At 39.4% G+C, this 52,767-nt stretch carries 49 protein-coding genes (1 of these 49 cut by a window edge); 14 read left to right on the top strand and 35 right to left on the bottom strand.

The window, feature by feature from the left end; all coding sequences use genetic code 11:
* Positions 1–418 carry the 5' portion of a hypothetical protein gene (locus P2W72_RS14590; protein ID WP_276364023.1) on the bottom strand. 95 nt of this gene lie to the left of the window's left edge, so only the first 418 of its 513 coding nucleotides appear in the window; the start codon lies at positions 416–418; its stop codon lies beyond the left edge, outside the window.
* Positions 419–479: 61 nt separating this feature from the next.
* Complete coding sequence (gene lon, locus P2W72_RS14595; RefSeq protein ID WP_276364026.1) at positions 480–2,954, bottom strand: endopeptidase La; 2,475 nt, start codon at positions 2,952–2,954, stop codon at positions 480–482.
* A gap of 306 nt (positions 2,955–3,260) precedes the next feature.
* Between lon and P2W72_RS14600 the strand changes: the two genes are divergently transcribed.
* Positions 3,261–3,875, top strand: a complete 615-nt coding sequence (locus P2W72_RS14600; protein ID WP_276364029.1) for a tetratricopeptide repeat protein — start codon at positions 3,261–3,263, stop codon at positions 3,873–3,875.
* 65 nt (positions 3,876–3,940) lie between these two features.
* A complete protein-coding gene (locus tag P2W72_RS14605) occupies positions 3,941–4,288 on the top strand; it encodes a hypothetical protein (RefSeq protein ID WP_276364031.1) in 348 nt (115 codons plus the stop codon).
* Positions 4,289–4,313: 25 nt separating this feature from the next.
* Here P2W72_RS14605 and P2W72_RS14610 read toward each other — a convergent pair whose 3' ends face one another.
* Entirely contained in the window at positions 4,314–4,841 is a 528-nt protein-coding gene (locus tag P2W72_RS14610; RefSeq protein ID WP_276364033.1) for a hypothetical protein, read from the bottom strand.
* Positions 4,841–6,364 (bottom strand): 2,3-bisphosphoglycerate-independent phosphoglycerate mutase, encoded by a 1,524-nt coding sequence (gpmI, locus tag P2W72_RS14615; RefSeq protein WP_276364036.1) that lies wholly within the window; start codon positions 6,362–6,364, stop codon positions 4,841–4,843. The genes P2W72_RS14610 and gpmI overlap by 1 nt, the downstream gene beginning before the upstream one ends.
* A gap of 80 nt (positions 6,365–6,444) precedes the next feature.
* On the opposite strand from gpmI, the gene P2W72_RS14620 reads away from it, so the two are divergent.
* The 4 genes from P2W72_RS14620 to P2W72_RS14635 are packed head-to-tail and all read left to right on the top strand — an operon-like array spanning position 6,445 to position 9,270.
* Positions 6,445–6,846, top strand: coding sequence for a DUF4783 domain-containing protein (locus tag P2W72_RS14620; RefSeq protein WP_276364038.1), 402 nt, complete (start codon positions 6,445–6,447; stop codon positions 6,844–6,846).
* 44 nt (positions 6,847–6,890) lie between these two features.
* Entirely contained in the window at positions 6,891–7,745 is an 855-nt protein-coding gene (nadC, locus tag P2W72_RS14625) for a carboxylating nicotinate-nucleotide diphosphorylase (RefSeq protein WP_276364041.1), read from the top strand.
* A gap of 45 nt (positions 7,746–7,790) precedes the next feature.
* Positions 7,791–8,444: a glycerol-3-phosphate 1-O-acyltransferase PlsY gene (gene plsY, locus P2W72_RS14630; protein ID WP_276364043.1), complete on the top strand. Its 654-nt coding sequence runs from the start codon at positions 7,791–7,793 to the stop codon at positions 8,442–8,444.
* A 10-nt stretch (positions 8,445–8,454) separates the two neighbouring features.
* Positions 8,455–9,270 (top strand): M48 family metallopeptidase, encoded by an 816-nt coding sequence (locus P2W72_RS14635; RefSeq protein WP_276364046.1) that lies wholly within the window; start codon positions 8,455–8,457, stop codon positions 9,268–9,270.
* A gap of 1 nt (position 9,271) precedes the next feature.
* On the opposite strand, the gene P2W72_RS14640 is transcribed toward P2W72_RS14635, so the two are convergent.
* Genes P2W72_RS14640 through P2W72_RS14655 form a run of 4 tightly spaced genes read right to left on the bottom strand, consistent with a single transcriptional unit; the run spans position 9,272 to position 14,661 of the window.
* A complete protein-coding gene (locus tag P2W72_RS14640; protein ID WP_276364047.1) occupies positions 9,272–10,546 on the bottom strand; it encodes an anthranilate synthase component I family protein in 1,275 nt (424 codons plus the stop codon).
* A gap of 46 nt (positions 10,547–10,592) precedes the next feature.
* The gene (locus P2W72_RS14645) at positions 10,593–11,867 is read right to left on the bottom strand and encodes an adenylosuccinate synthase (RefSeq protein WP_276364048.1); all 1,275 of its coding nucleotides are present in this window, start codon (positions 11,865–11,867) and stop codon (positions 10,593–10,595) included.
* Positions 11,868–11,895: 28 nt separating this feature from the next.
* On the bottom strand, positions 11,896–12,372 hold the full coding sequence (locus P2W72_RS14650) for a transcriptional repressor (RefSeq protein ID WP_276364049.1): 477 nt from the start codon (positions 12,370–12,372) through the stop codon (positions 11,896–11,898).
* 57 nt (positions 12,373–12,429) lie between these two features.
* Positions 12,430–14,661, bottom strand: coding sequence for a bifunctional (p)ppGpp synthetase/guanosine-3',5'-bis(diphosphate) 3'-pyrophosphohydrolase (locus P2W72_RS14655; protein WP_276364148.1), 2,232 nt, complete (start codon positions 14,659–14,661; stop codon positions 12,430–12,432).
* 115 nt (positions 14,662–14,776) lie between these two features.
* Between P2W72_RS14655 and P2W72_RS14660 the strand changes: the two genes are divergently transcribed.
* Genes P2W72_RS14660 through bshB1 form a run of 3 tightly spaced genes read left to right on the top strand, consistent with a single transcriptional unit; the run spans position 14,777 to position 16,613 of the window.
* Positions 14,777–15,397, top strand: coding sequence for a DUF4294 domain-containing protein (locus P2W72_RS14660; RefSeq protein WP_276364052.1), 621 nt, complete (start codon positions 14,777–14,779; stop codon positions 15,395–15,397).
* Positions 15,394–15,900 carry a glutathione peroxidase gene (locus tag P2W72_RS14665; RefSeq protein WP_276364054.1) on the top strand — a complete coding sequence of 169 codons (507 nt, stop codon included), beginning with the start codon at positions 15,394–15,396 and terminating at the stop codon, positions 15,898–15,900. The genes P2W72_RS14660 and P2W72_RS14665 overlap by 4 nt, the downstream gene beginning before the upstream one ends.
* Positions 15,897–16,613 (top strand): bacillithiol biosynthesis deacetylase BshB1, encoded by a 717-nt coding sequence (bshB1, locus tag P2W72_RS14670; RefSeq protein ID WP_276364057.1) that lies wholly within the window; start codon positions 15,897–15,899, stop codon positions 16,611–16,613. The genes P2W72_RS14665 and bshB1 overlap by 4 nt, the downstream gene beginning before the upstream one ends.
* Before the next feature lie 52 nt (positions 16,614–16,665).
* Here bshB1 and lat read toward each other — a convergent pair whose 3' ends face one another.
* The 3 genes from lat to P2W72_RS14685 all read right to left on the bottom strand — a co-directional run bounded on the left by lat (position 16,666) and on the right by P2W72_RS14685 (position 20,158).
* Positions 16,666–17,997 (bottom strand): L-lysine 6-transaminase, encoded by a 1,332-nt coding sequence (gene lat, locus P2W72_RS14675; protein WP_276364060.1) that lies wholly within the window; start codon positions 17,995–17,997, stop codon positions 16,666–16,668.
* A gap of 170 nt (positions 17,998–18,167) precedes the next feature.
* Complete coding sequence (locus P2W72_RS14680) at positions 18,168–19,052, bottom strand: pyridoxal-phosphate dependent enzyme (RefSeq protein ID WP_276364063.1); 885 nt, start codon at positions 19,050–19,052, stop codon at positions 18,168–18,170.
* A 26-nt stretch (positions 19,053–19,078) separates the two neighbouring features.
* Positions 19,079–20,158: a DUF6588 family protein gene (locus P2W72_RS14685; protein WP_276364065.1), complete on the bottom strand. Its 1,080-nt coding sequence runs from the start codon at positions 20,156–20,158 to the stop codon at positions 19,079–19,081.
* 198 nt (positions 20,159–20,356) lie between these two features.
* Between P2W72_RS14685 and P2W72_RS14690 the strand changes: the two genes are divergently transcribed.
* Together P2W72_RS14690 and P2W72_RS14695 are read left to right on the top strand one after the other, a co-directional pair.
* A complete protein-coding gene (locus tag P2W72_RS14690) occupies positions 20,357–21,382 on the top strand; it encodes an RluA family pseudouridine synthase (RefSeq protein ID WP_276364068.1) in 1,026 nt (341 codons plus the stop codon).
* Positions 21,379–22,218 carry an aminotransferase class IV gene (locus tag P2W72_RS14695; protein WP_276364071.1) on the top strand — a complete coding sequence of 280 codons (840 nt, stop codon included), beginning with the start codon at positions 21,379–21,381 and terminating at the stop codon, positions 22,216–22,218. The genes P2W72_RS14690 and P2W72_RS14695 overlap by 4 nt, the downstream gene beginning before the upstream one ends.
* Here P2W72_RS14695 and fmt read toward each other — a convergent pair.
* Positions 22,213–23,127: a methionyl-tRNA formyltransferase gene (gene fmt / locus P2W72_RS14700; protein WP_276364074.1), complete on the bottom strand. Its 915-nt coding sequence runs from the start codon at positions 23,125–23,127 to the stop codon at positions 22,213–22,215. The two genes, P2W72_RS14695 and fmt, sit on opposite strands and share 6 nt — an antisense overlap.
* 80 nt (positions 23,128–23,207) lie before the next feature.
* On the bottom strand, positions 23,208–24,473 hold the full coding sequence (locus P2W72_RS14705) for a DUF1343 domain-containing protein (protein ID WP_276364077.1): 1,266 nt from the start codon (positions 24,471–24,473) through the stop codon (positions 23,208–23,210).
* A gap of 177 nt (positions 24,474–24,650) precedes the next feature.
* Here P2W72_RS14705 and P2W72_RS14710 point away from each other — a divergent pair, with 177 nt between their 5' ends.
* Positions 24,651–25,802, top strand: coding sequence for an FtsX-like permease family protein (locus tag P2W72_RS14710; protein WP_346429778.1), 1,152 nt, complete (start codon positions 24,651–24,653; stop codon positions 25,800–25,802).
* A gap of 2 nt (positions 25,803–25,804) precedes the next feature.
* Here the strand turns inward: P2W72_RS14710 and P2W72_RS14715 are convergent, their stop codons facing one another.
* The 10 genes from P2W72_RS14715 to P2W72_RS14760 all read right to left on the bottom strand — a co-directional run bounded on the left by P2W72_RS14715 (position 25,805) and on the right by P2W72_RS14760 (position 34,380).
* Positions 25,805–26,224 carry a hypothetical protein gene (locus P2W72_RS14715; RefSeq protein ID WP_276364083.1) on the bottom strand — a complete coding sequence of 140 codons (420 nt, stop codon included), beginning with the start codon at positions 26,222–26,224 and terminating at the stop codon, positions 25,805–25,807.
* Positions 26,225–26,292: 68 nt separating this feature from the next.
* Positions 26,293–26,637, bottom strand: coding sequence for a hypothetical protein (locus P2W72_RS14720; RefSeq protein WP_276364086.1), 345 nt, complete (start codon positions 26,635–26,637; stop codon positions 26,293–26,295).
* The gene (locus P2W72_RS14725; protein WP_276364089.1) at positions 26,637–27,893 is read right to left on the bottom strand and encodes an outer membrane beta-barrel protein; all 1,257 of its coding nucleotides are present in this window, start codon (positions 27,891–27,893) and stop codon (positions 26,637–26,639) included. Before P2W72_RS14725 ends, P2W72_RS14720 begins: the two co-directional genes overlap by 1 nt.
* On the bottom strand, positions 27,890–28,438 hold the full coding sequence (locus P2W72_RS14730; RefSeq protein ID WP_276364091.1) for an RNA polymerase sigma factor: 549 nt from the start codon (positions 28,436–28,438) through the stop codon (positions 27,890–27,892). The genes P2W72_RS14725 and P2W72_RS14730 overlap by 4 nt, the downstream gene beginning before the upstream one ends.
* 3 nt (positions 28,439–28,441) lie before the next feature.
* Positions 28,442–28,990 carry a hypothetical protein gene (locus tag P2W72_RS14735; RefSeq protein ID WP_276364094.1) on the bottom strand — a complete coding sequence of 183 codons (549 nt, stop codon included), beginning with the start codon at positions 28,988–28,990 and terminating at the stop codon, positions 28,442–28,444.
* A 104-nt stretch (positions 28,991–29,094) separates the two neighbouring features.
* Positions 29,095–29,901, bottom strand: a complete 807-nt coding sequence (gene mazG, locus P2W72_RS14740) for a nucleoside triphosphate pyrophosphohydrolase (RefSeq protein ID WP_276364097.1) — start codon at positions 29,899–29,901, stop codon at positions 29,095–29,097.
* A 39-nt stretch (positions 29,902–29,940) separates the two neighbouring features.
* Positions 29,941–30,615 (bottom strand): tRNA (5-methylaminomethyl-2-thiouridine)(34)-methyltransferase MnmD, encoded by a 675-nt coding sequence (mnmD, locus tag P2W72_RS14745; RefSeq protein WP_276364100.1) that lies wholly within the window; start codon positions 30,613–30,615, stop codon positions 29,941–29,943.
* A gap of 7 nt (positions 30,616–30,622) precedes the next feature.
* A complete protein-coding gene (locus tag P2W72_RS14750; protein ID WP_346429779.1) occupies positions 30,623–31,123 on the bottom strand; it encodes a rhodanese-like domain-containing protein in 501 nt (166 codons plus the stop codon).
* A 188-nt stretch (positions 31,124–31,311) separates the two neighbouring features.
* On the bottom strand, positions 31,312–32,265 hold the full coding sequence (locus tag P2W72_RS14755) for a CvpA family protein (protein WP_276364106.1): 954 nt from the start codon (positions 32,263–32,265) through the stop codon (positions 31,312–31,314).
* Between the two features lie 69 nt (positions 32,266–32,334).
* Positions 32,335–34,380 carry a M13 family metallopeptidase gene (locus tag P2W72_RS14760; protein ID WP_276364149.1) on the bottom strand — a complete coding sequence of 682 codons (2,046 nt, stop codon included), beginning with the start codon at positions 34,378–34,380 and terminating at the stop codon, positions 32,335–32,337.
* A 331-nt stretch (positions 34,381–34,711) separates the two neighbouring features.
* On the opposite strand from P2W72_RS14760, the gene P2W72_RS14765 reads away from it, so the two are divergent.
* The gene (locus P2W72_RS14765) at positions 34,712–37,339 is read left to right on the top strand and encodes a valine--tRNA ligase (protein ID WP_276364108.1); all 2,628 of its coding nucleotides are present in this window, start codon (positions 34,712–34,714) and stop codon (positions 37,337–37,339) included.
* A 44-nt stretch (positions 37,340–37,383) separates the two neighbouring features.
* Here P2W72_RS14765 and P2W72_RS14770 read toward each other — a convergent pair whose 3' ends face one another.
* The 7 genes from P2W72_RS14770 to P2W72_RS14800 form a co-directional block, all read right to left on the bottom strand.
* Positions 37,384–37,809 carry a hypothetical protein gene (locus P2W72_RS14770; RefSeq protein WP_276364111.1) on the bottom strand — a complete coding sequence of 142 codons (426 nt, stop codon included), beginning with the start codon at positions 37,807–37,809 and terminating at the stop codon, positions 37,384–37,386.
* Positions 37,810–37,929: 120 nt separating this feature from the next.
* Positions 37,930–38,775, bottom strand: a complete 846-nt coding sequence (locus P2W72_RS14775; protein WP_276364114.1) for an arsenite methyltransferase — start codon at positions 38,773–38,775, stop codon at positions 37,930–37,932.
* Positions 38,776–38,837: 62 nt separating this feature from the next.
* Positions 38,838–39,167 carry a metalloregulator ArsR/SmtB family transcription factor gene (locus P2W72_RS14780; RefSeq protein WP_276364117.1) on the bottom strand — a complete coding sequence of 110 codons (330 nt, stop codon included), beginning with the start codon at positions 39,165–39,167 and terminating at the stop codon, positions 38,838–38,840.
* A gap of 400 nt (positions 39,168–39,567) precedes the next feature.
* Positions 39,568–40,305, bottom strand: a complete 738-nt coding sequence (locus tag P2W72_RS14785) for an acyl-CoA desaturase (protein ID WP_276364120.1) — start codon at positions 40,303–40,305, stop codon at positions 39,568–39,570.
* Between the two features lie 463 nt (positions 40,306–40,768).
* Entirely contained in the window at positions 40,769–42,514 is a 1,746-nt protein-coding gene (locus tag P2W72_RS14790) for a RagB/SusD family nutrient uptake outer membrane protein (RefSeq protein WP_276364122.1), read from the bottom strand.
* A gap of 33 nt (positions 42,515–42,547) precedes the next feature.
* Complete coding sequence (locus P2W72_RS14795) at positions 42,548–45,712, bottom strand: TonB-dependent receptor (protein WP_276364125.1); 3,165 nt, start codon at positions 45,710–45,712, stop codon at positions 42,548–42,550.
* 372 nt (positions 45,713–46,084) lie between these two features.
* Positions 46,085–46,558 (bottom strand): type I restriction enzyme HsdR N-terminal domain-containing protein, encoded by a 474-nt coding sequence (locus P2W72_RS14800; protein ID WP_276364150.1) that lies wholly within the window; start codon positions 46,556–46,558, stop codon positions 46,085–46,087.
* A 109-nt stretch (positions 46,559–46,667) separates the two neighbouring features.
* On the opposite strand from P2W72_RS14800, the gene holA reads away from it, so the two are divergent.
* Positions 46,668–47,699, top strand: a complete 1,032-nt coding sequence (gene holA / locus P2W72_RS14805) for a DNA polymerase III subunit delta (RefSeq protein WP_276364128.1) — start codon at positions 46,668–46,670, stop codon at positions 47,697–47,699.
* On the opposite strand, the gene P2W72_RS14810 is transcribed toward holA, so the two are convergent.
* The 5 genes from P2W72_RS14810 to P2W72_RS14830 form a co-directional block, all read right to left on the bottom strand.
* On the bottom strand, positions 47,689–48,615 hold the full coding sequence (locus P2W72_RS14810) for a hypothetical protein (protein WP_276364131.1): 927 nt from the start codon (positions 48,613–48,615) through the stop codon (positions 47,689–47,691). The genes holA and P2W72_RS14810 overlap by 11 nt on opposite strands.
* A 45-nt stretch (positions 48,616–48,660) precedes the next feature.
* A complete protein-coding gene (locus P2W72_RS14815; protein WP_276364134.1) occupies positions 48,661–49,581 on the bottom strand; it encodes an alpha/beta hydrolase in 921 nt (306 codons plus the stop codon).
* Positions 49,582–49,587: 6 nt separating this feature from the next.
* Positions 49,588–51,777, bottom strand: a complete 2,190-nt coding sequence (locus tag P2W72_RS14820) for an acylase (protein WP_276364137.1) — start codon at positions 51,775–51,777, stop codon at positions 49,588–49,590.
* A 132-nt stretch (positions 51,778–51,909) separates the two neighbouring features.
* Positions 51,910–52,167, bottom strand: coding sequence for a Txe/YoeB family addiction module toxin (locus P2W72_RS14825; RefSeq protein ID WP_276364140.1), 258 nt, complete (start codon positions 52,165–52,167; stop codon positions 51,910–51,912).
* Positions 52,164–52,418 (bottom strand): type II toxin-antitoxin system prevent-host-death family antitoxin, encoded by a 255-nt coding sequence (locus P2W72_RS14830; RefSeq protein ID WP_276364143.1) that lies wholly within the window; start codon positions 52,416–52,418, stop codon positions 52,164–52,166. Before P2W72_RS14830 ends, P2W72_RS14825 begins: the two co-directional genes overlap by 4 nt.
* Positions 52,419–52,767 lie beyond the last annotated feature (349 nt).

The following is a 52,767-nucleotide window of genomic DNA, read 5'->3' on the forward strand; positions in this document are numbered from 1 at the left end:
CATCTGAGGGCTGCAATCTGTATGAAAAGCTCATTGTGCCAATGATATTACTTTGATTATCATTGAACACAATAGAATTTTCATTCCCCCCGGTGGCTATAAGTGTGGCTCCAAGACCCATTTCAAAAAAATGCTTCCCTTTACCTAAAAGATAATTCAGTGACAGGGGTACAGTAGTAGCGTTATCGCCGTCTATAGCAACATAGCCTATTCCGGCTCTGCCACCGAGCCCATCCCGTCGATTGGAAAAACGCGTATCGTAATTGGCGGTAAACAATAATCCCTGGCCACCCAGCTCAACAAATATATTTTGAGCCCGCTTTTCAGGTCCCGAAGATTCCGATCTGCTTTCCTGTCCTTTTGCGCTATTTATGAGTAAAGAGCAAAGGACTAATAATGATGTAATTCTGGGTTTCATATTCTGAGTTTTAGATAGGTGTGTATTTAAAATTAAGAATATTTCAGGAGTTTAAATCAAATTAATGAATCTCAGCAGATGTACTTTTTACAGAAACATCTATTGCGTCTTTAACTTTGTCTTTACTCAATGCGAGCTCAATTACTTCCTTCATTTCAGTTACGTAATAGAAATTAAGGTCTTTTATATAATCTTCCTTGATCTCCATTATATCTTTTCTGTTTGATTTTGAAAGAATAATCTCTTTGATATTGGCTCGCTTAGCCGCCAGAATTTTTTCTTTTATTCCTCCAACAGGCAATACTTTACCACGAAGTGTAATTTCTCCTGTCATTGCCAGATGAGGTTTCACTTTCCGCTGAGTAAATGCAGATGTCAGGGCGGTTAACATGGTTATACCTGCAGACGGACCATCTTTCGGGGTTGCTCCGGCAGGAACATGCACATGTACGTCCCACTGATCAAATAATCTGTAGTCAATATTAAATTTGGATGCATTGGCACGCAGGTAAGCCATGGCTATGGTGGCAGATTCTTTCATTACATCACCCAGATTACCGGTAAGAGATAATTTACCTTTTCCCGGACTCAAACTTGCTTCAATAAAGAGTATATCTCCTCCAACCTGGGTCCATGCCAGACCGGTAACTACTCCGGCAACTTCATTACCCTCATACAAATCCTTATCAAAAATCGGCGGACCCAGAATAGTTTCCACATCATCCTTGCTCAGGGAAGGATTGTATTCTTTATCCATGGCGATTTTTGTTGCTACTCCGCGTACCAGAGATCCTATCTTTTTTTCAAGTCCCCTGACACCGGATTCACGGGTATAGTCCTCGATTACTTTTTCAATAACATTTGCTTTAAGAGAAATATCTTTAGTCTTTATACCGTGTTGTTCCCTTTGTTTAGGAAGCAGATGCTGTTTTGCGATTTCTACTTTTTCTTCAATAGTATAGCCATTCACCTCGATAATTTCCATTCTGTCGAGTAGGGCAGGCTGAATAGTGCTCAGTGAATTTGCTGTTGCAATAAACATCACTCCGGAAAGGTCATAGTCAACTTCTACATAATGATCATAGAATGCATTATTTTGTTCCGGATCAAGTACCTCAAGCAGGGCTGAGGATGGATCGCCTCTGAAATCATTACCTACTTTATCTATTTCATCCAGTACAAAAACAGGATTTGATGTTCCAGCCTTTTTGATCGACTGGATGATTCTTCCAGGCATTGCACCAATGTATGTTTTGCGGTGTCCTCTGATTTCTGCTTCATCACGGATGCCCCCCAGTGCCATACGTACATATTTTCTTCCAAGAGCTTTGGCAATTGATTTACCCAAAGATGTTTTACCAACTCCCGGAGGGCCCACCAGACACAGGATAGGAGCCTTCATGTTATGCTTTAGCTTAAGTACAGCAAGGTATTCAATGATACGCTGCTTGACTTTCTCCAGTCCGTAATGATCTTTTGCCAGAATTTTTTCTGCCCGTTTCAGGTCAAAATTATCTTTTGTGAATTCATTCCATGGAAGATCAAGAAGTAACTCAAGGTAATTGATTTGAATTGAATAGTCGGCAGCTGCCGGGTTCATTCTCGATAATTTTTCGATTTCTTTATTGAAATGGTCTGCAACATCTTTGCTCCATTTTTTTTCTGAGGCTCTGAACCTCAGGTTTTCAATTTCAAGGTCAGGAGAGTTGCCGCCAAGCTCTTCCTGAATAGTTTTCAATTGCTGGTTAAGGAAATAGTCTCTTTGCTGCTTATCAAGGTCGACCCTGACTTTGGACTGAATCTGGTTTTTCAGCTCCTGCATCTGCAGCTCTTGTGTCAGGTGCTCCAGTACCATTTTAGCACGTTCCGGAAGATTGGCAACTTCAAGCATTTGCTGTTTGGCTGCCACATCAGCATTCATATTTGATGAAATGAAATTGATCAGGAATGATGCGCTTTCAATATTTTTAATAGCTATTCCAGCCTCACTTGGTATATTCGGAGAGAGTTGAATAATCTGCATGGCCATTTCCTTAATAGATGCCATGAGTGCTTTGAACTCCTTGTCAGGCTTTGGGCGTACCTCTTCAAATTTTTGTATCGATGCCTTAATATAAGGATCGTTCTGTATTTCTTCCTGCAGTCTGAACCTTTGTTTACCCTGGATAATTACAGTGGTATTGCCGTCAGGCATCTGCAGCATTTTGATAATCAGCGCTACCGTTCCTACCTGGTTAAGTTGCTCAAATGTTGGGTCTTCAATACCTACATCGCGCTGAGAAACCACTCCGATGATTCTGTCACCACGGTATGCATCTTTAATCAGCTTTATGCTTTTATCTCTGCCTACCGTAATAGGAATAACCACTCCCGGAAATAATACAGTGTTTCGTAATGGAAGAATCGACAAAATGTCGGGTGTTTCCTCATTGTTCATTTCCTCTTCATCTTCTTGCGACATCAGTGGAAAGAACTCAGAATCTTCATTAATTAGGGGTATTGCGCGATTAAAATCAAAGTTATCGTAGTTATTCATCTATATCTCTTATAACGTCATTATGACAGTTGAATTTATTCAAGGCAGCTAAAAATAGCTTCAGCAATAGATTGCAAGCCATGTGCCAATTCAAATTCTACTTTAATTTAGGCAGATAATAATTAAAATACCGACAATTCTGCTGACACAAGAATTGATCAGGGCTTCAATGGTAAGATTAGCTCTGATTATTAAACTTCGCAAAATCGGGTTTTGATTTTCATTCTTTTCTTTATTTTGTACATTTAAAATAATTATGGTCTGAGTACCGTTCTTATATCGATATTAATTTGTTACAAATTTCAAATGAGATCAATTTCAGGTTTTTTAGTTATCCTTTGTGCTGCGAATATAGCTTTCGCACAGACGTCTTATCATAAAATGGGCCAGAAGGCCCTGATTGACGGTAATTTTAAATTAGCTGTTACTAATCTTGAAAAAGCTATGGCTGTTGATACGAGCGATGTAAATACCCTTTACATGCTTGGTTATTCTTATTATCATTCATCTGCGTACAAAGAGGCTGTAACTACTTTTAACAGAGTAATTAACTTAAAGCCAAATGATAATAGTGCCTATTATTACAGAGGTAAGGCCAGAAATATTATGGCAAATGAAACTAAAGGGATAACTTATGCTGATCGTGAAAAGTTGCTTTTATTTGCTATAAAGGATTTTTCAAAAGCCATTGAACTGAATCAGGATGATGTTAAATTGTATCAGAACCGGGCTGTAGCATACAGAGATTATGGGGTACTTAAAGGACAGAAAATTCCAAATTTTTATGACAAAGGAAAAGCTACCAGCTCCTTCAGGTCATGTATTGCTGATTTTGAAAAGGTTCTTTCATTTACACCTGACAGAAGAGATGTCATTACCCAGTTGGCTGATGCTAAAGTATATCTCCAGAATCTTAAATAAAATTTCAGGACCCGGGTTTAACCGGGTTTTTTTATAATATTGCCGCAACAGTACTTCCTATCTCAATGCTCAAATCCATTCGAAAATTTGAAAACCTTCATATTGCATGCTGGCTGATTAAGGATACATTCTGGGTGATGGATCTTCAGATTCCAGGAATCATCATGATATTTCCGACACTCTTTCTTGCTTTTTTTATCACCTTCAGGTTCAGGAAGGTGATTTCAGAGCTCTTTCATAATCTGGCCGTTTGTTTCTGGATCATGGCCAATGCGATATGGATGATTGGTGAGTTCTTTTTTAATGATACTCTGCGTCCGTACTCAATTGTGTTTTTTGTATCCGGACTGGCTGTATTGGCCTGGTATTATCTGTTTCAGAGCAGAAAAGTTGAAGCCGACTCGGGTGAGTAAGAGATAGAAGGATTTGGCAGGCAGATCAGCGAATTAAACTCCCCCTGATTTCAAACCTGTTTTTGCCGAGAAAAATTACCTTTTGATCTTTGATAATGGAGTAAACCGAATCCGGGATATAGGTCAAAACTTCATCGGTTTTATAAAGGTTGTTTTTTGTCCGGTTTCTTATCTGAAGATAGACTATTTCTTTGTTTTTGTTTTGTCTGGTAATAATGAGTCTTGTTCTGAGAGTTGAATCAAGTGCAAGAAATTCAGTGTTTTCCGCTTTTTTTATCACGCTATAACTATCCTGCCAGGCAGTTTTGTTGATATCAGATTCGCTGAACAGAGCCAGTTCATCTTCCCAGTTCACTTCGAGGTTTGTCAATGATTCGGAAATGCCGTTCTGCATTACTGTTTTATTGACACGGGTATTGGATTTGCTGAGCCTGCTCACTTCAGATTCAACAAATCCTTTAATATCTGCATAATGTTTTTGGGATGATTTTACTTCAGGTTCGGAACAGGAGTATATCCAAAAAGAAAGTAAAAATAAGACACCGATTCTCATCAGGATACCAGTATTTCTCCGTTCATTATCTCAGGGACTTCAATATTCATGATTTTCAGAATAGTAGGGGCTACGTCTCCCAGTTTACCATCCCGAATATGCTTGAAATCTTTATCGATCAAAATACAAGGCACCAGATTAGTGGTATGTGCGGTATTTGGAGACCCGTCGGGATTGATCATATAATCTGCATTGCCATGATCTGCAAGAATAATAAAGGAGTAGCCATTCTTAAGACCACACTCTACCACTTTTTGAAGACATTTGTCGACAGTTTCAACGGCTTTAACTACAGCACTGAAAACGCCCGTATGACCAACCATGTCAGGATTGGCAAAATTAAGGCATACAAAATCAGGCCATCCTTTTTCCAGTTCAGGACAAATGGCATCGGCAATTTCTACAGCGCTCATTTCAGGTTGCAGGTCGTAGGTAGCAACTTTGGGTGAAGGGATCAGAATTCTTTTCTCATTTTCAAATTCTTTTTCTCTTCCACCTGAAAAGAAAAAGGTTACATGCGGATATTTTTCTGTTTCAGCAATCCTGATCTGTTTTTTATTATTCTGCTCAAGCACTGCACCTAAGGTATCATTCAGGTCATCTTTAGTAAATACAACATGTACCTTTTTGAAGGTTTCGTCATAGGTGGTCATGGTTACATAGTACAGATCCAGTGGTTTCATCTGATACTCTGGGAATGCCTGCTGAGTAAGTACGGCAGTAATTTCACGACCACGGTCTGTTCTGAAATTAAAACAGATTACTACATCACCTTCCTCAATTTTCCCAACAGGGATTCCGTCATTGTCAATCCTGACAATCGGTTCTATAAACTCATCGCTTACACCGGCATCGTACGAATTTTGAATGCTCTCAGAGATGTCGTTACTCGGTTTTCCGGTACCATTTACCATAAGGTCATAAGCCAGCTTAACACGCTCCCAGCGGTTATCTCTGTCCATGGCATAATAACGACCGATAGCGGAGGCAATTATACCCGTCGAATGCTGCAAATGATCCTCTAACTCAAGCACGAACTGGAGTCCCGAATTTGGATCGGTATCGCGTCCATCCATAAAAGCATGAATAAATACATTCTTTACCTGATTGGCTTTGGCAGCATCACAGAGACCTTTAAGATGATCAATATGAGAATGCACCCCGCCATTGGATAAGAGTCCGATAAAATGGACATTTTTGTTCGAACTCAGTGCATGTTGGAATGCTGCTTTTAGTACAGGGTGGTTTTCCAGCTCATTTTCTCTGACAGCTTTATTTATCCTTCCCAGTTCCTGGTAAATTACCCTGCCGGCGCCAAGATTCATATGTCCAACTTCAGAATTACCCATCTGACCTGCCGGTAAACCAACAGCTTCGCCTGAAGCCTCAAGCTTTGAATTAGGGTATTTTTGAATCAGCTGATCAAAAAAAGGAGTGTCAGCTACACTAACTGCATCAGATTTGTCATGTTTCCCGTAGCCCCAGCCATCGAGAATAAGAAGAATTGCTTTTTTATTTTCCACAACACAAATATACGAGGCTGTTTAAAATTATAGGCATTTTTTGTATTATGGCATAATATTAGCTTTGTGTGATACTGTATATGGGAACAAAAATCTTTCTTACTATAATTACGGGTCTGAATTTATTATTTTATTCAGAATTCCAGCAAAAGGATGCTTTTGATACCTTGTCAGCGCATTTTAAAAGTTCAGGAAGCAAAGAGATTGCTGCCTATTTCTCACCTCTGATTGAGATGAATATCCTTTCAGATGAAAATGAGTATTCAAAAGCACAGGCTGAATTGATTCTTCGCGATTTTTTTCTCAGAAATAAACCGGTATCAGTCAAAATAATACACAGGCTGAGTTCTAACCCAAATTTCAGATTTGCTGTGCTGTCCTATCAAACAGACAAAGACAGGTTCAGGGTGTCTGTTTCAATGTCCAGAGAAGGGGAAAGGTTCCTCATCAAGGTGATCAGAATAGAATACGATAAAGAGTAATTTTTATTGAGAAGTATTTCTATTTTTGGGCACAGCCAATTTAGATGAATTTAGACAGATCAAAACTGGAGCCTTTTATCAGGCTAGCTCTTGCTGAGGATGTTGGTGACGGAGATCATACTTCATTATCTACTATACCCGAAGGTACTGAAGGAAAGGCCAGATTACTGGTTAAGGATTTTGGGGTAATTGCCGGAATTGAGGTAGCAAAGGAGATATTCAGGATAGTTGATCCTCAGCTGAAAACAGAAATTCTGATCCATGACGGGGAAGCCGTGAAGACAGGAGATATCGCATTTTATGTAGAGGGCAGTGTGCATTCTATACTTATTGCAGAGCGTCTTGTTTTAAACATTATGCAAAGAATGAGTGGTATTGCCAGTACCACAAACAGAATTGTAAAGCTCCTTGAAGGAACAGGAACCAAAGTTCTTGATACCCGGAAAACTACTCCCGGATTACGTTATCTCGAAAAATTAGCAGTCAGGATCGGAGGAGGGGTTAATCACCGAATCGGTTTATATGATATGATCCTGATTAAGGATAATCATGTAGATTATGCCGGAGGTATATCAAATGCAATCCGCTCAGCAAAAAAATATTTGAAAGAAAAGCAGATTGACATTCAGATTGAGATAGAGGTCAGAAACCTCAACGAGTTAAAAGAAGTTATTGAAAATGGAGGGGTGGATAGGATCTTACTTGACAATTTCAGTTTTGCTGCCCTTAAGGAGGCCGTTGCATTGGTGAATGGAGCTTTTGTTACAGAAGCTTCGGGGGGGATTACAGAGGAAAATGTACTGGAATATGCTAAGTGTGGTGTTGATTATGTATCTATGGGTGCGCTCACTCACTCTGTTAAGAGTCTAGATATGAGCTTAAAGGCTATTAAATCCTGATTTAATTAAGATTTTGGCGTTTGGAATTAGTATAATTGCATCTGCATGATTTCAGTCTATTCACTTTCTGCCTTGATTCTTGCTTATCTGTTTGGTTCTGTCCCAACTGCGGTTTGGATTGGCCAGGCCTTTTATGGCATAGATGTGCGTGAATATGGAAGCGGTAATGCCGGGGCCACCAATACCTTCAGAGTACTTGGTAAAAAGGCAGGGATAGCAGTAATGGTTCTGGATATTCTGAAGGGCTATACTGCTACCAATCTTGCTTATCTGATTGGTCTGTCAGTCACAGGTCCGCAGAATTCTGTACAGTTTGTAAACTATCAGCTTGCTCTTGGAATTACTGCTGTAATGGGGCATCTTTTTCCTGTTTTTGCCGGATTCAGAGGGGGTAAGGGCATAGCAACTTTGTTCGGAATGATTCTGGCTGTACATCCTCCTGCTGCACTTCTTTGTGTTGCCGCATTTGTGCTGGTTCTGCTCATTACAAAATATGTTTCGCTAAGCTCAATTATTGCCGGATTTACTTTCCCGCTTAGTATTATATTTATTTTTCATTCATCTATTCGTTCTGTTGTACTTTATGGGATGTGTATTTGCATATTGATTCTGGTTACTCACCAAAAAAATATAGAGCGTCTGATAAAGGGCAAAGAATCCAAAGCGAATCTTTTTAAAAGAAAAAATCTCCAAAATTAGTTTCAGTTATATGAAAAATCTGGTCATTTACGGTGCATTAATTGTGAATGTGCTGATGTCTTCCTGTTCTCAGGTGCCTTTAACTGGCCGAAGTCAGTTAAGTCTTGTAGATGATTCTGCTTTACAGGCAGAATCAGTGAAGGCATACAATAGTTTTTTATCTGATCCTTCCACAAAAGCTATTACTGCAGGTAAGGATGCTCAAAGTGTTCAAGCTGTCGGGAATAAGCTTGCTGCAGCTATAAATCGTTACCTGAAGGCCAATGGTTATGGTAATAAATATGATTATGATTACAGGTTTACCCTTGTAAAGAGTGATGAGATTAACGCCTGGTGTATGCCCGGAGGAAAAGTGGCTGTATACTCCGGGATATTGAATGTTACTAATGGGGATGCCGGACTTGCAACTGTAATGGGGCATGAAATTGCACATGCCATAGCACAGCATGCAGCAGAGAGGTATTCCCAAATGACTATTGCCCAGACAGGAGGGAGTTTGGTGGGTGCTGCAGTAGGAAACAAGTCGCAGGCCACTCAGCAGATGGTATCTAAATTATACGGTATAGGCGGGCAATTGGCTATTTTGAAATATTCCCGGAATCAGGAAAGTGAAGCAGACCGTTTGGGACTGATTTTTATGGCAATGGCAGGGTATAATCCGGATAGTGCAGTTGCATTCTGGGAACGTATGGCTGCAGCAAAGCAGGGTAACGGAGCAAGTCCTGAATTTTTAAGTTCTCACCCGAGTGATGCTACAAGAATCGCTTCAATTAAAAAGTTATTACCTGAAGCCCGTCAGTTTTATACCGGGGCCAGAGTTAAGTAATTCAGCTTTGGCTGAGCACTTTGGTTATTGCCTTTCCTTTAAGAACACATTCTTCGTATTCCTTTACGGGATCAGAATCCAGAGTTATTGCACTGCCGGTATGGAAAGACAGGTAGTTTAATGATGAGTTATAGAGGATCGTTCTGATCACTACATTGAAATCGAAATCTCCATCAGGAGAGAAGTAGCCCACGGCTCCCGAATATATCCCCCGTTTACTCCGTTCATATTGATCAGCCAGTTGCATGGCTCTGATCTTAGGAGCTCCGGTCATTGACCCCATTGGAAATGTATTTGCGATGATGTCTGCATTGGAAAGGTCTTCCCGTGCTTCACATACTATTGTTGATATCAGCTGATGAACTTGCTTGAAACTGTATATACCGAATAATTCCTCAACTCTGACACTTCCCTGTTTTGCACTTTTTGTCAGGTCATTTCTCACAAGGTCAACAATCATCACATTTTCAGCGCGTTCTTTTTCATCATTCAGCAACTGTTCTTTCTGGATTTCATCTATTTTCCTGTTAGCATTTCTGGATGTGGTACCCTTTATTGGCTGGCTGATGAGTTTATTCTTTTTGCGGCTTAGAAAGCGTTCGGGAGTGGCAGAAATAATATAAAGGTCATTAAGTCTGAAAAAATTGGCAAATGGGGTGGGAGAAAGGTTGTTTAGCCTGATAAATAATTCCAGAGGGTCAATCTGTACATTTTCTGCATAAAACTCCTGACAGAAGTTGATTTCATAGATATCGCCCCTTTGAATATGCTTTTGGATCTCTTCAACTGTATGAATATACTCTTCCCGGGTAAATCTGCTTTTAATTACCGGTTTTAAATGCGTGGAGCCGGAGTTATGAATGTTAAAATTGTTAACAGACTGCCAGACCGAATCAGGATTGTCGCTGTAAATTTTAATGATATTCCCGCTTATGATCAGCAAATGCTCGGGAAGGAAGAAATGTATATCCGGAAATTTTAAGTGGTCGGGGTTTTTAGAGCGGAGGTTCTCAATTTCATTTTTCAGATCGTAAGAGAAGAAGCCGGGAATATACCCGGCTTCCGATTTTAAAAATTCTTTCAGTTTACTGAAAGAATCCTGACCGTAATTGCTAATCTCCTTTTTTGCTCCCGCACCTATCAAAACATCGAATGCAGAATAAGGATCAGAATAATGATTTGAGTCAAAATAGCAGGCACTGGTAAAAGTATTTGCCCAATGCAAAGCTTTTAGTTTGAATGTATCCTGATTATCAGTATTAAAAACTTTTAACATAGATACAATAAATCAAAACCAGGCTAAAATCTAAGTTCTTCCTGTTTTAGCAGAGGGTTAAAGTTTGTACGCGGTCAGGACCAACAGAAAGATATTTGATTGGCACTCCCAGGTGTTTTTCCAGATAAGTGATATAGTTCTTTAATTTCTCAGGGATCTGATTAATCTCACGAATACCGGTCAGATCTTCATTCCAACCCGGAATAGGCTCAAATACCGGTTCTGCTTTGATTGCATTAATGTCATAAGGCATATAATCAATCACTTCGCCATCATATTTGTAATGAGTACATGCATAGATTGTTTCAAAGCCACTTAATACGTCAGCTTTGGTCATTACCATCTCTGTAACACCATTCAGCATAATTGCATATTTCAATGCCGGAAGATCTATCCATCCACAGCGACGCGGGCGACCGGTTGTGGCACCAAATTCGTGACCGATTTTTCTTAGTTCTTCACCGGTTTCATCTTCAAGTTCGGTAGGGAAAGGCCCGCTTCCAACACGTGTACAATAGGCTTTAAAAATGCCTATAACACTTCCAATACTTCTTGGGGCAACTCCTAAACCGGTACAAGCTCCTGCTGTGGTGGTGTTTGAAGAAGTAACAAATGGATATGAACCAAAATCAACATCCAGCATAGTTCCCTGAGCACCTTCTGCCAGAACTTTCTTTCCTTCTCTAAGGTATTGATTAACAAAATGTTCGCTATCTACCTGAGGGATGGTTTTAAGAAGTTCAACGGCTTCAAAAAATGCAGCTTCTTTTTCTGAATAATCAGGAATTTCACCGTAGTGAGAAAGAATTGAGCGATGCTTGTTTACCAATCGGTTATAACGCTCGCGGAAGTCGCTAAGCATGGTATCGCCAACTCTTAAGCCATTTCTTCCGGTCTTATCCATGTATGTTGGACCAATACCTTTCAAAGTTGAACCGATCTTAGAGGCGCCCATATTACTTTCAGATGCAGCATCCAGTAGCTGATGCGTAGGCAGAATAAGGTGAGCCTTACGTGCAATCACCATTTTTTTACGTGCAACAGGATCAAATCCGTTTTTCCTCAGGTTATCAAGCTCTCTTTTCAGAATGATAGGGTCAATCACTACACCATTCCCGATCAGGTTCATGGCTTTATCGTTGAAAATTCCTGAGGGAATAGTATTCAATACATATTTTTGATTGTCAAATTCAAGTGTATGACCTGCGTTTGGCCCACCCTGAAAACGGGCGATCAAGTCATATTCCGGACTTAATACATCAACAATTTTTCCTTTTCCTTCGTCGCCCCACTGGAGGCCTAACAATACGTCAACAGTCATGATTTAATACAGGGTAAGTATATTGATTTTAATTTTTATTAACATAAGAATCGCAGGCTCCGTCTTTCAGGCGGGTGCAATTGCCATATAAATTCAGGGAATGATGTTTGATGTCGAATTTTAAAATATCGCCCATCATACTTTGTATTTGTTGTATGCGGGGATCGCAGAACTCCACAACTTTGCCGCAATCGATGCAAATAATATGATCATGCTGTTTATAACCATAGGATTTTTCAAATTGCGCCATGTTTTTGCCAAACTGGTGTTTGGTAACTAAGTCGCAGGAAACCAATAGTTCAAGAGTATTATAAACAGTGGCACGGCTTACCCTGTATTTCTTGTTTTTCATGTGAATATAAAGTGATTCCACATCAAAATGGTCATTACGGGAATAAATTTCTTCCAGAATTGCATAACGCTCCGGGGTTTTACGGAGGTTTTTATTCTCAAGATAAGCCTCAAAAATTTTTATTACCAGTGCAATAGTGTCTGTTCCGGACATAGTGTTTTAAAATAACGCCCAAATTTATCCAAAAAATAAGAATATTCAGTATTTAATTCAGGAAGCCTTAACTATATCGTCATTATTTGAGTCAAAACGGGTTACAGAGCTTACCCCGGCAACGTCTTTTAGCTTACTGATCAGGTTGTCAAGGTGTTTTGTATTATTTACATATACCATAATTGAGCCCTCAAAAATGCCATCATTAGTGTCAACAGTTATAGATCTCATATTTACTTTAAAGTCATTTGAAATTACCGTGGTAATTTTATTGATGAGTCCTACTTCATCAATGCCTGTAATGTGTAATCCTGTTAGAAAGGCCAGCTCTTTTTGAGAATTCCACCGGGCTTTTACAATTCTGTACCCATAGTTTGCCATGAGTTTAGCCGCATTCGGACAGTTGGTGCGGTGAATTTTTATGCCGTCTCCAACTGTTACAAATCCGAAAACATCATCTCCCGGAATCGGATTACAACAGCTTGAAAGCTTATAGTCCAATTTTTGCAGATCTTCACCGATTAATAATGTATCACTGTCTGAACTCTTAACTTTTTTGATCAGCAGATCATTATAAGCCGGTTCAATTTTTTCAGGTTTGTTTTCAACAACTTTTTCAGATGCAACGAATTCTTTAAGTTGTTTAATATCAATTTTCCCCTGTGCAACATTAAAGAAAAGATCAAGAGTGGTTGGCAGTTTAAAATAGTAACTGAGTTTATACAGATTATCTGTATTGTAGGTAATTTTTAATGATTTAAGTTTTCTTTCAAGAATTTCTTTGCCTTGCTCTGCAATCTTTCTTTTCTCTTCTTTCAGCGAGGATTTAATCTTTGATTTTGCTTTGGCGGTAACTACAAAACTCAGCCAGTCTTCTTTTGGCGATTGTTTGCTTGAAGTGATGATCTCAACCTGATCACCGTTCTGTAATTTATGGGAAAGGGGTACCAGTTTGTGATTAACCTTTGCCCCAATACAGCTTGCCCCAATATCCGTATGTATTTCAAAGGCAAAGTCGAGAGCTGTCGCATTTACAGGGAGCTGAATCAATGCTCCTTTGGGAGTAAAAATGAAAATCTCATCAGAGAAAAGATTCATTTTGAAATCATCCAGAAAGTCGAGCGCATTGGCTTCCGGATTGCTGAGTAATTCGCGAACTTTATGTATCCATTGATCCAGTCCGCTATCGGTATTCGGTTCTTCTTTATATTTCCAGTGTGCTGCGAACCCTTTTTCAGCAATTTCATTCATCCGGTTTGTGCGAATCTGTACTTCAACCCATTGACCTCTCGGACCCATTACTGTGGTATGCAATGATTCGTAACCATTGGCACGCGGGGAAGATATCCAGTCGCGTAAACGATCAGGGTTCGGGTGATATAGATCGGTAACAATGGAATATGCTTTCCAGCAGTCGGCTTTTTCGTTTTCCGGTTTACTGTTCAGGATAATCCGAATGGCAAAGAGATCATACACCTCATCGAATGGGATGTTTTTCTTGCGCATTTTAGACCATATCGAATGAATGGATTTGGGTCTTCCGTAAACGTCCGCTTCCAGTCCCTGTTCATTGAGAATTTCCTTAATCGGAGCAATGAAGCCTTTGATGAAATTTTCTCTTTCTGCTTTTTTCTCATTCAGCTGTTGAGCGATAAATTTATAGGTTACCGGTTCCATGTATTTCATGGAAAGATCTTCGAGCTCTGACTTAATCATGTAGAGTCCGAGTCTGTGAGCCAGAGGGGCATATAAATAAACAGTTTCGGAAGATATTTTCAGCTGCTTGTCTCTTGGCATGAAATCCATGGTTCGCATATTATGCAAACGGTCGGCAAGTTTTATGAGAATTACCCTGACATCATCTGCCAGGGTAAGCAGCATTTTTCTGAAATTTTCTGCCTGCAGAGAGCTGTTATAATCGAAAACTCCCGCAATTTTAGTCAGACCGTCAATGATCTTTGCCACTTTCTTCCCGAATTCGCGTTCAATATCTTCAAGAGTGATATCAGTATCTTCCACAACATCATGCAGGAGGGCGCAAACTATAGAAGTTGTTCCCAGACCTATTTCTTCAGCGGCAATCTGAGCAACAGCAATCGGATGATATATATAGGGTTCGCCGGATTTACGCCGCATATTCTGGTGACTCTCCAATGCCATGTCGAAGGCAAGGCGTATCATACGCTTATCACCTTTTTGCATGGTAGACTTACATGCCCTCAGTAATGCACGATACCTCTTGAGTATTTCTTTTTTCTCTGCTTCAAGATCGATCACTATTTCTTTCATCATTTAATGCAATAGCTGAAACCAAATAACGTTTGAATGTTAAAAGGGTTACATTCTGTAACTTTGAGTATTAATATATAGATTTTTTAGCTGTAAATTTGCAGATCATAAAATTATGAAATTTTTAAGGCTATCGGTAATTCTTTTATTGGCTTTGATGTCTGACATGGCATTAGCCCAGTTTAAGAACGACCCGACGGTAAAGGGGGTGAATGATACCATACGGGTTTCAATTACCAATGTGGATAATGAACTGATTCCCTGGGTTATTATCCCTGAAATTTCAATTATTGATACCCGGCTGTTCAGATCAGCCGAAGAAAAAGCCAAATTTAATCGTCTGAGATATAATGTGCTGAAGGTTCTGCCCTATGCTATGTATGCCCGAAGGAAGTATGAAGAGCTGCAGATGAATCTGGCTAATGTGAAAAGCAGGAAAGAGAAAAGGCTTATGATCAAGGCTTTTGAAGGTGAAATCAAGGATATGTTTAACAGGGAGATTAAGAATCTTACAATCACTCAGGGTGGGATTCTGATTAAACTTATTGATAGGGAAACCGGAAACAGCAGTTATGACCTTTTAAAAGACATGAAGGGAGGAATAACTGCATTTTTCTATCAGTCTATTGCCCGGATATTTGGGAATAACTTAAAAAACACCTACGATCCGCAGGAAGATCGTGATATTGAATCCATTATACAATCTTCTGGATATTACTCCTACAGCTATTTATGAATGAAAAAACAGTTTATCAGTTTTCCGTTCAGAATCTGAATGGAAGGGAAGTGGATTTGCTCGACTATAAGGGTAAGGTATTGCTTATTGTTAATATTGCATCTGAATGTGGATTTACTCCTCAACTGAAAGAGCTTGAAAATCTTTATCAGGAATTTCAGGGGCAGGACTTTGAAATTCTGGGCTTTCCATCCAATGATTTTGGAGGTCAGGAACCGCTTGAAGGCGAGGCTATCAGAGAATTCTGTAAAATGAATTTTGAGATAAGTTTTCCGATTTTTGATAAGATTCGGGTTCGCGGAACTTATGCACATCCTCTTTTTAAGTTTCTGTCAGATAAAAAACTGATCGGAAATATAGCATCCACACCAAGATGGAATTTCCATAAATACCTGATTAACAAGCACGGTGAACCTGCCGATTATTTTTATCCCTTTACAAAACCAAATTCTTCAAGAATCAGGAAGAGAATTAATAAATTGCTGAATATTATAGACGTATGAAACTAGATATACTGGTATTTGCTGTGCATCCTGATGATGCAGAACTTGGTTGTTCAGGAACAATTTTAAAGCATATTGCAGCTGGTAAAAAAGTGGGTATTGTTGATTTTACCAGGGGAGAATTAGGCACCCGCGGGACAGCGGAGACCAGAGATCAGGAATCTGTTGATTCTACCAGGATTCTGGGACTTCATGCCCGTGAAAACCTGGGAATGCGTGACGGGTTTTTCAGGAATGATGAAGAACATCAGATAAAGGTTATTCAGATGATCAGGAAATATACTCCTGAAATTGTTTTATGCAATGCTGTTCACGACCGTCACCCTGACCATGGACGGGCATCAGAGCTGGTGTATGATGCGTTTTTTCTTTCAGGCTTGCCAAAGATCAAAACCGAGCTGGATGGACAGGATCAGCAGGCATACAGACCAAGACTATTGCTTAATTATATTCAGGACAGATACATTGAACCGGATATTATCGTTGATGTTACTGAATTCTGGGATAAAAAACTGGAATGCATCCGTGCATTTAAGACTCAGTTTTTTGATCCGGATAGTGATGAACCTCAGACTTATATCTCATCTCCTGATTTTCTTAAAATAATAGAGGCCCGTTCAAGGGAATTAGGAAAGTCGATAGGCGCAGTTCATGGTGAGGGCTTTACCACTAAGAAACTGCTCGGTATCGATAATCTGTTTGATTTAAGGTGATTTTATCCTGGTCTGGATTTATAATAAAATCCGGACCAGGAGATAATTCTTTTTATAAACCTGATACTACATTTTCCAGAACTTCAAGTCCGGTATCAATGTGTTCTTCTTTGATGATCAGCGCCGGTCTGAACCGTATAGATCTATCTCCGCAGCCGAGGAACATTACATTTTTTTCCATTCCCTGTTTAATGAACTTATCGCGCATCTCCTTGTTGGGAAAGTCAAACGCAGTAATTAGTCCGCGTCCTCTTACATTAGAGATTTTCTCCTGTTTTTCTGACATTTTGCGCAGACGTTCCTGAAGATAATTTCCGCATATAGTGGCATTTTCAAGCAGATTATCTTCCTCAATGACTTCAAGAATCTTTGCAGACCTGACCATGTCAACCAGATTACCTCCCCAGGTAGAATTGATACGCGATGAAACCCGGAATACGTTTGTTTCGATCTCGTCAACTTTATTTCCCACCAGAATGCCGCAAACCTGCATTTTCTTGCCGAATGCTATAATATCAGGACGGGCTTTTTCACCGAAATGCTCATGAGTCCAGAATTTACCTGACAATCCTACTCCGGTCTGTACCTCATCATAGATCAGAAAACAATCATTTTCATCGGCGATAGCTCTTACCTGTTCCAGAAACTCTTTACGCACATGGTTATCCCCACCTTCAGACTGGATTGGTTCGATGATAATGGAACAGATATCGTCTTTATTATCAGCAAAGGCCTGTCTGATCTGGGCTATTGATAAGGCTTCCCTTCTCTTTAAATCTTCATAGCTCTCATCAGTAAACGGGAATTTAATTGCCGGAACACTGACCCTTGGCCAATCGAATTTTGCAAACCACTTAGTTTTATCCGGACTGGTGTTTGTTAGGCTTAAAGTGTATCCTGTACGGCCATGAAAGGCCTTTTCAAAATGCAGGACTTTAAATCCTTTCTCTTTTGTATATCCTTTTTGGAAATTTTTTTGAACCTTCCAGTCCATAGCAACTTTAATTGCATTTTCTATCGCCAGTCCTCCGCCTGCAACAAAAAATGCATGATGGAGATAGTCTGGAATGCCTACTCTTGCAAAGGTTTCAACAAACTGAGCATATTGAGTGGTATAAATATCTGAATTTGAGGGATTGGTTAATGCTGCAAGCATGAGGTTCTTTTTGAATTCCTCATCATTTATCATTTTGGGATGATTGTACCCCAATGGAACAGAAGCGAAACATGTGAAAAAGTCTAAAAGCGTGCGGTCGTACTTTGAATCATAAATATGAACCCCGCTGCTTTTTTCCATGTCGAAAGTCAGGTCGTAACCATCGGCAAGAATATGTTTGCTTAAAGATTCCTGAACCTGTTTTGGCGATACGGTTAGTTTATACATGGTTATAGGATTAAACTCAAATTTAAGAAAAATGCTCAAATAGCGAAATAGAGGCACTTTTTCAATTTTTGACTGGAAAATCAGGTTTAAATCGTTTAAAGTTGTTTTTGGGATCAGAATGTCATTCTTCCCACCTCTGGGAGCAGTAGGAGCAGGTCTTAAAATGAGGATTAAGCAAACTTTTCTGCCATCCCTGCAATTCCTGAAAGTCCGCCGGTATGGACAGCCAGAACTTTGGAGCCAGGCTTCAATTGATTTTTAGAGATCAGATCATAAATAGCATAAAACATTTTTCCTGTATAAACAGGTTCAATCAGTATTCCTGTTGAGCTGCAAAATGTTTTGATAAAGTTGATTAATGCAGGCTCTGTTTTGGCATAGCCTCCAAAATGATATTCAGCGTAAAAGTTGAACTCCTCACTGCCTGAAAAGCTTTTTATTTCATCTTTTAGATAATCAGTACCTTTTAATACAGGAACAACATTCATTCTTGTTGGCAGTTCATTTCTTTCAATGCCGTGCAGTATACCTGCTGCAGTTGTTCCGGTTCCTGCAGCGCAGAAAATATGATCGTATACATAAGTTAACTCATCTGTCAATTCTGAGCATCCTTTCACTGCAGCTGCTCCGGCGCCACCTTCGTTTATGAAAAAAGCTGCGGGATCTTGCCTGAAGTATTTTTCAAACAATTCTTCCTTGTGCCTGTAGCTTTCGCGATCTGTGAAGATGAGTTCCATACCAAATAAGCTACATAGCATAAGTGTCTGGTTGCTGACTTCTTCTCCACGTACTATCCCGCTACTTTTAAAGCCGAACTTTGCAGCCGCGCAGGCTGTTGCAAGGAGGTGATTCGAATATGCTCCACCAAAAGTAACCAGATGCTTTTGGTCTTTTTCTGTTGCTTCCTTGAGTATATATTTTAGCTTTCTCCATTTATTCCCTGAAATAAATGGATGGATCATATCATCACGCTTGACGAACAATTCAATCTGCTTCTCTGTTAAAAGTGGACTGCTGATCTCTTCTACAGGGCTATAGATTTCAAGGTCCCTCATTGTTCTCAATACAGATTGAGTGTCAATTATTTTCCGAGACCAAAACCTATACCTCCGGTAAATGAATTGTACTCTGACATTCCGTATGAGCCATAAATCCGGAAGAAAGCCAGATTTAGCTGGAAGCCAATGTTTGCTCTGAAACCATCTAAATCAGTTTGTTTGATGTTTACCGGGTCGGTGAAGCTGGTATAGGTCTTTTGTCCCAAAAGAGTCATTCCGGTAATTACCGGGAAGTTACCTTTTAAGCCTGCATCAGTTTTGGAAGTCTGATATCCCAGACTCACAAAAGGAGTAAAAATCAGGAATCGTTTTGAAATGATTGCTTCTGTGGTGAAGCCTGAGAATTTGGCTTCAATTCTTTGATTGGATAAATCTTTCACCTGCTCGGGGCTCGCCGGGATTGCTCCTGAAGGTACCTTTACATCTAATGGTACCTGATATTGAAATTGAGTGAAACCTCCTGCAAGTGCAATATCTACAGGGAATATTTTAGTTGCCATTCCGGAAATTAATGGTAATACTTCAATCTTTAGCCCTCCTCCAAGCATTTCTATAGATCCAAAATCATTTCCCAGATTCACTTTGGGCATTGCCCTTAGAGAAATCTCGACTCCATTTGAAAGGCCTATAGAGCCCTGTACCTGAGGGGATGGGATTAAGCCTAAACCCGCGCCGTCAGGCATTGTAAAGCTTTCCAAAGCCTGATTGTTTGAGTCGTATATTGTCATTCCGGCTCTGCTGGTACTTTTTCCTGCAAACGTTGGTGTTATGACCTGTGCGGGATTGCTGGGTCTGATGTTATTCGAAAGCCCAATTTTAGTTACATCGAAATTTTCATCAATTGGCGGCACAACCGCTGCTGTTAACCCTACTCTTAGGTCGAAGCGCAGCAGATTTTTGGAATGCGCTGAATTGTTCCAGCCTGAATTTAGTCCTGTTCCTAAACCCATGAACAAAGGTTTCAGATATGCCTGAGTAAGTTTTGCAGCGTCGGCAGGACTTGATTTGATTAATCCCGAAACATCGCTTTGTGCAAATACCGGGTTGGAAAGAAGAAATACACAGGAAATAATAAAGCTTAAGAGATATGAATATTTTTTCATTTGATATTTATTTTAAGGTGCAGACAGGGTCTGATTCAATTGAGATTTTTGATCTTTCTGATTGCCAGGCTTTAACAGCAGAGCCTGAACATTTCAGAAGTAAAGTTAAACTCTTTTGCTCAAACCATGATATTAAACCAAATTAATTACGATTATACTTTATACTGAATAATCACTTCAAAGGTTTAATTTTGTTGCATGACAGATGATAATCAGGAATTAGAAGAACAGGATCTTTATGAACACCTCCGTATCATTGTAGATAAAGGCCAGTCGCTTTTACGATTGGATAAATTCCTGATTATTCGTACTGAAAATACTTCGCGGAACCGAATTCAGAATGCTATTGATGCAGGGAATGTTTTGGTGAACGATAAAGTGGTTAAGGCCAGTTACAAGGTCAAGCCTCTGGATGTTATTTCTATGGTTCTTCCTCATCCACCGCGTGATACGGAAGTTTATCCCGAGAATATTCCTCTTGATATCGTGTATGAAGATGATGATGTTATTCTGGTTAATAAACCTGCCGGAATGGTCGTACATCCGGGATTTAATAATTATTCGGGTACTTTGGTTAATGCACTGGTATATCATGCGCAGCAATTGCCTCAAATGCCAGGAAATGACGGTCGGCCCGGACTTGTACATCGCATAGATAAAGATACCTCAGGACTTTTGCTGATCAGTAAGAATGAATGGGCAATCACTTTTCTGGCTAAGCAGTTTTTTGATCACTCTATTACCCGGAAATATATAGCTCTGGTTTGGGGAGATCTGACTGAAGACGGAACAGTTACCGGTTACATCGGTCGCAGTGTAAAAGATCGCAAAGTGATGGCTGTATATGATGAAGAGAGTAAGGGTAAATGGTCGGTTACTCATTATAAAGTTCTGGAGCGCTTTAATTATGTAACTCTGATCGAATGTGAGCTTGAAACTGGTCGTACCCATCAGATCAGGGCACACATGAAGCATATAGGGCATCCTCTGTTTAATGATGGTACATATGGTGGCGACAGAATTCTAAAGGGTACCGTATTTAATAAATACAGGCAGTTTGTTGAGAATTGTTTTGAGATTTTGCCAAGACAGGCATTACATGCTAAATCACTGGGTTTTATACATCCTTCAACGCGCAAATTCATTCATTTTGAAACAGAGCTTCCTGCTGATTTTAAAGCTGTTCTTGAAAAATGGCGTAATTACATTAAAGAGAATCAATGATTAAGCAATTCATTAATTTTAATGGGGTAATAGTTCCTGCTGATCAGCAGATATTTAGTGTCAGTAACAGAGGGTTCCGTTATGGCGATGGTCTGTTTGAATCGATGCGTTATCTGAACGGAGAACTTAAATTTTCTGAATTGCATATTGACAGGATTCAAAAAGGCATGAAAGTGCTTAAACTCGACAGAAGTGCCTTGATTGATACCTGGTTTTTACGAGAGAGGGCAGAAGAGCTGATTCGCCGAAATAAGATCGGGTCTGACGGCAGATTCCGCTTAACTGTATTTCGTGATGCGGATGGTCTTTACAGTCCTGTTTCCAATAAAATGGCCTATGTGCTCGAAAGCCAGAAGCTGGAAGATAATTCATATGTACTTAATAAAAAGGGACTGATTATTGATGTTTATGATGAGGTTCCGAAACCTTTGAATATACTCTCAAACCTGAAAACCTGTAATGCTCTTGTTTATGTAATGGCCGGAATATTTAAAAACAGGAACGGTCTGGATGAGGTATTGATATTGAATCAGAATGGATTTCTGTGCGAGTCGATGAGCAGTAATGTGTTTATTGTTTACGACAGAAAGCTATATACCCCGGCATTAAATGAAGGCTGTATCGGGGGCGTTATGCGTCAGGTAGTTATACGTTTGGCGAAGGAGAATGGTATAGAGCTGATCGAAGCTCAGATCAATCCTGATATTCTCAATGAAGCCGATGAAGTATTTCTGACCAATGCCGCAAAGGGTATTCAATGGGTAATGGGTTACAATAATAAAAGATATTTTAACGAGGTTTCCCGCTTTCTGAATGAAAAGCTCAATAAGTTATAATCTTACACCTCTTAAGAATTCATCTACCTTCATTCTTTTTTTACCCTCAAGCTGTAAGTCAATAACTGAGATCCAGCCATCAGTACAGGCAAATTTCAAATATGTTTTGTTATCAGTCTGAATGGATCCTGGTTTTTGCTGATGAACTGTAATCTCGGGTATCGCTGTATAAATTTTAAGAGTCTTTTCCTGTAGTGTGCTGAACGAAGCCGGGTACGGACTTAACCCTCTGATGTGATTAAATACCTGAAGTGTTGGTTTGTTCCAGTTGATCTTGCAATCTTCCCTGAAGATTTTTGGAGCAGATTTTAACTCGTTAATGTCAATATGATCCTGCGGGGTTTCTTTATAGTCTCCGGTTTCAATGGCTTTTACTGTTTTGACAAGCAGTTTGGAGCCAATATTCATCAGTTTATCATGTAAGTCACCGGCTGTGTCATGATCTTCAATTCTCACCTTTTCAGTAAAAAGAATATCGCCGGTATCGATCTCCTGCTTCAGGAAGAAAGTGCTTACACCACTTTCTTTTTCACCATTGATAATTGCCCAGTTAATAGGTGCAGCACCTCTGTATTGCGGCAGGAGTGAAGCATGCAGATTTATTGTGCCCTTAGGAGGCATATTCCAGACGATCTCTGGTAACATCCTGAATGCAACCACAACCTGAAGGTCAGCATTAATTGAACGAAGTTCATCAAGAAAACCGGGATCTTTTAACTTAACCGGCTGCAGAATCCTCAAACCCTTTTCAACAGCGAATTTTTTTACCGCAGATTCATTAATCTTTTGTCCCCGGCCTGCCGGTTTATCAGGGGCGGTAATTACTCCTCCAATTTCAAAACCGGCTTCTATCAGGCTATTGAGGGAAGCTACCGCAAAATCGGGGGTGCCCATAAAAACGATCTTCATCTATTTTGGGTAATTGATAATCAGGATAATTGAATTTGGTTAAGCATGATAAATTGAATCTGCAATTTATCTGTTATAGATCATGGGTAAAGTAAATATTTCTTCCTCATGATTTTGTATTGGGAAAGTCCCGGTTCCCAGCTCTGACGTATCTCTTCTTCAGATTTACCGGCAATAATTTGTTGTTTCAGATCGTATGTGCCTGCAAGTTTATCGAAGTTTCCCATCTGGTTACTTTGCTTGAAATCAAAGAATTTCTCTTTGTAAGGATAGGCATTATACAGTTCGATCAGCCAGCTTAGATTAATTTTACCTTCTTTTCTGATTTTGTTGGTATTATATTGTCTGAGGTCTATGCCGTAGCATTCTTTATCCATGTGCAGCGGAGTTTCGCTCATGCCCTTTATGCCTTTGGGTACAAAAAAGAATTTGTATTTGCCTTTTAAGTCCGGATTGCCCAAAACAGTGAAAGGGAAATAGGTGCCGCGGCCCTGGCTTATGATGGTTCCTTCAAAAAGACAAAGCGTAGGATATAATAATATGGATTGAGGTGTGTTCAGATTGGGTGATGGTTTAACCGGCAAAACATAAGGGGTAGCATGGGTATAATTAGCCAGTTTAATGATTTTGATATTGCATTTTACCTTATTTGCCATCCAGCCTTCTCCATTCAGCATCTGTGCATATTCAGCAATGGTAAGTCCGTGAGTGATTGGAATAGCATTGTATCCGATTCCTGATTTCAATTTTGGATCGAGTACAGGTCCGTCGACATAAAAGCCATTAGGATTCGGACGGTCGAGGATGAGCACTTCTTTATTGTTTTCTGCACAGGCTTCCATCACATGCTGAAGAGTATTGATATAAGTATAGAATCTGACCCCCACATCCTGAATGTCATAAATCATCAGATCAATATCAGCCATATCTTCTTTGGTGGGCTTAAAATGCTTTCCGTACAAAGAGATTACCGGCAATCCGGTTTTTTTGTCAAAGCTGTTATCAACTTTCACTCCGGCACTTGCGTCTCCCCGAAAACCATGTTCAGGACCAAAAATTTTGACAATTTTCACTCCCAATGCCAATAAACTGTCAGTTACTGTAGTATTTCCAATAACTGAAGTGGGGTTAACTACCATTCCAATTCTTTTTCCTTTAAGATAGGGCAGATACTGATCAATCTGTTCCGCTCCGGTTAGAAGCTTACCACGAACCTTATCAAATGACTTTGCATCAATTTTTTTAGGATCAGGGACAGGATTCCGGAAATTTTGTGTTTGAAGTGCGCTGGCCGTAGTTGTCTGGAGAATCAATACAGCGATCAGTGTAAAGGCTAAACGGAACATAATGAATAGTTAAGTCTGGTAAAATTATAGAATTGTGATGAATTGCTTCCGATACGTGTTTGAAAAAAATTGCATCTTTGCTAAGGTACAAAAAAAACCATTTCAGGATTGAATTTACCCCTTTTTATTGCGAAACGAATAACGTTTAACAGCAAGCGGACCTTTTCAAAGTTGATTGTGCGTATCGCCATTCTTGGGATCATGCTTGGGCTTGCGGTGATGATTCTGGCTGTGGCAATAGTAAAGGGTTTCAAATCAGAGATCAGGGAAAAAGTAAGGGGCTTTTCGGGGGATATTCAGATCACCAAGCTGGATCTTAATGCTTCATTTGAGAATTCGCCTTTCATCTTATCCACGGAAGTGATGGATAAGATCAGACAGGAAGCAGGAATTGCAGATGTGCAGGCAATTGCAACCAAGAATGGAATCATTAATGCGGGTGATGAAATTGAGGGAGTTGTACTTAAAGGTGTAGATAAAACATACAACTGGACTTATTTTAATAAGATTCTTGTTTCAGGCAGAACCATCGATTTTTCGGATACGCTAAAGTCGCGTTCTCAAATTCTTATTTCAAAATATACGGCCGACAGGTTAAACTTAAAGGTTGGCGACGATTTTCTGATGTATTTCATTGAGAACTCTCTCCGAAAGCGAAAATTTCAAATTGCCGGTATTTATGATCTGGGAGTTGAAGAGGTAGATAAAGTTTTTGTAATCGGAGATATTGCCCTGATCAGAAGTCTCAATAATTGGAACTCATTGGAGGTGGGAGGATATGAACTTAGGGTCAGCAAATTCGATGAGCTTGAACCGGTAGCGGATAAGGTTTATGAGGATCTGGACATAGAACTGAAGTCGTATACCATTAAAGAGTATTATCCTGCAATTTTTGAGTGGCTTTCCCTGCTTGATGTAAATACTCAGGTAATACTTGTGCTGATGATAGCAGTTGCAGTTATCAATATGATTTCAGCATTACTGATCATGATTCTCGAACGAACTAATATGATCGGAATATTGAAAGCTCTTGGAAGCTCAAACTGGAGTGTTCGCAAGATATTTATGTACAATGCGGCGTATCTGATTGGATTAGGCCTGTTCCTCGGGAATGTTCTGGGTATAGGTTTAGGACTATTTCAACACTATACCCATTTTTTTACTCTGGATCAGGCTTCCTATTACATCAGTTTTGTTCCTGTACAACTCGATTTTCAGGACATTCTGCTTCTGAATGCCGGTACTCTGACAATCAGCTTGTTTGTTCTTTTGATTCCTTCAATGCTCGTTACCAGAATATCACCGCTTAAAGCAATTCGTTTTAAGTAGTTTTAGAGCTTTTTCAATGATATCAGAGCACTCTTTGTTTCTGTATTTCCCAGTCTGGGATAGGGGTTTACTGCTTCTAAAGTCACTGAATATGCTGCATTATTTATCCGGATGGTATCCTGACGATTAAATTTAGTGCTGCATAATCCGATACAAAGTTCGCTGCCAGTAAATGAGCCTGTATTGTCTGTCATTTTTATTTTAACAATTGCATTGCCTAAAATAATGCAGAATGCATTTGCCGGACAACGGCTGTCATTAATTGACTCGACCTTCAGTTGAAGACCGGTATTGCTGCCCGGAAGATTGATGGTTTCGTTTATTTTAAGCTCAAAAGGACCCTCAAATCTGGTATTGTCCTTGTCGCATGAAGCAAATAGAAGACCTGCTAAGCAAAGTATGGTAAGACTTATTTTTTTCATGATTATTCTCTTTTAATTTATGGTCAAGCCGGAGCGATAAGATAATTTGTAGCAGTACTTTTTATAGGTTAACCATTACTCTTCCAGATTAACTCGATCTTTCCTGTGAATTTTATTTCTTTCAGTTCGGATTCAGATAAATTGATCAGAGTACCGTTGCATAGGTATAACAAGGGAACGCTATTTATATTGGCTTCACAGCTTGATATAATAAATACAGTTTCCATATTATAGGATGATCTTGAAATGGTATAGCATTTGTTTTGCAAACTCAGTCTGCTGATTTCTACTTTGAGCCATGACAATTCATTTTTAGGATCATTTCCTCCGCATAATCGGGCTGCCTTTTCGCAGGAACTGAAAGAAAGCAAACCTGCTATAAAGACTGTAATCAGTATCGGATTCAATTTCATTATTGTTTCTTAGCTGTATTAAAATTCATTTTAACATTTATACCTGATGAACCGAATCTGAGATTTTCACTGCCCAGTCCGCCAAGCGGGTATTTAATAAAGGGCTCAATGCCGATGCTTTGGTTCTTGCCAATTTTGGTAGTAAATCCAAAAGATAGATTAACTGTTCTCATCAGATCAAAATGATTGAGCTTTTTACTGACCACCTGCTCATCCTGACTGAAGGAAGCACCAATCATCGAGTTGAAATTGCTGAAGCTGATTGCATAACGTTCATTCAGATAGGTTCCTGAGCTTAGTCCGGCTTGAATGTAGGTGCTGTTTTCCCCGGGGCTAAAAGAATATTTCAGGTTCACCGGAATATCCAGATTCAGAAGCTCAGCCTGATAATTACTTACGGATATCAGTGTACTTGTTGCAAACGCTGAAGAGGGTTGAAACGACCCGTATGCATTTGAAGGTGTATCTTCATTATAAGTCAGGCTGTTTTTACTCAGATTGATTCCTGTTGAAAGTTTTAAACGATTATTGATTCTGAAGTCAGATGAAAATCCGGCACCAAGGTTTATATTACTTTCACTGCCCTCGGCATAATTAATAAAAGAACCGGCATAAAGACCCAACACAATATTTTTATCCCGGTTTTTAGGTGATTTTAATCTTTTTTCTTTTGTATCCTTCGTCTCAAAATTATTCAGCTGAATCTGAGGTTTAACCTCTCCAATGTTTTTTTGAGCAAGCACCATGGTATCAGATTTTTCTTCCTGATCAGGTTCTGATAAATTGCTTAATAAGGGTTTGTTTTCTTTGTGGTTGTCTTCTAACTCCGGTTTTTCTTTTACAGCAAACAAATTTGTAGTTGATATAATGTTCTGACTTGCCCGATTTTGGTTCCTGTTTATTACCAAAGCATATTTAACATCTGTAATTACTTTTTCTGAAGCAACAGTATCAGTTATTTCATTGTTTAATGGTAATTCTTCTGATTTTACACTGTCATCAGACCTTGCCGGAGAAGAAAAACTCCTGTCAGCAAATATTGTTTCCTGCTTTTGATCGTCTTTGTAAAGAAAGAACAAAGAGGTCAGTATCATGATTGCTGCCGCTGAGCTGAACCAGAATAATAAAGGCCTTCTGTTAGTTTCCGGATACTTTTTTCTGAGTTCCTGCCACCCCTGATCGGCAGCAGGATCATCAAAGTTGTCGAAAACCTCGCGGATTTTATCTGCGATTCTTTGATCTTCTGTTTTTTTCATACCATTGATTCTAATCTGCAGGCTTCTCTTAATTTATCCTTTGCCCGGCTTAAATTAACCCGGGAAGTACCTGCAGGAATTTGCAGTATTTCTCCAATTTCTTCATGTGAATACCCATCGATCTCATACATATTAAACACAGTACGCTGTATATAGGATAGTTTGTTCATCAATGATAAAATATCCCTTGCGTTCATATTTTCAAGAACCTGAGCTTCATAACCAATTTCTGAAGCCTCATCCAGTTCACTCTGATGCATGTATTTTGTATCTTTTCTTATCCTGTCCAAGGCCGTATTAACCACAATCCGCTTTAGCCAGGGTTTAAAACTTTGTACATTATTAATGTTTCCGATTGAACGGAATACCTTAATAAATGCATCATTAATTACCTCAAGAGTATCTTCTCTGTCTGATAAGTAACGCATCCCAACACCCATAGCAAAGCCGAAGAAATGCTTGTATAGCCTTTCCTGTTGCTTTAAATTGCCATTTTTGCATTCCTGAATGAGCTCTTCTTCAGAAATGGAGGGTGGTTTCAGCATTCGTTAGTTTATTCTCTTCAATCTGTATTGGTATAATCCATTTGTTGTATTACAGGATGAGCAAAGTTCAAAATTACGTGTCAGAATCAGACTGTCATTTTTAACTTCATATCTGTAATTTCCATTAAGGATCATATTCCAGTCGAAATCTGCTGTCCATACCCTTTCATCCTGAAACTGAACTATGTTATTACTCAACACAGAGTATTTTCCGGTGCCACCGGCAGGAATGCGCCCCGTACTACCTGTCGAGGTATACTCTTTGCCATTCAGAATAACCGATACCTCTTCAGCACTTTTTGTAATTTGTGTTCCACCGGCAGGTATATAATAGAAAAAGCCTTTATAACTTCCGTCAAGAACCACCAGATTCAGCTTTTCGGAGCAGGCACCCAGGAGAGTGATGACACTAAAAAAAATGATGAGACTAAAGTGTCTGGCACGATCAGTTTGGCCGGAATCATGAATCGGGTATTCTGGACTGCCCGGACTTTTTTGGGAAAGATTGTTTGTCTGATGAATATTCTTATTTAACATGTCTGAACGTTTCATTATACAGCATTTACATATATAAGACGTAAGCAGTATTCAGAATGCAACAGCAGGGATAAAAAAAATACGAAAAATTTGCGGTTTAAGTGCTCGCCAGACCGGGCTTAATGATTTTTTGCTTCGTTCCAGAATATATCCATTTCAGACAAGGTCATATCTTTCAGATTTTTCCCCTGTTCTTTAGCCTTATTCTCAAGATATTGAAAGCGTTTGATGAACTTTTTATTGGTTCTTTCAAGAGCATCTTCAGGATTAATATCAATGAACCGGGCATAATTGATTAAAGAGAACAGCAGGTCGCCGAATTCAGATTCTGCTTTTTCCTTATCTATGGCCTTGTTTTCGGTAGTATTGAATTCATCTCTGAACTCTCTGAGCTCTTCTTCAACCTTATCCCATACCTGCGATTTTTCTTCCCAGTCGAAACCAACGCCACGGGCCTTTTCCTGAATTCTTGAAGCCTTTATTAAGGCCGGTAAAGAAAGAGGGACACCTTCAAGTACAGATTTATTTCCTTCCTTAAGTTTCAGTTGTTCCCAATTACGTTTTACCTCGGCTTCATCAGCAACGCTGATATCACCGTAAATATGCGGATGACGATGGATCAGCTTTTCACAAATGCCGTTCAGTACATCAACAATGGTGAATGCATTGCTTTCAGATGCAATGCGGGTATAAAATACCAGATGAAGCATAATGTCGCCGATCTCTTTTTTGATCTCATCCATATTCCCATCCAGAATGGAATCTGAAAGCTCATAGGTCTCCTCAATCGTCAGATGCCTCAGGGTTTCCATTGTTTGCTTTTTATCCCATGGGCATTGTTCTCTGAGCGTATTCATGATGGTTAGCAAACGCTCAAAAGCTGAGGCAGGATCGGATGCAGCAGGAGGGATGGGATTGATTGGCATAGGGCTTAAATTTATCTGCCAAAAATAAGCTTTTGTTCTTTAGGATTTAACTGCCCTGAGCATCTCCCGCTTTCCGGGTGCTCCGGGTGCTTTTTCAATACTGAACCCAATGCTTTTCATTGTTCTTTTTAGTTCGCCGGTAATAGCATAGGTAACAAATATACCTCCGGGTTTTAAATAGTTGCAGAGGTGTGAAAGTGATTCAATAGTCCACATTTCAGGCTGATGAATTGCTGCAAATGCATCGAAATATACCACATCAAACAAATGCTCTGATCTGAAGTTCATCAAGGTAGAATTGGCTATGAATAATGAGCGATCCGGGTTGATCTGAACTGGTTTGCTTAATGCCGCAGGATAATTTTTGAGGAAAGATTCCCATACCTCAGGAGAAACATAGTCATTATATCCGGTTTCGGTGATCATTTTTTCATCAAGCGGATAGGCTTCAATACCGGTATAATGTATGGGGATATCATTTTTTGTGCAATAATCAGCAGTAACAAGAAAATTCAGGCCTGTGCCGAATCCAACTTCAAGTATTGAAGCTTTGTTTGCTTTATTCTTGTCGAGGTAAAATAATAGTCCCGATTTCAGAAATACATGAATGCTTTCCTGCAATGCCCCATGTCTGGAATGATAATGCTCTCCAACTTTTTCATTAAAAAGGGTTTTGGAACCATCGGCAGTTAGTACAAAGCTTAGATGAGTCATCGGCGAATTAATTTACTTTGGTGCCGCGCTCTACCCAGCGACTCCATTCCTTGCTAAAAGTATGAATCTCTGAGGTTTGCACCCCGTTTTTTTTATAAACAGGATGACCCTGATTAACCCATTCAAAAATTCCGCCATGAAGGTTAAAAACGTTTTTGTAACCTGCTTCTATCAGTTTTTCAGCAATTTTATCACTTCGGCTGCCAACCGAGCAGTAAACAACTATGGTTGATGTTTGAGGAATATCATAGATTTTTCGCATATCAAACCAGAAATAACCTACTTTTCGGGCATTTTTCAGGTGACTTACTTCATATTCTTCCTCTTCACGGGTATCAAGAATATACAGATTATGCTTATCGAGTTTTAAAAAATCCTTAATTGAAATAAGAGGAGTAGTGTTTTTCTGATACAGGCTATCAAGCATTTGCCGGAATTCCGGATTTTTGATTTGTGCATTAAGACCTGTACTCAGAAAACAAATTAGGATCAGAAAATATTTACGCATACAAAGTCTATAACGTTCTAAGGGTTCCGGAATTACTCAGAGTGATTTTTTTACTGAACAAAAATCAATTGGTCGTAAAGCTTTAATTGTTGCTTCACTGATACAAATGTATCAATATTCAGTTTTTTTAATAGCTGATTAGTATATGTCAAGCCTAAAAATAGAAATTCCGGGTGAAGCTCAGCGGATTAATTTTTGAACATTTGGGTAATCATTAAACCGTGATGCCCGGCATCCATAACTCCAATTCCTATATGCGTAAATGTTTTGTTCAGAATATTGGCTTTATGGACGGGGGAAGACATCAATCCATCATGCGCCTGCATTGTATTTTCTGCAAGAGCCAGATTTTCACCGGCTAATCTGTATTCGATTCCTTCAATTTTAAGTCTGTCGTATGTGTTTTTTCCTTCAGGTGAATAATGTGAAAAATAAGCTCTTTTCAGCATGTCTGCAGAATGTATTCGTGCTGCATTTGAAAGTTCCTCATCAAACTGAAGAAAATTCAGACCATTTCGCTCCCGCTCCTGATTGACCATGGATAACATTTCTTTTTCCAGATCTTTCCTTTCGATGCCTGTGGTTGAACCGAAAGGCAGGCTGATAATTTCTTTCTCTTTCGGATATATGGTTATACTCCTGCCAAAATAATAGCCAAGCTTATTCAAAGTACTGTCAATTACATTATGCCGGTTGCCGGTATAATTATTCCATTGAGATGCAATCAGGCTGCTTTCAACTTCCTGAGATGTAATTTTGGATGGATATGATCTGAGCATCAATGACAGTACTGCAGCATAGAATAATCCGGATACCAGCCCGGGTAGCAGACCTGCAGATTTGTTGATTTTATTTCTATGCAGTTCTTCAGGGAATTTTGCTGAACATTGATCGAAAGAGTGATATATAAAACGACTTGAAATTGCCAGCAGAACAATAAAGCCCAAAGGCCTTATCCAGGGCTCATTGATATCTGAGATATGTTCAATCAGTCTTGCAATGAGTTCGGAGGAAAGGAAAATGGCAAGTATGCTTATTGTCCAGATCAAAATGCCGGCAATAGAATGAATAAACCCTCTCTGCCATCCCAGCCTGGTGGCCAGAGCAATAATGAATATCATTAAAATATCGATCAGGTTCATTGCAGTATAAAAAAGGCCTTTGTTTGAAATTACACAAACAAAGGCCCTGATTCATAAAATTAAAAAATATTACCAGATTCTGATGCGGTCTTCCGGCTTTTTATAAAGTTTATTGTCAGGTTTAACATCAAATGCCTCATACCATGCATCCATGTTAACAGGGGCGCCAATTGTGCGGTATTGGCCCGGCGAATGTGGATCAACAACAATTAACTGAGCTGCAGACTCGTTCAGGATATTACCCTTCCATACCTGTGCCCATGATAGGAAGAATCGCTGATCGGGCGTAAATCCATCAATTTTTGTAGGACTTTTTCCCTGTCCGGTCATTTTGAATGCTTCGTAGGCTGCATTTAAACCTCCTAAATCTCCGATATTTTCTCCAAGCGTTAATTTACCATTAACATGAAGGGTATCAAGTACAGTATAGTCATTAAACTGCTTTTCTAATGCAGTAGCTTTTTCTTTGAACTTTACTCTGTCTTCATCAGTCCACCAGTTACGTAAAGTTCCGTCTTTGTCATACTGACTGCCCTGATCATCAAAACCATGCGAGATCTCATGACCAATAACGGCACCAATACCACCATAATTTACTGCATCATCTGCATTTGGATCGAAGAATGGGAACTGCAGAATACCAGCCGGGAAAACAATCTCATTATTAACCGGGTTGTAATAAGCATTTACAGTAGGAGGGGTCATACCCCAGCGGGTTTTATCAACAGGTTTACCTAACTGATTGACCATGTCATTATAGCTCCAGGCGCTTGCATTTTTTAAGTTTGCGAAAAATGTGTTTTTGTTGATTTCAAGTCCCTCATAATTTTTCCATTTGTCGGGATATGCAATCTTTGGAGTGAAGGCATGTAATTTATCCAGAGCTTTCTGCTTGGTAACATCGCTCATCCAGTCAAGATTTTTTATTCTGATCTCATAAGCTTTCACCAGATTGGATACCAGTTCCTGCATTCTTGCTTTGGCTTCAGGCTTGAAGTGCTTGTTTACGTATAATTGTCCAAGCAGGTCGCCAACTGTTCCGTCAGTTAGTGAAGATACTCGCTGCCAGCGGGGAGTTTGAACCCGCTGACCTGTGATTACCTGGTTGTAAGCAAAGGTTGCATTGACAAAGTCTGAACTCAGATAAGGAGCAGCTGATTTTAATACATTCCACTGAAGGTAGGTTTTAAGCTCATTTACAGGAGTACTGCCAAGTAAGCTGTTCAGCTCAGTGAAAAATTTTGGAGAATTTACAAGAACAGTATCTTGTCCGTTAACTTTCATCAATGGCATTAATGAAACCCAATTCAGGTTAGATGTAGTCTTACCCAGGTCAGCAATAGGGAATTTATTGTATGTCTTATAGGGATCACGCATTTCAACACGGCTCATTTGTGCTGCTGCAAGTGTTTTCTCGATGCTGAAGATTATCCCGGCATTCTTTTCTGCTTCAGTTTGTGATGTACCTGTCAGGGTAAATAATGTAGTAATATATTGTTTAAGTGCATCCTGTATCTTCAGGCTTCTGGCATCATTTTTCAGATAAAAGTCTCTGTCGCCAAGAGTGGTGCCTCCCTGAAATAGTTGCGGGACAATATTTTTTACATTTTTTCTATCCTGACCAACAAAGAATCCAAAGAAAGGAGAACCGGCACCGGTAGTTCTCATAACGGCTGCATGTTCAACAATTTCCTGCAAGTCAGAAAGCTGATTTATCTTTTCAAGGTCTGCCAAGATAGGAGAGTGTCCAAGTTTTTCAATGATTATACTATCCATTCCTGCAGAATAAAAATCTCCAACCCTTCTTTCTATTGATCCGGGTGCAGCCTTTTTGTTGTTTGCGGCATCGTTCAGAATGGTCTTAACAGCATTGATGTTGAAGTCGCGTAATTTGTTAAAACTACCCCAGCGGGTTTCTTTAGGTGGAACCGGATTGTTTTTAATCCATGTACCACTTGCGTAATTGTAAAAATCATTCCCGGGATTTTTACTCAGATCCATATCTGCTTTATCTATGAAGACCTGCTTTTTTACAGGTTTGGAGTCATGCTGAGCATAAGTTTGAACAGAAAGCAAACACATAGCAGCAGACAGTAAAACACTTGAATAATTCATCATTTTATATTTTCTGGTTAGTGAAATAGAGCTGCAAAAATAAGCGATATACAGATTAAGATAAAATTACTCGTAGTAAATAAAAGGTGTTAAAGGTTTAATATTAAGCATGAGTCAGGCCAGATTGCTAAAAAAATATCGTTTCTTATGCCCAGGGATAGTTTTTATTCCATTTTTCTTTTCCTGAAACAGGAGTGATTTTCTTTTCTCCCGTTTTGAAGAAGCGCTCAGAGCTGAGCTCAGGAAAGCAAAAAACACATAATTCTGAAAAATCAGCACAGAAAATACCTCTCAAAAACGTATTTTTACCGTTTTAATTCCCTTTTGGCAAATGAGTATTCCTAAAACGTACAATCCGAGAGACACAGAGGATAAATGGTATAAATATTGGTTAGATAAGAAATTTTTTCGTTCTGTACCTGATGAGCGCGAACCTTATACCATAGTCATACCTCCGCCAAATGTTACCGGAGTATTACACATGGGGCACATGCTTAACAATACTATTCAGGATGTACTGATTCGTCGTGCCCGTATGCAGGGAAAAAATGCCTGCTGGGTGCCTGGAACCGATCATGCTTCAATTGCTACTGAAGCAAAGGTGGTAGCTTTACTGAAGGAGAGGGGTATAGAGAAGAAAGATGTTAGCCGTGAGGAATTCCTGAACTATGCCTATGAGTGGAAAGACAAGTATGGCGGGATCATACTTAAGCAATTAGAGAAGCTGGGAGCTTCATGCGACTGGGACAGAACCCGGTTTACCATGGAGGAAGATCTTTCAGAAGCAGTTATTGATACCTTTATTCATCTCTACAAGAAGGGTTGGGTGTACCGTGGAATCCGAATGGTAAACTGGGATCCCAAAGGGATGACCGCAGTATCTGATGAAGAGGTAGTCAGGAAAGAAGTTAACCAAAAACTTTACTATATCAGATATAAGGTGAATAACTCATCTGAAGATGATTATATAACGGTTGCTACTACCCGTCCTGAGACAATTATGGCCGATACAGCCATCTGTATCAATCCGAATGATCCAAGATTTCAGCATCTGAAAGGTAAATCAGTTTCCATTCCTTTGATCGGGCGTGAGATTCCGGTTATTGAAGATGATTATGTGGATATGGAGTTTGGAACAGGTTGTTTAAAGGTTACACCTGCGCACGATCTGAATGATTATGAGTTAGGGGTAAAGCATAAGCTTCAGGTTATCGATATTCTGAATGATAATGGTACACTGAATGAAAAAGCAGAAATTTTAGTAGGTGAGGATCGTTTTGCGGCAAGAAAGAAAATTGCTGTTTTACTTGAAGAGAGTGGAAATCTTGAAAAGGTTGAAGATTATAAATCCCAGATCGGGTTTTCAGAACGGACCGATGCAGCTATAGAACCTAAGCTTTCCATGCAATGGTTCTGCAAAATGTCTGAAATGTCAGGACCCGCTCTGGATTATGTTCTGAATGGTGAAATTAAATTGATTCCGGAGAAGTTTATCAATACGTATAAACACTGGATGGAGAATGTGAAGGATTGGTGCATCAGCAGGCAATTATGGTGGGGTCAACGTATTCCGGCATGGTATAATGCAAAAGGAGAGTGGGTTGTAGCTAAAAGCAGAGAAGAAGCTGTTTTACAGTTTAAAGAACAATATCCTGATTCCGACTCGTCTGTGATTAGCCAGGATGAAGACGTTGTAGATACCTGGTTTTCCTCGTGGTTATGGCCAATATCTGTTTTTGACGGATTTAAGGATCCTGAAAATGAAGATATCAATTACTATTACCCTACTAATGACCTCGTTACCGCACCTGAGATTTTATTCTTCTGGGTAGCGAGAATGATTATGGCCGGACATGAGTTCAGAGGAGAAGTGCCTTTCAGAAATGTGTATCTGACCGGTATTGTTCGTGATAAGCAGGGGCGCAAGATGTCTAAATCATTGGGTAATTCCCCTGATCCTATCGGTCTGATCGATACCTATGGAGCTGATGGTGTGAGAGTTGGAATGTTGCTATGTTCGCCGGCAGGTAACGACCTGATGTTTGATGAGAGCTATTGTGAACAGGGCAGAAATTTTGCCAATAAGATATGGAATGCTTTCAGACTGGTAAAAGGCTGGGAAACAGACAGCAGTCTTCCAAATACAAATCAACAGGCAATCAGCTGGTTTGAATCTGCTTTCAATAATGCCTTAACTGATATTGAATCTAATTACAGTCAATATCGCCTTTCAGAGGCACTTATGGGTATTTATAAATTGGTATGGGACGATTTCTGTGCATGGTATCTTGAAATGATAAAGCCGGCCTATCAGCAGCCGATTGATGCTGAAACATATCGTATAACGATTGGGTTCTTTGAGCGTATTTTAAAACTTTTACATCCATTGATGCCTTTCTTAACCGAAGAATTATGGCATGATGATCTGTTTGAAGAAAGAACGGAAATGGAATGCTGCATCGTTGCAGCATATCCTGTAGCCGAGAAGGTTGATACTGCTTTGTTGGCTGATTTTGATATAGTTAAACAGGTTATTTCAGAGATCAGAAATATCAGAAATACCAAGCAGATATCGCCTAAAGAAGCCCTGACTTTGTCTGTTAAGGCAAATTCAGAGCTTGTTTATAAGGATTATGTAAATATTATTCATAAACTGGCTAATATCAGTGAGGTAAATTTTATTGGTGAGCCAATTCCGGGTGCCGGAGCATTTATGGCAGGTAAGGATGAATTTTTTGTACCCCTTGAAAATAATATTGATGCCGGTGCAGAACGCGAGCGTATCGGCAAGGAAATAGAGTACCTTCAGGGATTTCTGAAGTCGGTAGAAGCTAAACTGTCAAATGAACGTTTTGTTCAGAATGCAAAAGCAGAGATTGTTGAAAATGAACGTCGTAAGAAAGACGATGCTCTGTCTAAGATCGCAATCCTGGAAGCAGGACTGAAGTCATTACAATAAATTAATTGAAATAAATTTTAAGGCTGGCGGGGTTTAAAATTCTGTCAGCTTTTTAATGTTCTGATCTTTTCTTTGATCTCCCAGCGCTTTGTTTCATTTCTGATTGCATTTAAGTAAAGAACATGAATCTTTTCATCGGTATGTACTCTTAATTCACAAAATTTGGTGCTGATATAGGTAATATCCTTTACACATACCTTTATAATTTCATTTTTTTCGGCATCGAAATAATTTAATGATTCATTGTTTATTTCAACGAAGGGTACTTTTTGATATTTCTGAAAATAAGAGAAAATAAGTAGAAAAAGTATTAAGCTCAGGGTCAAATTCATGGTTATAACCGCAATATATTCAAAATTATAGCCAATGATATTCAGAACCAGAATAAGAGTAATGACAATAGAAAACTTCCAATAAGGGACTTCTGTTCTTAATGAACGATAATTACTGATATAATACTGATAAGTCATAATGATCAATCTTTTTCCATTGATACGTGGATTGAGTAAAAAAGGTTTTGAAAATGACTGATTATCAGGCTGGTTTTATAAGCCGGCCAGCTTTTACAAAGCTAGCCGGCTTATATAATCTTAGCAACAACCTCCGCCAGGTGTACATGCAGCCGGCTCTTTCGGCTTTTCTGCATACACGCTGATACTGAATATGCCGGTTTCCCCTGATTTGAATGCTTCAAGTTCAGCTGCTGAAAGATAATTTGCAAGGATATCATCCGGAATGATGATAGCTTTCTCTTTTTGGATTTTAATATTACTGAAACCATTGATTTTGATCAGTTCCATATAAGTATCTTTCTGAACAGCTCCTGAAACGCAACCTGCATACATTTCAGCAGTATTTCTTAACTGATCAGGAAGATTTCCCTGAAGTACAACATCTGATATACTGAAGTGCCCGCCGGGCTTTAAAACTCTGTATATCTCAGCGAAAACATTGTTCTTGTTTGGTACAAGGTTAAGAACGCAATTGCTGACTATTACATCTGCTGTATTTGCACTTACCGGCATGTGCTCTATATCTCCCTGACGGAATTCAACATTGTTGAAGTTTAGCTTTTCGGCGTTCTCACGTGCCTTATTGATCATAGCATCTGTAAAGTCAATTCCAATCACTTTACCGCTTTCACCGGTTTCAGCTCTTGCAATAAAGCAATCATTTCCGGCACCTGAACCCAGATCTATAACTACATCTCCCTTTTTGATTGCGGCAAACTGTGTAGGTAAGCCACAACCAAGACCCAGATCAGCATCCGGATTATAACCGTTCATTTCTGTGTAATCATCACTCATAATATTATAAACTTCGGTACTGCATGATCCGGCGCCGCAGCAGGATGACTGGTTGGTGGTCTTATCCTGTAAAGCAATCTCGCTGTACTTCTGTTTTACCATTTCTTTGATTTCTGATTCCGTTTTCATTGTATTTATAATTTATTGTTAATGTTCTATTGTAATATTGCGATAATATATTTTAAATTTTTTTAACAGCAATTTTCCCTGCAAAGTCCCGAGGAAAAGAAGTCGGCAGTTAAGTCTCTTATCATTTCCCATTTCTGAGGATCCAGACAATAGCAAACACTTGTACCCTCAATTGTTCCTTTGATAATTCCGGCATTCTTAAGCTCTTTAAGATGCTGTGATATGGTTGCCTGTGCTAATCCGAGTTCATCAACCAGGTCGCCGCAGATACAGACTTTTGATTGAATGATATACTGTATGATTGCAATGCGGGCAGGGTGGGCAAGCGCTTTTAGCAATTGTGCAAGCTCATTTTGCTCTTTTGTAAATATTTCAGATTTCGTTAGTCCCATATTATATCGCAATATTACGATTAATAATTGTATTCTGCAAATTTTTTTAATTTTAATTCATTCGAATCACATTGATGGATTGGAGTATCAGGTAAATAGATGAGGTATATTTTAGAAATGGCTTACAAAATTATCCGCGAATACACTTAAAATAAGTTGTCTGGCAATTACTCCGTCAGTAATTCAATCACAGAACATATTCTTTAAGTCCAATTGCCGGATGTTTTGGGCATTTAGAATTCACTTTGGGAAATGGGTTCTGATGGTTTTAGATCTTTCAGCCTGATCATACTGGTATGTTTATTGGGGAAGGAGATTGAGAGTGATCTGGCTTCCGGATTCTTAGTGTTCATCAAAAGATACTTGTTTTAACCCGGCTTATACGGTCGTTAGTTCTTTCTTAAACATATTTCTTAAATTTAATAATTCCCATCATGTGCATGAGTTTCATAATAGGGTAAACCGGATCAAACTCAAACCATTTTTTAGCAAAATTAGCCGAGTTTGGGTAACGGTGATGATTATTCTGGAACAGTTCTCCAAGCATCAGTAAATCAACCGGACTTGTATTTCTGGATTGATCATTATTATCAAAATTTGAATAGCCGTATTTATGCCCGCACCAGTTTACGATGGCTCCATGCAATGGCCCCATCAGATAATGAATTGGTAGCAGAATATACATCCATTCAGATCCTTTAGGTACGAATTCAACATAATACCAGGTATATGCTGCTCCGAATAATAACCTTGAGGCAATGGATGAGCCTATTCTGTCAATTAGCGGCCACTCCGGATAATATCCCTGAAAGCGTGCTTCCGGATCTTTACTGCGCTTTAAATGATCACGGAAGGTGATAATAGTGGCTTTCATCAACTGAAAAACATCCGTAAAGAAATGAGGCGAGTGCGGATCTTTCTCCGTATCACTGTAGGCATGGTGCTCTCTGTGCATCATCGCATATGCCCGGGGATTTAAGAATGAGGCTCCTTCAAAGATAAATGCCATGAAATAAAAAATACGCTCCCAGCCTTTTGACATGGTAAACATCCGATGCGAAGCGTACCGGTGCTGGAAAAAAGTTTGAAAGAACAGAGAAAGAAACCAATGGGCAATAAAAAATATCAGAATGGCCATAAAATATCAAAAGGTGTTATACACAAGTAATGGCCACCTTGTAAGAGATGAATTTAGAACGAGTGAGGGTTAATCAGATTTGAAAACAGAAAAATACTAAATATTCCTGCCGGAAGGCAATTTATCCTGAGATAGCTTACCCTGTTGGTTCTAAAGATAAGATAATAATCTAAATCCGGAGCGAAAACATTTATTCGAAACCGGCTGTCAGGGTAGTGAATCCCTTTTATATGTGCTGTGGGTATCTTGCTTAAGAGAATATCCGGTTTGATTTCTTCCCGACTTGTATCAGCATGCTATGTAACCTATTGATAATTAATCACACAAATATTGGATAATCTGCATGTGCTATGTACTTATTACTCAGGTATTATATAATTTATGTACTGTTAATGCAATTTAACAGATTGAAGTAAAATAACAAACCCCCGCCATAATGACGAGGGTTTGTTTGACTATTGAATTACCATCCTTTATTCTGAATTAAAGCAGGGTTTAATAAGATCTCATTCGCTGGTATTGGGTATAAGTAATGTTTCTCTTCATATGACTTAGGTGTATTGCTAAGCCATATAAGGTTCCCTTTATTTCCCTGCGATAACTTTGATGAGTTATTATCGAGTACAAAATAAGTAACCCCGCTAACCCGGATTGCCGGTACTTTATCTACGAAGCTGACATCGGGTTTACCATCCTCATTTAAATCAAGAAGCTGATCTTTGCCCGGTACATAAATACCTTCATATACTTTTTCGAGTAGTTTACCGGCTTTCCAGCGACGCAGATCATCGTAACGAATACCTTCAGATACCAATTCAATTCCTCTTTCTCTCCTGATCTCCAGCAAAGCTGCATTGCTTATACCTGTGAAAAATTGTGATTGTAAATATAAATCAGGACTTACAGGCATCGCTGTACCGGTAATTCCGGCACGATTTCTAAGTGCTCCGACTGTAAGGTTCCAGTCGGCCGCAGTTAGGGTTCCCAGCTCTGCTTTTGCTTCGGCATAATTAAGCAGTACCTCTGCATATCTTATGATTGGAATTGAATTATAACTTTCTGTTCTTGTATCAAAGTACTTATCATCCATAGAAAATTTCTGGATCTGATAGCCCGAGTAGGTTACTGTAAAATCAGGTGGGGCAGGAGATCCGTCGGTTCTTTTATAACTCCCCATTCTGATTGTTTGCTGTAATCTTTTATCTCTGTTTTTTACTTCATTCTGGAATTCCATTGTGCTGTAACCCGGAACATCAGTAAATCTGCTGCCGTCTGAATTAAGGTAGGTATTAATGAATTTTTTATCCAGACCTAAACGTGCTCCCAAAGTTGCGCTGTTGAACCACCATGCGGCATTGTGCCATTTCTTTAATGCGTTATTGTAAACAGCGGCCAATAAAACTTCGTTTGATACAGGGTTTTCACTTATGAACAGTGCCCGGTAATCAGTATTTGGATTACCGGTATTATGTAACTTGTATTGTCCGCTTTTGATCAGCAAGTCTGATGCATTTGCAGCTTCCTGTAACCACTTATCAGCAGAAGATGTTAATGCAGCTTCAGGATGATACTTTCTATACGTACCTTCAAAAAGGCATATTCTTGATTTTAATGCAAGAGCTACCCATTTAGTGATTCGTGTGCTTGAATTGTCCTTGGTGCTGTAGATATTATCGCTTGCAAAATCAATATCAGCCAGAACCGAGTCCATCACAACACTGCGGGAATCACGACCTTTATACATATCCTTATCATCTACATTCAGCGTATGCCCATACCATGGCACATCACCAAATTGTTTAACCTTTTGATAGTAGAAATAGGCCCTGAAAAATCTGGCAATACCTGCATAATGGTTTCGTGCTTTTAGCGGAATTGCAGGGTTATTGTAATTTTCAAGAAAATAATTAATGTTTCTCAGATCACCCCAGCTCCATCCTGTTGCATCCTGACTGCTTAACCTGCCTCCGATATAGTTGGGTACTGCATTGGGTACCGTGATATCCGACATAACATCTCCCTGATAGATGCTCGGCCCATCGGGCAGCATCTGAGCATAAAAGGAATTAACATATAGCTGAAGATTGTTTTCATTTGCAAAAGCCTGTTCCGGGGTAAGTTTATCAATGGGTTTCAGGTCGAGGTATTTTTCGCAGGATGTAAAAGTAAATGCTGCGATTATCAGTAAAGGAATAAATATTTTATACATGTTCTTGTATTTTAATGATTTATAAAATGTTAGTTAGATTCCCAGGTTGATCCCCAGAGTAAAACTTTTTTGCATTGGATATGAAAATCCGTCACCTCCACCCGCATTAATCTCAGGATCGGAACCTTCAATAACTTCAGGGTCGAAGTTTTTAGTAACCTTAAACATCCTGGAGTAGGTCCACAGGTTCTGACCTGTTATATATGCTCTTAATGAAGATATTTTCAGTTTTTTTAAGACGGGCGATGGCAATGAATATCCGACCGTCAGGTTCTTCAGACGGATATAACTTGCATCCTGAAGATATCGGGTCTGTTTAACGGCCAGTTCTCTTGTTCCCGACAATGCAGTATATCCTCTGTAGCGTGGGAAGTAGGCATTAGGGTCAGGGTTCTCCGGAGTCCAGCGGTTCAGATTGAAAGCAGGTAAAAAGCTATAAGGCCGGTTTGATTGTCCCCAGAAAAATGCTGCTTCTGTTGATGGATACCAGTCTCTTTTGCCAATTCCCTGGAAAAAGAATGAAAGCGAAAAGTTTTTCCAGCCAAGATCTCCTGTAATACCATAGGGGAATCTGATAGAGGAATTACCAATGATCGACTGATCTCCCGGATCATCTAACGTGTTTTTGCCGTTATTTACTTTTCCGTCATTATTCAAATCCCTGAATTTTATATCACCAGGAAGCAATTTATTGGCGTTTGATACCACGAAATAACTCTGATTTGCATGTGTTGCTATGTCCTGGGCAGATTCAAAAAAGCCTTCAGTCTGGAAACCCCAAATATCCCCAAGTCGCTGATTTTCATAATAAGATGAAAGCAGATTATTCGGGTTGTAAAACTTGGTAATTTTGGAGATATTATCAGCAAGCGTAAATCGTATGCTATAGCTCAGTGGATTATTAGTCCCGATTCTGTCAGACCAGGTAGCAGAAAATTCCCAGCCTTTTGTTAGCAGATCAGCAAAATTTCCTTTTGGTACCGCTGAGCCGAATACAGCCGGCAATGGCTGTCCGCTTGTGATCATATCTGTTGTTTTTCTCTGATACCAATCAAAAGTGGTTGTAAACCTGTTGTTTAATAGTCCAAGATCAGCTCCTATATCAAGCGTTGTAGATTTTTCCCAGGTAAGTCCATTAGGCAGGACTGCCGGTTTTTGTATATAGTTAGGGAAAACTCCGTTAGAGATTACATTTGATAATGCCGGTGATATGGTTTCCATAAAGCTGTATGGAGCAATATTTCCGTTTCCTAATGAACCATAAGAAGCCCTGATTTTTAAATTATCCAGCCAGTTTTTGCTGCCCTGAAGGAATTTTTCTTCAGATAGTATCCATCCGGCTGAAGCGGATGGGAAAAAGCCAAATGCCTGGTTTTTAGGAAATTTTGAAGATCCGTCGTACCGTCCATTGAGCTCAAGTAAGTATTTATTTTTAAAGGAGTAATTTGTACGGTAGAATATACCTGCAGTTGCCCACTCTTCACCTCCTCCGTTTACTCTGTAGTTCAGTCCGGTGGCAAGATTAAAATCTACCAGATCGTCAACAAGTAAACCGTCTCTTTGAGTAAATCTGTTTCTTAGCTGATCATATTCCAGGTTTCCTCCGGCTAAGAATTTCACATTATGATTACCCAAAGGCAGTGAGTACTCTCCATACAAGTTTGAAACATAATAATTTCTGGCTGAAGTGTTTTCCGATAAATAGTTTAGTCCTGAAGTGATCATTTCGCCAGGTTTTATGCTATATGGTACAGGGAAAAACTTCCTTTCATCACTGTTGTCGGTTTTTAGATAAGAGAAGTCTCCTTTGATACTCAGCCTGTTCTTAATAGGATTTGCTTCAAAACCAATTGTATTTCTGTTAAAACTTCCTTTAGCAGCTGATTTACTTTTCCCATAATAAAAGTCGCCTATTGAATATGCACCTACAATAGACATTGTTCCATCGGGATTTAGCATCGGGGAAACGGGAAATGCTGTTACAGCCATCATTCTCCAAACAGCATTAAGTCCTCCAACCGAAGTCAATGGATAGGTATATTTATCATTTGAAAAATCAGAGTTAGTATTTAAACTAAGCCAGTCATTTATCTTTATATTACCTTTTACTCTGAAATTATACTTATTGAAATCGTCGGAGTTATATCTGAAAATTCCTTCCTGCGTATAATATCTTCCCGACACCATAAAGTTGATCTTTTCAGTTCCACCCCCAATACTCAGAGAGTGTTCCATTGATCCGTTATTATCCTTGTATAATTCCCTGAACCAGTCAGTACTGCCATAATATTGATAATTGCCATTTACAGGATTAATAGAAATCCTGGGAAGCGAAGGATTTTCGGAACGTGCCTTAAGAGAGTCGAGATCTGAAAGGGAAAAGGGTAATTGTGAGTTTATGCTTTGCGGATGTGACAGGTAATCATTCCATGAGTTAAATGATTCATCAAAGTTTTTTGCCCAGATATAGCCGTCAGAAATAAGATCCGGAGTTGTGGTTCTCTGATTTAGAGAATAGTTTGTACTGTAATTAACTTGTATTTTATCTTTATTCGGATTTTTTGTTGTAATCAGCACTACCCCAAATGCTCCTCTGGCTCCATAGATGGCTGCAGATGATGCATCTTTAAGTACAGAAATGCTCTCAATATCATTTGGATTCAATGTGTTCGGATCTCCGGGTACTCCGTCGACCAATACAAGGGCACTTCCCCCGGATCCGATAGAAGTTATTCCACGTATGTTATAGGTTGCACCGCGGGTAGGTTTTCCGTCTGTCATTTTTATATTGAGATTCGGGATTACACCCTGCAAACCCCGGGTAATATTGGTTAATGGACGGCTTTCAAAATATTTGCTTCCAATCTGATCAACAGCTCCCGTTAAATTTGCTTTCTTCTGAGTACCGTAGCCAACAACGATAACCTCATTTAATGCTTCGGAATCAGTTTTTAGCAGAATTCGTAACGAGGTTTGTGCTTGAATTAATACTTCCTGAGATTCAAACCCAATGAAGCGAAAAACAAGTGTCTGCCCACTATTGGCCTTAATGCTAAAGTTTCCTTCGCTATTGGTAGTTGTACCGGTTGCACTGCCTTTAACCAAAACAGTTACACCGGGCAGCGGGATTTGCTGATCATCCGTAACTATTCCGGATACGATTCCCTGCCCGAGTACATGGCTCGAAAATACTAGCACTGAGAGAAATATTAACAGTGCAGTTTTGAAAAATGTGTAAAGAACATTCATTTTTTTGTTTTCTTTTAAGTATTTAAATGGGTGATAAATTTTCACAATAGTATAACCCGCATGTTTATAAATCAGGCTTTATCTATTATCATATAATTAAAAAAATGAGAATATAAGGTTAAGGGTTAAGGTTGGGATAATACAGGGAGCGAAGGTCTTACGGTCAGTAAGATTGTTTACTGAAGGATAGATTTAACTGAGTATTTCAAAAAAATCGAGGTGTTGATCTGCTGCGACAGGATTTTGTAACTTGGCCCGGATTGGCCAAAAAATGCCGGGGAAAATGATTTCAGTAAGCTTTTGTTTGAATCAGGACAGGGCTTATTGGCTATCTGGGTTTAGATGTCCATATTCCGGTAGTTCTTCAACAAACCTGTAAATCTCTTTCTCAAAATCAATCTCACAACAATAGTGCTGTATCCCATTGCTAACCAGCAGCCATTGGACCCGGTGAACAAAATTATACCGGGCTATCTGGTCAAATGTATCCTGGCTTATTTTTACAGAAGGTGCTTTACATTCAACCAGTAATACTTTTTGCCCTGTATTATTAAAAATAAGGATGTCTGAACGCTTCTGTCTGCTGTTTAATTTGAGTCCTCCTTCGAGCTGAATAAGTGATTTCGGATACTTTTTCTCATGAATCAGAAAGTGTACAAGATGTTGTCTGACCCATTCTTCGGGGGTAAGTACGAGAAATTTTTTACGGATATCGTCGAAGATATAGGTGCCCTTATCGTCCTGTTTTATCCTCAGAGGATATTGGGGGAGGTTTAATGGCGTGGGCTCGAACATGGCTGTAAATTTCACAAAATCCTTTAAATCTTTGTACTCCTGATTGTTTAATTTTTTATCGTGGTATTGAGCCTCAAAAGATTGCATTAATTTGTAATTTCGGCCAGAGATGACTGTCAGCGATATTCTAAAAGATTTGAAAGCCCGGAAATTTAAACCGGTTTATCTTCTTCATGGAGAAGAATCCTATTATATTGATAAGATCAGTGATTATATCGAACACCATGTGCTCAGTGAGGCTGAAAAGGGCTTTAACCAGACCGTTTTATATGGGAAGGATTCTGATGTTATCGGTATTCTTAATGCTGCCAAACGTTATCCCATGATGAGTGATTATCAGGTAGTGCTGGTTAAAGAGGCTCAGGAACTGAAGTGGGGTAAGGAGGGAGATGATGATAAAAAGTCAGGAGATCCGATGCTTTCTTATCTCGATAATCCATTGTCGAGTACCATTCTGGTGTTTTGCTACCGTCACGGGAAGTTTGATAAACGTAAAAAGGTTTATAAGGCTATAGAGAAAAAGGGACTTGTTTTTGAGTCGGTTCCTATTCATGAAACGAAAGTGGCCGGATGGATCGAGAGTTTTGCCGGAGAAAAGGGGTATAAAATTCAGCCTCAGGCTGCTGCATTGATGGCCGAATATCTCGGCAGCGATTTGTCAAAAGTTTCGAATGAAATGGAAAAGCTGATGCTGAATGTAAAACCGGGGCATCTGATCAATACCACTGATATTCAGAACAATATAGGCATTAGTAAAGATTTTAATGTTTTTGAACTGCAGAATGCCATTGCAAAGCGGGATGCGTATAAAGTAAATCAGATTATTAATTATTTTGCCGATAATCCGAAAAATAACCCGATACCGTTGATCCTGGGTGCATTAAATTCATACTTTACTAAAATTTTGAAATACCATTATGCGAGCGATCGTTCTCCGCAGGGGCTTGCCCGTGAATTAGGTGTAGCGCCTTTTTTTGTAAAGGATTATGAAACAGCAGGCAGGAACTATGGTAAGGAGAAGGTTTTCAGAGTGATCAGCTATCTGAGGGAGTGTGATCTGAAAACCAAGGGTGTTGATGCCAGTGGAAATACTGAACAGGGGGAGCTGATGAAAGAACTGATGTTTAAGATCATTCACTGATTTTCTTTCCGATCACATGCAGATTAACTACGCTTGCATGAGGAAATCCAAGTGTATTTCCGGGTGTAACTTCCAATAAATTTCTGAGATAAACATCGATAATTCCCTGTGCAACTTTGGTTTTTGTTTCCAGGAATTCGGGTTCTACGGGTACCAGAAATTTTTTGAAATGCATTTTACCGGTATGATCCACTCTTGCTTCAAATGAATACTGGAAATCGTTATAAGCTTTGCTGATGTTGATTTTGTATTCAGGATACAGATATTCCTCAGAGCGGTTTACAAAACCCAGATAGGGATCAAGAGCCGGTTTGATCTTTTCAACCCTTAAAATTTTGCTTTTGCTTTTAAAAACAACGGGATTACGGGCAGCAAAGGCGCTGTCGGGGTGGCTGTTTGCCTGTATTGCACGGTATTTAATGAACAGACTATCTTCCTTTGATGGAGCCTTTAGCTTCTCAGCAGTAGTTTTAAGCACATTTTTAATATAGTCATCTGAATAAAGTGTCATAGTAATATTCGAAAGATCTTCCATTACTACCCTCGATTCCAGCTCCATCACCTGAAAAATCAGACTGTCTTTACTTACATGTTTAACTCTGATCCATTCGCGGGCAAACTGGAAAAGTGCTTTATGACTGTGGAATATGCGGTAGGTCATGTATTGTTTCTTCTCCGGACTGTAGATTCTTACCGAATCATCGGCATTGAAATAAAGATTCCATTCCGGTTCCAGTTGAAATCCCTGATCAGTGAATGAAAGTCCGTTGTTGAAGCGGCGTTTTATCTCTGTGTATTTAATTCCTTTAATTGCGGTAAATGCAGGTACGGGTTCTTCAGCCATTTTGCTGATATGACCGCAGGATACAAACACTTGTGAAAGGAAAAGAAACAGCGCAAAAGGGTATAATTTCATCGGGCCTGAAATTATAAAAAATATTGAGATGTATGGATTGCAGATTTAAAGCATATTGATTGAATTCAGCCAGTTTTTTAAGTTATCCATCCATTTATCGGCAATGGTTTTGTTATTCATGCCAAAGCCATGCCCTCCGTGGGGATATATGATCAGACTGCTGTAAATTTTATGCTTCAAAAGTGATTCGTAATAGCTGATGCTGTTTGCTACCGGAACAGAAGCATCATCACCGGCATGTACCAGAAAGGCCGGCGGACTTTGAGCTGTTGTATTCAGTTCATTGGAATATCTTTCCAGTTTCTGTGGGGCGGGATCAGATCCAAGTAAATTCGTTTGACTGCCCTTATGCCTTAATCCATCCATAAAACTGATTACAGGATAAATCAGAATGGAGAAATCAGGTCGGAGGGAGGTTTGCTTTGGATTTTCGATCAGCTTTTCTTCGTAGCGGGTAGATGCGCTGGCTGCCAGATGGCCTCCGGCAGAGAAACCCATGATCCCGATTTTTGAAGCATCAATATTCCATTTTTCGGCATTCTCGCGCACTATCTGTATCGCTCTTTGTGCATCCTGCAGCGGACCGATTGATTTATCTGGCATAGTTGAATCGTCAGGGATACGGTACTTCAGGACAAATGCAGTAATCCCCATTTTATTCAATTCTCTGGCTACATCCGCCCCTTCATGTGAGGCAGCGAGGATTTTATAACCGCCACCCGGGCAAATGATCACTGCGGAACTTTTCCCTGAAGACTTTTCGGCTTTGTAAATACTCAGACCAGGTACAGACACTTCGCTGATACGTAAAACTCCGTCTGCTCCCAGCTCAGACTTCTCTTTATTGACAACAGATTTGCTATTAGGGATTTCGCCTGTATAAAGCGGTATGATCTCTTGTGCATTCACAGTATTTGTGTTAAACAGGATAATTGAACAGAGGATTGTCTTAAAAATTCTTTTCATAATTTTCTACTTTTTATCACCGGGATGATATTTTGATTCGGCCCGTTTCAGAACATCCTGACGATAATAGGCTACAGTTTTAAATTTCCGGTCGGCATATCTCTGCATCTGATCATCAAAATGAGGTGATTTCGGATCTCCGCTCTGTCCGCCTGCCAGCATGGTTTTAGCCTGTACTTTTTCCCCGAATTCTACCACAGCCACAAAGCTATTCCCCGATACTCCGTACTGACGTTTCGTGTTTTCACCCTTCCTTGTTCCGTAGGATGCCAGTGCACCCCATTCTCCTGAAGCCATACCAATTGGAATGCTTGGCAATGCATCGCTGAAATTTTGATTAATATCGCCATTAATTCGCTGATAACGGTTAAACTCTCCCCAGGCCGTTTCTACAGTACCGAAATCTTTTTTCAAATCAGCCAGACTCGCTGCAAATATTTTCAGACGTTCATTAACAGGCGACTTTGAGCTCATATAGTTCACCTTCTCCATAAAGTGCAATCCTGCCGGAATTTTGCCCGATTTATTATAGGAGTTCAGATAGAATTGAGTGATGGTCATTGCTTTTGAAGCGGCAGATACTTTAAAGTCCCAGTTTTTAAGCAGACTGATAGCCGTTTTCATCTCCGCATTATTCAGAGGATTGCTATCGTAAGCCTGTATCAGTCCCCTGATCAATTCCTCCGCTCCGGGAAGGTAAGGATCATAGGCAAGGTCAATCATCCTGTCGATAGTCAGATTCTTTGCTTTACTCAATAGTGAAATGGCATGTATTCCACGGTAATTTTCAGGGGAATAGGACATATAGCCGGGGTAGTCCCCAGGTTTCGGACTGGATGCTCCGGCACTGGTAAAAGGTGTAGAATTACAGTTCTGAATCCAGCCGCTTGCCGGATTCAGGAGAAATATATTGTCTTTAAGCTCGTGCAGGCCTTTCCAATCTGTTTTAGGATTACTTCCATCAACCGGTTTTTTATAATCAAAGACTGTATCTCTTTTAGGGATGAAATTTCCATGATAATAGGCGATATTTCCATCAGCATCTGCAAAAACGGTGTTGTTGGATGAATTTGTACGGATGTTCATCATTTGATGGAATTCTTTCTGATTTGAATTTTTTGTACGCAGAAAGGATTGCTGCAGCGCTTTGACAGGATCCCACATCATTGCAGTAGAAACCCATTTATTTCCTGATGCATGTGTTACCGGACCGTGATGGGTGCGGTATAGCGTAAATTTCTTTGATTTAAAGCCGTTTTCACTTTTGTATTTCAAACTCAGTTCCAGAGAGTCGAGCGGTCTTATTTTATTGCCGTATTTATAGCCCAGACCCTTAGGGTTCCTGACGATGGTTTCTTCAAATTCATCAATAATATCAACATCAGAAGTGGTATGCATCCATCCTGTTTTTTCATTAAATCCCTGGTAGACAAAAAACTGACCCCATGTTACAGCACCATAGGCATTTAGGCCCTGTTCACTTTGTACATGTACTTCGCCCCGAAAAAAGAAGGAGGTATGCGGATTAATCAGCAGCATGGCATTACCTGATTGGGTCAGTTTACCCGAAACAGCGAATCCATTAGAACCACGTGGCTCATTGTCTTTCAGAAGTAAGGAGCCTGTCATGATCTTGGGGATCATGCCAGCATCGGGCTTTCCGTAAAACTCTCCGATTTTTCGGGTTGATACCTTTTCGATATCCCCGCCAATGGATCCCTCGCTGAAATACATGGGCATCCAGGGTTCAAAACGTGTGAGTAGTTTGGGTTTTACTTCAGGATGTTTTGCCAGATAGAAGTTAATACCATCGGCAAAGGCCAGGCAAAGATCTTTTAACCATTGCGGACTGTTCTGATATTTGATTTCGGCTTCTTTCTGAGTCATGAAAAGCTTTGCACGAAGATCACTGTAAATAGCATTTTCGCCTTCTATTTCTGCAAGCCTGCCGATTGCCCAGATATAATTCTGCTCCACACGGTTAAAATCATCCTCGCATTGGGCGTATAATAAGCCGAAAACGGCATCGGCATCCGTTTTACCATAAATATGTGGTACTCCAAAATCATCCCTGATGATCTCGGTATCAGATGCATGTCTGTTCCATCGCTCTTTTTCACTAAGTGTCCTGTTTGCGGATCCTGTTGAGAATCCGGATGCTAAAAGGAAAAGAAGAATGAAAGTGATACGAATCATCAGCATAATATTTAAGGCTAAATATAATGCTTTTGAATGAGGGAAGAATCAGGAAAACGGATGGGAATGAGATATTCAGGAATTGTCACCATTATCGTCCGCGTTACAAATACGGACGAGGATAATACTTCTTTAATCATAATGAAATCTGCACTTTGCAATTAAAATTTCATCATCTTTCACCTGATAAATTAATCGATGTTCATCATCAATTCTACGCGACCAAAATCCTGAATATTTATATTTAAGTGGTTCTGGTTTTCCAATTCCCTGAAATGGATTTCGGGAGATGTCTTTTAGCAGATCATTTATCCTGTTCAATTTCTTTTTATCGGTTTTTTGCCAAAACAAATAATCTTCCCAGGATTCGTCTACAAATATGAATTTCATTCTTCAAGAAGATTTTTACTCATGGAATTTCCGGCTTTCAGTTTTTCAATTGCTGAATCCAGTCTCCTTTCATTTTCCTTTGAAGAAAGTTCATGTTGGGTTGCGCGCAATGAATTATATTCTGATAAAGACATAATGACAACACCATTGTCTTTACCACGATTAATAATCAATGTCTCAAAGTTCTCTGTGACTTTATCAAAGTATCTTTTGATGTCTTTCCTGAAATCTGAAATGGATGTTGTTAACATGATTTGGTTTTTATGTACTTAATTATGTACAAATATACGTACATGAAATTGTGTTTGATAAATTTATTTGAGTATATTTATAATGTAAGGAGTCTTTATCACATTTGCTTAAATGTAAGTCCGGGACATTTATAATTTGATACTCTAATAAAAAATCTAATATTTAGAAACATTTTTAAATTACGTAAAGAATATGAATAAAATCGTGTTAGGTTTCATCCGTAAATATTTAATGTTGACTAGTTAAAGTCAACGGGTTTATACTTCTGTTAATTAATTAAAAAAACACAGCCAAGAGTTGTAAAATTTCATCCTCGAGCTCTATGGCTCAACCCTGTGTGCTTAGCTG

It is taken from the genome of Daejeonella sp. H1SJ63 (assembly GCF_029360775.1).
Classification (GTDB): domain Bacteria; phylum Bacteroidota; class Bacteroidia; order Sphingobacteriales; family Sphingobacteriaceae; genus Daejeonella.

What these genes read in the sequence shown, in the direction of transcription:
- lon (WP_276364026.1), bottom strand. Translation starts at nt 2,954, where the DNA reads ATGAATAACTACGATAACTTTGATTTTAATCGCGCAATACCCCTAATT.
- P2W72_RS14770 (WP_276364111.1), bottom strand. Translation starts at nt 37,809, where the DNA reads ATGACTTATCAGTATTATATCAGTAATTATCGTTCATTAAGAACAGAA.
- P2W72_RS14680 (WP_276364063.1), bottom strand. Translation starts at nt 19,052, where the DNA reads ATGAGGGACCTTGAAATCTATAGCCCTGTAGAAGAGATCAGCAGTCCA.
- P2W72_RS14785 (WP_276364120.1), bottom strand. Translation starts at nt 40,305, where the DNA reads ATGGCCATTCTGATATTTTTTATTGCCCATTGGTTTCTTTCTCTGTTC.
- plsY (WP_276364043.1), top strand. Translation starts at nt 7,791, where the DNA reads ATGATTTCAGTCTATTCACTTTCTGCCTTGATTCTTGCTTATCTGTTT.
- P2W72_RS14620 (WP_276364038.1), top strand. Translation starts at nt 6,445, where the DNA reads ATGGGAACAAAAATCTTTCTTACTATAATTACGGGTCTGAATTTATTA.
- holA (WP_276364128.1), top strand. Translation starts at nt 46,668, where the DNA reads ATGACTGTCAGCGATATTCTAAAAGATTTGAAAGCCCGGAAATTTAAA.
- lat (WP_276364060.1), bottom strand. Translation starts at nt 17,997, where the DNA reads ATGTATAAACTAACCGTATCGCCAAAACAGGTTCAGGAATCTTTAAGC.
- P2W72_RS14755 (WP_276364106.1), bottom strand. Translation starts at nt 32,265, where the DNA reads ATGAACCTGATCGATATTTTAATGATATTCATTATTGCTCTGGCCACC.
- P2W72_RS14600 (WP_276364029.1), top strand. Translation starts at nt 3,261, where the DNA reads ATGAGATCAATTTCAGGTTTTTTAGTTATCCTTTGTGCTGCGAATATA.
- P2W72_RS14605 (WP_276364031.1), top strand. Translation starts at nt 3,941, where the DNA reads ATGCTCAAATCCATTCGAAAATTTGAAAACCTTCATATTGCATGCTGG.
- P2W72_RS14720 (WP_276364086.1), bottom strand. Translation starts at nt 26,637, where the DNA reads ATGAAATTGAATCCGATACTGATTACAGTCTTTATAGCAGGTTTGCTT.
- P2W72_RS14660 (WP_276364052.1), top strand. Translation starts at nt 14,777, where the DNA reads ATGAAATTTTTAAGGCTATCGGTAATTCTTTTATTGGCTTTGATGTCT.
- P2W72_RS14730 (WP_276364091.1), bottom strand. Translation starts at nt 28,438, where the DNA reads ATGCTGAAACCACCCTCCATTTCTGAAGAAGAGCTCATTCAGGAATGC.
- P2W72_RS14780 (WP_276364117.1), bottom strand. Translation starts at nt 39,167, where the DNA reads ATGGGACTAACGAAATCTGAAATATTTACAAAAGAGCAAAATGAGCTT.
- P2W72_RS14665 (WP_276364054.1), top strand. Translation starts at nt 15,394, where the DNA reads ATGAATGAAAAAACAGTTTATCAGTTTTCCGTTCAGAATCTGAATGGA.
- P2W72_RS14715 (WP_276364083.1), bottom strand. Translation starts at nt 26,224, where the DNA reads ATGAAAAAAATAAGTCTTACCATACTTTGCTTAGCAGGTCTTCTATTT.
- P2W72_RS14800 (WP_276364150.1), bottom strand. Translation starts at nt 46,558, where the DNA reads ATGTTCGAGCCCACGCCATTAAACCTCCCCCAATATCCTCTGAGGATA.
- P2W72_RS14825 (WP_276364140.1), bottom strand. Translation starts at nt 52,167, where the DNA reads ATGAAATTCATATTTGTAGACGAATCCTGGGAAGATTATTTGTTTTGG.
- P2W72_RS14640 (WP_276364047.1), bottom strand. Translation starts at nt 10,546, where the DNA reads ATGTTAAAAGTTTTTAATACTGATAATCAGGATACATTCAAACTAAAA.
- mnmD (WP_276364100.1), bottom strand. Translation starts at nt 30,615, where the DNA reads ATGACTCATCTAAGCTTTGTACTAACTGCCGATGGTTCCAAAACCCTT.
- P2W72_RS14790 (WP_276364122.1), bottom strand. Translation starts at nt 42,514, where the DNA reads ATGTATAAAATATTTATTCCTTTACTGATAATCGCAGCATTTACTTTT.
- P2W72_RS14765 (WP_276364108.1), top strand. Translation starts at nt 34,712, where the DNA reads ATGAGTATTCCTAAAACGTACAATCCGAGAGACACAGAGGATAAATGG.
- P2W72_RS14705 (WP_276364077.1), bottom strand. Translation starts at nt 24,473, where the DNA reads ATGTTCCGTTTAGCCTTTACACTGATCGCTGTATTGATTCTCCAGACA.
- P2W72_RS14645 (WP_276364048.1), bottom strand. Translation starts at nt 11,867, where the DNA reads ATGACTGTTGACGTATTGTTAGGCCTCCAGTGGGGCGACGAAGGAAAA.
- P2W72_RS14775 (WP_276364114.1), bottom strand. Translation starts at nt 38,775, where the DNA reads ATGAAAACGGAATCAGAAATCAAAGAAATGGTAAAACAGAAGTACAGC.
- P2W72_RS14635 (WP_276364046.1), top strand. Translation starts at nt 8,455, where the DNA reads ATGAAAAATCTGGTCATTTACGGTGCATTAATTGTGAATGTGCTGATG.
- P2W72_RS14830 (WP_276364143.1), bottom strand. Translation starts at nt 52,418, where the DNA reads ATGTTAACAACATCCATTTCAGATTTCAGGAAAGACATCAAAAGATAC.
- P2W72_RS14750 (WP_346429779.1), bottom strand. Translation starts at nt 31,123, where the DNA reads ATGCGTAAATATTTTCTGATCCTAATTTGTTTTCTGAGTACAGGTCTT.
- P2W72_RS14685 (WP_276364065.1), bottom strand. Translation starts at nt 20,158, where the DNA reads ATGAAAAAATATTCATATCTCTTAAGCTTTATTATTTCCTGTGTATTT.
- P2W72_RS14610 (WP_276364033.1), bottom strand. Translation starts at nt 4,841, where the DNA reads ATGAGAATCGGTGTCTTATTTTTACTTTCTTTTTGGATATACTCCTGT.
- P2W72_RS14695 (WP_276364071.1), top strand. Translation starts at nt 21,379, where the DNA reads ATGATTAAGCAATTCATTAATTTTAATGGGGTAATAGTTCCTGCTGAT.
- fmt (WP_276364074.1), bottom strand. Translation starts at nt 23,127, where the DNA reads ATGAAGATCGTTTTTATGGGCACCCCCGATTTTGCGGTAGCTTCCCTC.
- P2W72_RS14735 (WP_276364094.1), bottom strand. Translation starts at nt 28,990, where the DNA reads ATGAAACGTTCAGACATGTTAAATAAGAATATTCATCAGACAAACAAT.
- bshB1 (WP_276364057.1), top strand. Translation starts at nt 15,897, where the DNA reads ATGAAACTAGATATACTGGTATTTGCTGTGCATCCTGATGATGCAGAA.
- P2W72_RS14655 (WP_276364148.1), bottom strand. Translation starts at nt 14,661, where the DNA reads ATGAAAGAAATAGTGATCGATCTTGAAGCAGAGAAAAAAGAAATACTC.
- P2W72_RS14690 (WP_276364068.1), top strand. Translation starts at nt 20,357, where the DNA reads ATGACAGATGATAATCAGGAATTAGAAGAACAGGATCTTTATGAACAC.
- P2W72_RS14815 (WP_276364134.1), bottom strand. Translation starts at nt 49,581, where the DNA reads ATGAAAAGAATTTTTAAGACAATCCTCTGTTCAATTATCCTGTTTAAC.
- P2W72_RS14820 (WP_276364137.1), bottom strand. Translation starts at nt 51,777, where the DNA reads ATGATTCGTATCACTTTCATTCTTCTTTTCCTTTTAGCATCCGGATTC.
- P2W72_RS14725 (WP_276364089.1), bottom strand. Translation starts at nt 27,893, where the DNA reads ATGAAAAAAACAGAAGATCAAAGAATCGCAGATAAAATCCGCGAGGTT.
- P2W72_RS14650 (WP_276364049.1), bottom strand. Translation starts at nt 12,372, where the DNA reads ATGTCCGGAACAGACACTATTGCACTGGTAATAAAAATTTTTGAGGCT.
- nadC (WP_276364041.1), top strand. Translation starts at nt 6,891, where the DNA reads ATGAATTTAGACAGATCAAAACTGGAGCCTTTTATCAGGCTAGCTCTT.
- P2W72_RS14810 (WP_276364131.1), bottom strand. Translation starts at nt 48,615, where the DNA reads ATGAAATTATACCCTTTTGCGCTGTTTCTTTTCCTTTCACAAGTGTTT.
- P2W72_RS14760 (WP_276364149.1), bottom strand. Translation starts at nt 34,380, where the DNA reads ATGAATTATTCAAGTGTTTTACTGTCTGCTGCTATGTGTTTGCTTTCT.
- mazG (WP_276364097.1), bottom strand. Translation starts at nt 29,901, where the DNA reads ATGCCAATCAATCCCATCCCTCCTGCTGCATCCGATCCTGCCTCAGCT.